The 57,671-nt window shown below is 35.2% G+C and carries 49 protein-coding genes, 2 tRNA genes and 1 CRISPR repeat array (2 of these 52 cut by a window edge); of the genes, 40 read left to right on the top strand and 11 right to left on the bottom strand.

Annotated features, from left to right (window positions below):
• Together valS and proC are read right to left on the bottom strand one after the other, a co-directional pair.
• Positions 1-2,042, bottom strand: partial view of a valine--tRNA ligase gene (valS, locus tag HCQ94_RS02290; RefSeq protein WP_166981484.1) — the 5' portion only. 589 nt of this gene lie to the left of the window's left edge; only the first 2,042 of its 2,631 coding nucleotides appear in the window; it begins with the start codon at positions 2,040-2,042; its stop codon lies off the left edge, out of view.
• A gap of 42 nt (positions 2,043-2,084) precedes the next feature.
• Positions 2,085-2,906 carry a pyrroline-5-carboxylate reductase gene (gene proC, locus HCQ94_RS02295; protein WP_166981487.1) on the bottom strand — a complete coding sequence of 274 codons (822 nt, stop codon included), beginning with the start codon at positions 2,904-2,906 and terminating at the stop codon, positions 2,085-2,087.
• Positions 2,907-3,215: 309 nt separating this feature from the next.
• On the opposite strand from proC, the gene pyk reads away from it, so the two are divergent.
• Entirely contained in the window at positions 3,216-4,646 is a 1,431-nt protein-coding gene (gene pyk, locus HCQ94_RS02300; protein ID WP_166981490.1) for a pyruvate kinase, read from the top strand.
• A gap of 685 nt (positions 4,647-5,331) precedes the next feature.
• Here pyk and HCQ94_RS02305 read toward each other — a convergent pair.
• Positions 5,332-5,408 (bottom strand) — tRNA-Leu (locus HCQ94_RS02305).
• A gap of 85 nt (positions 5,409-5,493) precedes the next feature.
• Here HCQ94_RS02305 and HCQ94_RS02310 point away from each other — a divergent pair.
• The 8 genes from HCQ94_RS02310 to HCQ94_RS02345 all read left to right on the top strand — a co-directional run bounded on the left by HCQ94_RS02310 (position 5,494) and on the right by HCQ94_RS02345 (position 13,683).
• Positions 5,494-6,078 (top strand): ANTAR domain-containing response regulator, encoded by a 585-nt coding sequence (locus HCQ94_RS02310; RefSeq protein WP_166977272.1) that lies wholly within the window; start codon positions 5,494-5,496, stop codon positions 6,076-6,078.
• A 94-nt stretch (positions 6,079-6,172) separates the two neighbouring features.
• Complete coding sequence (gene polA / locus HCQ94_RS02315; RefSeq protein WP_166981493.1) at positions 6,173-8,830, top strand: DNA polymerase I; 2,658 nt, start codon at positions 6,173-6,175, stop codon at positions 8,828-8,830.
• Between the two features lie 160 nt (positions 8,831-8,990).
• Positions 8,991-10,445: a 30S ribosomal protein S1 gene (rpsA, locus tag HCQ94_RS02320; protein ID WP_166977276.1), complete on the top strand. Its 1,455-nt coding sequence runs from the start codon at positions 8,991-8,993 to the stop codon at positions 10,443-10,445.
• Positions 10,446-10,713: 268 nt separating this feature from the next.
• Positions 10,714-10,950: a GrpB family protein gene (locus HCQ94_RS06320; RefSeq protein WP_166982206.1), complete on the top strand. Its 237-nt coding sequence runs from the start codon at positions 10,714-10,716 to the stop codon at positions 10,948-10,950.
• A 126-nt stretch (positions 10,951-11,076) separates the two neighbouring features.
• A complete protein-coding gene (locus tag HCQ94_RS02330) occupies positions 11,077-11,205 on the top strand; it encodes a GrpB family protein (RefSeq protein ID WP_166981496.1) in 129 nt (42 codons plus the stop codon).
• A 472-nt stretch (positions 11,206-11,677) separates the two neighbouring features.
• Positions 11,678-12,469 (top strand): 30S ribosomal protein S2, encoded by a 792-nt coding sequence (gene rpsB, locus HCQ94_RS02335; protein WP_166977280.1) that lies wholly within the window; start codon positions 11,678-11,680, stop codon positions 12,467-12,469.
• Between the two features lie 20 nt (positions 12,470-12,489).
• The gene (gene tsf, locus HCQ94_RS02340; RefSeq protein WP_166977282.1) at positions 12,490-13,329 is read left to right on the top strand and encodes a translation elongation factor Ts; all 840 of its coding nucleotides are present in this window, start codon (positions 12,490-12,492) and stop codon (positions 13,327-13,329) included.
• A gap of 159 nt (positions 13,330-13,488) precedes the next feature.
• Positions 13,489-13,683 carry a hypothetical protein gene (locus HCQ94_RS02345; protein ID WP_166981499.1) on the top strand — a complete coding sequence of 65 codons (195 nt, stop codon included), beginning with the start codon at positions 13,489-13,491 and terminating at the stop codon, positions 13,681-13,683.
• 98 nt (positions 13,684-13,781) lie between these two features.
• Here HCQ94_RS02345 and HCQ94_RS02350 read toward each other — a convergent pair whose 3' ends face one another.
• Positions 13,782-14,333, bottom strand: coding sequence for an NADPH-dependent FMN reductase (locus HCQ94_RS02350; RefSeq protein ID WP_166981502.1), 552 nt, complete (start codon positions 14,331-14,333; stop codon positions 13,782-13,784).
• A 467-nt stretch (positions 14,334-14,800) separates the two neighbouring features.
• Here HCQ94_RS02350 and HCQ94_RS02355 point away from each other — a divergent pair, with 467 nt between their 5' ends.
• From HCQ94_RS02355 to HCQ94_RS02370, 4 genes are all read left to right on the top strand, one after another.
• On the top strand, positions 14,801-16,189 hold the full coding sequence (locus HCQ94_RS02355) for a class II fumarate hydratase (RefSeq protein WP_166981505.1): 1,389 nt from the start codon (positions 14,801-14,803) through the stop codon (positions 16,187-16,189).
• Positions 16,190-16,614: 425 nt separating this feature from the next.
• Positions 16,615-17,328: a queuosine precursor transporter gene (locus tag HCQ94_RS02360; protein ID WP_166981508.1), complete on the top strand. Its 714-nt coding sequence runs from the start codon at positions 16,615-16,617 to the stop codon at positions 17,326-17,328.
• Between the two features lie 379 nt (positions 17,329-17,707).
• Positions 17,708-18,940 carry a tRNA guanosine(34) transglycosylase Tgt gene (gene tgt, locus HCQ94_RS02365; RefSeq protein ID WP_166981511.1) on the top strand — a complete coding sequence of 411 codons (1,233 nt, stop codon included), beginning with the start codon at positions 17,708-17,710 and terminating at the stop codon, positions 18,938-18,940.
• 693 nt (positions 18,941-19,633) lie between these two features.
• Positions 19,634-21,136: an amino acid permease gene (locus HCQ94_RS02370; protein WP_166977294.1), complete on the top strand. Its 1,503-nt coding sequence runs from the start codon at positions 19,634-19,636 to the stop codon at positions 21,134-21,136.
• A 789-nt stretch (positions 21,137-21,925) separates the two neighbouring features.
• Positions 21,926-22,951: direct repeats of the CRISPR family, unit length 36 nt; unit sequence GTTTGAGTACCTTATGAAATTACATTACTCTCAAAC.
• 98 nt (positions 22,952-23,049) lie between these two features.
• On the opposite strand, the gene csn2 is transcribed toward HCQ94_RS02370, so the two are convergent.
• From csn2 to cas9, 4 genes are read right to left on the bottom strand one after another with little or no spacing between them, the layout of a single operon-like run.
• Entirely contained in the window at positions 23,050-23,721 is a 672-nt protein-coding gene (gene csn2 / locus HCQ94_RS02375) for a type II-A CRISPR-associated protein Csn2 (protein ID WP_166981514.1), read from the bottom strand.
• Entirely contained in the window at positions 23,718-24,038 is a 321-nt protein-coding gene (gene cas2 / locus HCQ94_RS02380) for a CRISPR-associated endonuclease Cas2 (RefSeq protein WP_198418108.1), read from the bottom strand. Before cas2 ends, csn2 begins: the two co-directional genes overlap by 4 nt.
• Positions 24,028-24,900 carry a type II CRISPR-associated endonuclease Cas1 gene (gene cas1 / locus HCQ94_RS02385; RefSeq protein WP_166981518.1) on the bottom strand — a complete coding sequence of 291 codons (873 nt, stop codon included), beginning with the start codon at positions 24,898-24,900 and terminating at the stop codon, positions 24,028-24,030. Before cas1 ends, cas2 begins: the two co-directional genes overlap by 11 nt.
• Complete coding sequence (gene cas9, locus HCQ94_RS02390; RefSeq protein ID WP_166981521.1) at positions 24,897-29,291, bottom strand: type II CRISPR RNA-guided endonuclease Cas9; 4,395 nt, start codon at positions 29,289-29,291, stop codon at positions 24,897-24,899. Before cas9 ends, cas1 begins: the two co-directional genes overlap by 4 nt.
• A 576-nt stretch (positions 29,292-29,867) precedes the next feature.
• On the opposite strand from cas9, the gene HCQ94_RS02395 reads away from it, so the two are divergent.
• Together HCQ94_RS02395 and HCQ94_RS02400 are read left to right on the top strand one after the other, a co-directional pair.
• Positions 29,868-30,380, top strand: coding sequence for a hypothetical protein (locus tag HCQ94_RS02395; protein WP_166981524.1), 513 nt, complete (start codon positions 29,868-29,870; stop codon positions 30,378-30,380).
• A gap of 88 nt (positions 30,381-30,468) precedes the next feature.
• Positions 30,469-30,615: a hypothetical protein gene (locus HCQ94_RS02400; RefSeq protein ID WP_166981527.1), complete on the top strand. Its 147-nt coding sequence runs from the start codon at positions 30,469-30,471 to the stop codon at positions 30,613-30,615.
• A gap of 202 nt (positions 30,616-30,817) precedes the next feature.
• Here HCQ94_RS02400 and HCQ94_RS02405 read toward each other — a convergent pair whose 3' ends face one another.
• Positions 30,818-31,369: a hypothetical protein gene (locus HCQ94_RS02405; protein ID WP_166981530.1), complete on the bottom strand. Its 552-nt coding sequence runs from the start codon at positions 31,367-31,369 to the stop codon at positions 30,818-30,820.
• Positions 31,370-31,401: 32 nt separating this feature from the next.
• Between HCQ94_RS02405 and HCQ94_RS02410 the strand changes: the two genes are divergently transcribed.
• The gene (locus HCQ94_RS02410) at positions 31,402-31,875 is read left to right on the top strand and encodes a hypothetical protein (protein WP_196373622.1); all 474 of its coding nucleotides are present in this window, start codon (positions 31,402-31,404) and stop codon (positions 31,873-31,875) included.
• 583 nt (positions 31,876-32,458) lie between these two features.
• Here the strand turns inward: HCQ94_RS02410 and HCQ94_RS02415 are convergent.
• Positions 32,459-32,935 (bottom strand): hypothetical protein, encoded by a 477-nt coding sequence (locus HCQ94_RS02415; protein WP_166981533.1) that lies wholly within the window; start codon positions 32,933-32,935, stop codon positions 32,459-32,461.
• A gap of 70 nt (positions 32,936-33,005) precedes the next feature.
• Here HCQ94_RS02415 and HCQ94_RS02420 point away from each other — a divergent pair, with 70 nt between their 5' ends.
• The 6 genes from HCQ94_RS02420 (at position 33,006) to HCQ94_RS02445 (ending at position 38,802) form a co-directional block, all read left to right on the top strand.
• A complete protein-coding gene (locus HCQ94_RS02420) occupies positions 33,006-33,332 on the top strand; it encodes a hypothetical protein (protein ID WP_166981536.1) in 327 nt (108 codons plus the stop codon).
• 42 nt (positions 33,333-33,374) lie between these two features.
• A complete protein-coding gene (locus HCQ94_RS02425; protein ID WP_166981539.1) occupies positions 33,375-33,794 on the top strand; it encodes a hypothetical protein in 420 nt (139 codons plus the stop codon).
• 979 nt (positions 33,795-34,773) lie between these two features.
• Positions 34,774-36,330: an ABC transporter permease subunit gene (locus tag HCQ94_RS02430; RefSeq protein WP_166981542.1), complete on the top strand. Its 1,557-nt coding sequence runs from the start codon at positions 34,774-34,776 to the stop codon at positions 36,328-36,330.
• A 117-nt stretch (positions 36,331-36,447) separates the two neighbouring features.
• Positions 36,448-37,116, top strand: coding sequence for an amino acid ABC transporter ATP-binding protein (locus HCQ94_RS02435; RefSeq protein WP_166981545.1), 669 nt, complete (start codon positions 36,448-36,450; stop codon positions 37,114-37,116).
• A 263-nt stretch (positions 37,117-37,379) separates the two neighbouring features.
• Complete coding sequence (locus HCQ94_RS02440; RefSeq protein WP_166977318.1) at positions 37,380-38,180, top strand: thymidylate synthase; 801 nt, start codon at positions 37,380-37,382, stop codon at positions 38,178-38,180.
• A gap of 100 nt (positions 38,181-38,280) precedes the next feature.
• On the top strand, positions 38,281-38,802 hold the full coding sequence (locus HCQ94_RS02445) for a dihydrofolate reductase (RefSeq protein WP_166981548.1): 522 nt from the start codon (positions 38,281-38,283) through the stop codon (positions 38,800-38,802).
• A gap of 65 nt (positions 38,803-38,867) precedes the next feature.
• On the opposite strand, the gene HCQ94_RS02450 is transcribed toward HCQ94_RS02445, so the two are convergent.
• On the bottom strand, positions 38,868-39,278 hold the full coding sequence (locus HCQ94_RS02450) for an OsmC family protein (protein ID WP_166981551.1): 411 nt from the start codon (positions 39,276-39,278) through the stop codon (positions 38,868-38,870).
• Positions 39,279-39,634: 356 nt separating this feature from the next.
• Between HCQ94_RS02450 and HCQ94_RS02455 the strand changes: the two genes are divergently transcribed.
• The 18 genes from HCQ94_RS02455 to HCQ94_RS02540 all read left to right on the top strand — a co-directional run.
• Entirely contained in the window at positions 39,635-41,092 is a 1,458-nt protein-coding gene (locus HCQ94_RS02455) for a sensor histidine kinase (RefSeq protein ID WP_166981554.1), read from the top strand.
• Between the two features lie 27 nt (positions 41,093-41,119).
• Entirely contained in the window at positions 41,120-41,683 is a 564-nt protein-coding gene (locus HCQ94_RS02460) for a methylated-DNA--[protein]-cysteine S-methyltransferase (RefSeq protein WP_196373623.1), read from the top strand.
• 622 nt (positions 41,684-42,305) lie between these two features.
• On the top strand, positions 42,306-43,028 hold the full coding sequence (locus HCQ94_RS02465) for a helix-turn-helix transcriptional regulator (RefSeq protein WP_166977325.1): 723 nt from the start codon (positions 42,306-42,308) through the stop codon (positions 43,026-43,028).
• Complete coding sequence (gene sufB, locus HCQ94_RS02470; RefSeq protein ID WP_166977326.1) at positions 43,028-44,458, top strand: Fe-S cluster assembly protein SufB; 1,431 nt, start codon at positions 43,028-43,030, stop codon at positions 44,456-44,458. Before HCQ94_RS02465 ends, sufB begins: the two co-directional genes overlap by 1 nt.
• Positions 44,458-45,639 carry a Fe-S cluster assembly protein SufD gene (sufD, locus tag HCQ94_RS02475; RefSeq protein WP_166981556.1) on the top strand — a complete coding sequence of 394 codons (1,182 nt, stop codon included), beginning with the start codon at positions 44,458-44,460 and terminating at the stop codon, positions 45,637-45,639. The genes sufB and sufD overlap by 1 nt, the downstream gene beginning before the upstream one ends.
• Entirely contained in the window at positions 45,639-45,977 is a 339-nt protein-coding gene (locus HCQ94_RS02480; protein WP_166977329.1) for a non-heme iron oxygenase ferredoxin subunit, read from the top strand. Before sufD ends, HCQ94_RS02480 begins: the two co-directional genes overlap by 1 nt.
• Positions 45,977-46,726, top strand: a complete 750-nt coding sequence (gene sufC / locus HCQ94_RS02485; RefSeq protein WP_166981559.1) for a Fe-S cluster assembly ATPase SufC — start codon at positions 45,977-45,979, stop codon at positions 46,724-46,726. Before HCQ94_RS02480 ends, sufC begins: the two co-directional genes overlap by 1 nt.
• Before the next feature lie 148 nt (positions 46,727-46,874).
• On the top strand, positions 46,875-48,155 hold the full coding sequence (locus HCQ94_RS02490) for an aminotransferase class V-fold PLP-dependent enzyme (RefSeq protein ID WP_166981562.1): 1,281 nt from the start codon (positions 46,875-46,877) through the stop codon (positions 48,153-48,155).
• 51 nt (positions 48,156-48,206) lie between these two features.
• Positions 48,207-48,647: a Fe-S cluster assembly sulfur transfer protein SufU gene (sufU, locus tag HCQ94_RS02495; protein ID WP_166977333.1), complete on the top strand. Its 441-nt coding sequence runs from the start codon at positions 48,207-48,209 to the stop codon at positions 48,645-48,647.
• 733 nt (positions 48,648-49,380) lie between these two features.
• Positions 49,381-50,721, top strand: coding sequence for a glutamine synthetase family protein (locus tag HCQ94_RS02500; RefSeq protein ID WP_166981565.1), 1,341 nt, complete (start codon positions 49,381-49,383; stop codon positions 50,719-50,721).
• 194 nt (positions 50,722-50,915) lie between these two features.
• Positions 50,916-50,989: transfer RNA gene (locus tag HCQ94_RS02505), tRNA-Met, on the top strand.
• 341 nt (positions 50,990-51,330) lie between these two features.
• On the top strand, positions 51,331-52,155 hold the full coding sequence (gene murI / locus HCQ94_RS02510; protein ID WP_166981568.1) for a glutamate racemase: 825 nt from the start codon (positions 51,331-51,333) through the stop codon (positions 52,153-52,155).
• A 36-nt stretch (positions 52,156-52,191) separates the two neighbouring features.
• On the top strand, positions 52,192-52,941 hold the full coding sequence (gene rph / locus HCQ94_RS02515; RefSeq protein ID WP_166981571.1) for a ribonuclease PH: 750 nt from the start codon (positions 52,192-52,194) through the stop codon (positions 52,939-52,941).
• Positions 52,934-53,539, top strand: coding sequence for an RdgB/HAM1 family non-canonical purine NTP pyrophosphatase (gene rdgB, locus HCQ94_RS02520; protein WP_166981574.1), 606 nt, complete (start codon positions 52,934-52,936; stop codon positions 53,537-53,539). Before rph ends, rdgB begins: the two co-directional genes overlap by 8 nt.
• Positions 53,540-53,687: 148 nt before the next feature.
• The gene (locus HCQ94_RS02525; RefSeq protein ID WP_166981577.1) at positions 53,688-55,709 is read left to right on the top strand and encodes an ATP-dependent helicase; all 2,022 of its coding nucleotides are present in this window, start codon (positions 53,688-53,690) and stop codon (positions 55,707-55,709) included.
• A gap of 186 nt (positions 55,710-55,895) precedes the next feature.
• Positions 55,896-56,657, top strand: a complete 762-nt coding sequence (gene pyrH, locus HCQ94_RS02530) for a UMP kinase (protein WP_166977341.1) — start codon at positions 55,896-55,898, stop codon at positions 56,655-56,657.
• 9 nt (positions 56,658-56,666) lie between these two features.
• The gene (gene frr, locus HCQ94_RS02535; protein ID WP_166977342.1) at positions 56,667-57,224 is read left to right on the top strand and encodes a ribosome recycling factor; all 558 of its coding nucleotides are present in this window, start codon (positions 56,667-56,669) and stop codon (positions 57,222-57,224) included.
• Positions 57,225-57,239: 15 nt separating this feature from the next.
• Positions 57,240-57,671 carry the beginning of a phosphatidate cytidylyltransferase gene (locus HCQ94_RS02540; protein ID WP_166977343.1) on the top strand. 447 nt of this gene lie beyond the right edge of the window, so 432 of the gene's 879 nt are visible here — the first part of the coding sequence; its start codon is at positions 57,240-57,242; its stop codon lies beyond the right edge, outside the window.

Below are 57,671 nucleotides of genomic sequence, written 5' to 3' on the forward strand. Positions count from 1 at the left end.
AGCAAAGTAGCAATAAGTGCCTTGTCTATATCTTCAGTAATTAGACTTGGATCGTTTACTAACCCGTTTTCTTGCATAGAGAAAGCAAATCTTGAGGCATTCAAAAGCTTGATAGCTAAGCGACGGCCAATTTTCATCTGTCCTTCGTCGAAAGATGCGTCTGTTCCTAGTCTTGCACATCCTGCCCAGTAGCGCACAGCATCTGCACCGTGTTTTTCAATTAGAGGCAGAGGAGTAACTACGTTTCCTTTAGACTTTGACATCTTTTTGCGGTCAGGGTCTAAAATCCAGCCTGATATTGCAGCATTTTTCCATGGCAATTCATCGAACTCTAGGTGTGAACGCAAAAGTGTTGTAAATAGCCAAGTACGAATAATATCTTGACCTTGTGGGCGAACGTCCATAGGGAATACTCGTTTGAATAGGTCTTCATCATGCAAGTATCCTGATGCGATTTGTGGTGTAAGTGAAGATGTTGCCCAAGTGTCCATAATGTCTATTTCACCAACAAAACCACCGGCTTTACCACGTTGGCTTTCGGCATATCCGTTAGGTACATCTGTTGTTGGGTCAATTGGAAGTTGATCAAGTGATGGTGTAATAATCTTTGAGTAATCAGTTTCGCCATCTTCATTTACTTCGTACCAAATTGGGATAGGCACACCGAAGAAACGTTGACGTGAAATCAACCAGTCAGAGTTTAAACCGTTAATCCAGTTTTCGTAGCGCACTCTCATGAAATCTGGGTGGAAGTTTAGTTCTTTACCACGAGCTAATAGTTCTTCGTTTAGTGGTTTTTCTTTATTTAGCTGAGTGAAAGCTTTACCGCCGTTACGAATGTACCACTGACGTGAAGTTACGATTTCAAGTGGTTTATCGCCTCTTTCAAAGAAGTTAGTTTTACGCATTGTTTTTTCTGGTTCACCAATCATTTCACCAGATTCACGTAGAGCATTTACTATTATTTCACGAGCTGAGAATGTTGTTTTACCAGCGATTTGCAAATATAGCTCTTTTGCTTTTTCTGTTTCTAGCCATGCTGGTAAGTCGCTAACAATACGGCCGTCTTTACCAATGATAGAACGGATAGGTAGAGATAGTTCACGCCACCACTGTACGTCTGTTATATCACCAAATGTACAGCACATAGCGATACCAGCACCTTTGTCTTTTTCAGCTGCTGGGTGTGCTAGAACAGGAATTTCTACGTCAAAGAGTGGTGATTTAACTGTTTTTCCAAATAAGTGTTCGAAACGTTCATCAGTTGGGTGAGCTACCAAGACACAGCAAGCTGGTAGTAGTTCTGGGCGTGTTGTTTCAATAACAACATCTTGACCATTTTCTAGGTGGAAAGCTAGCTTGTGGTAGTGACCCGGGTAGTCTCGAGATTCCAGCTCAGCCTGTGCTACTGCTGTTTGGAAAGTTATATCCCATAGACCTGGTGCATAATCTAAATATGCTTCACCACGTTCTAAGTTATTCAAGAAAGATGCCTGTGCTACTTTTTGTGCTTTTGAACCAATTGTTCTATAAGTTTGAGACCAGTCGATTGATAGACCTAGTTTTCTCCAGAGCTGTTCGAATTGCTGTTCGTCCTCTTCAGTTAGCTTTTCGCATAGTTCAATGAAGTTTTTACGTGAAATTGGTGTCTGGTCTGCTGCTTTGATTGATTTTCCTTCGCCACCTTCGAATTTTGGTTTGAAATCTGGGTCGTAAGGTAGTGATGGATCGCATCGTACACCGTAATAGTTTTGTACACGACGTTCTGTTGGCAAACCGTTATCATCCCAGCCTATTGGGTAAAATACTTTTTTGCCAGTCATTCTCTTGTATCGTGCAACTGTGTCTGTATGAGTGTAAGAAAAGACGTGTCCAACGTGCAAACTACCAGATATTGAAGGTGGAGGAGTGTCAATAGAGTATACTTGCTCACGAGTAGCTGTTTTGTCAAAAGAGTAAACTTGTTCTTTTTCCCAGCTCTCGCCCCATTTATCTTCTAGATTATCTAGGCTTGCTTTTTCAGGTAAATCTAATGTGGACATTCTTTCTTTTCTCTTTCTTCTCATAATTTGCGAAGTATATTTTTACTTATTTAGAATCTGGTCTTTTTCTGTTGTTGCTGACACAGCTTTTATAATAGCATTTGATAAGCCATATTCTTCAGCAGCTAGTATTCCTTCGATTGTTGTACCTCCAGCAGTACATAGCTCATCAATTAGTGAACCCATGCTAGAGCCATTTTGCACATCGTGTTCAGCTAGTGTTGCTGCTCCTTTTACTGCATTAGTCGCAATTTGTATTGCTGTTTTTTTATCTATACCGTATTTAGTAGCAGCTTTTGCCATTGCTTCAATGAACATGAATGTAAAAGCAGGAGAAGAACCCGCTATTCCTACAAAAGGAGAAAACTGTGTTTCGCTTTTTAATACGACTACGCTACCTACTTGTTCAAATAGTTCTTTAACAGTTTCTAATTGTGTAGGTGTAGTGTTTTCAGAAGGGAATATTCCTGTAGTAGAAGATGCGACTTTAGCTCCAATGTTTGGCATTACTCGTATTAATGGGTATCCACAAGCTGCGCTATAAATTTTATTTATGCTAGTGCCAGCAGCTACTGATACAACTACGGGTTGTCTTGATTTTAGAGTCTGTGCGATTTCTGAGACTACGTGTGTGATTGCAAAAGGCTTTGTGCCAAGAATCACTAGATCACATTTTTCAGCTAGTTCTGTATTAGTTTTACAAGCATTTACACTTAGCTCTTTGGCTTTTATTTCTGTATTTTCTGGATTGCTTGTAGTAATGTAAATTTGGCTGGAAGATATGTAATTTCTATTTAAAAGACCAGTTATGATTGATGTGCATAATGCTCCGCACCCAATAAATCCTATTTTCATCTTTACCATTCTTCTTCATAAATATAATTACATTTTATAAAATTTTACACTAAGGATTAATTCTATAAATTTTTTTCGATATAGTCACATATTTTTACTGTGTATTTTGCAGATGTTTGGGAAAATGTATATTTTTGTTCACATTATATAAACAATTTGATTATTATTTATTACAATTTTTACCCAAATTATTCAGATTTTCTTATTTCGTATTATCTTAGCATTTAGCTTTAGATATTTTAAAGGGGTATACTTGTAGTATTGTTTATTTGAAGATTTTATCAGTGATGTTTTGTCGTAAAAGTATTGGAAGTTCTTATGCGTAAATCAAAAATTGTTTGTACGCTGGGTCCAGCAACATCTACATTAGAGCATATTCAGGCATTAGTTGATGCTGGTATGGATGTGGCAAGAATTAACCGTAGCCATGGTAGTGCTGCTGAACAAGAAGCTATGATTAAAAATGTGAGAACTGCTGCACGCCAATGTGGTAAACCAGTAGCTATACTTGTTGATTTGCAAGGACCTAAGATACGTTTAGAAACTTTTACTGATGAAAAAGTTTGGCTTGAACCAGGTACTTCTTTTACTATTACTACTCTTGACGTTGAGGGTAATAATCAAATTTGTGGTACTACTTTTAAATCTTTACCAGAAGATTGCCGTGTAGGTGACACTATTTTGATTGATGATGGTAACGTTTCTTTGCGTGTTAAAAATGTTACTGATACAGATGTTGTATGTGAAGTAATTATTGGTGGATATGTATCTGATCATAAGGGAATAAATTTGCCGGGTGTGGCTGTAAATGTTCCTGCTTTGAGTGAAAAAGATAGGGAAGACTTAGCTTGGGCAATAGATATCGGGGCAGATTTTGTGGCTTTATCTTTTGTGCGTAGTGCTGATGATATTGAAGATGTGCACGAAATTATGACCCAAAAGGGTGTATTTTTACCAGTAATAGCTAAGATTGAAAAACCTCAAGCAGTTGATAAATTACAAGGAATTGTCGAGACCTTTGATGGAATAATGGTTGCACGTGGGGACTTAGGTGTTGAGATGTCTTTGGAATCTGTTCCTATGATTCAAAAAAGAGCTATAGCTATTGCTCGTCAAATGGCAAAACCTGTTATTGTTGCAACTCAAGTTTTGGATTCTATGATTCACAGTCCTCGTCCAACTCGTGCTGAAGCCTCTGACTGCGCTAATGCTATTTTGGATGGTGCTGATGGAGTAATGCTTTCTGGGGAGACTTCAGTTGGTAAATATCCTATCGAGTCTGTATCTACTATGAGTCGCATTATTGAGACAACTGAGCAGACTGAGGGTGTAAATATAGCTGAACTGAGTGCTATATGCCAAAATCAGGGAGGTATTTTAGCGCGTGCAGCTACAGCAATTGGTAACAGTTTGGATGCTAGGTATTTGGTGACTTTTACTCAGTCTGGCGATACCGCTAATCGTTTGGCATGTTTGCGTACTTTTATACCGATGATTGCTTTGACTCCTCTTGAAAGTACTAGAAATAAGTTAGCTCTTACGTGGGGAATGACTTCCTATATTATTGAGCAAGCTGATAATACCGATGATATGGTTCAAGTGGCTGACGAATTTTTGTCATCTATAGGATTAGTTGATCGTGGGGATAAAATCGTTATATTAGCGGGTATGCCTGCAGGAATTAGTGGCTCGATTAATTCAGTTATTATCCATACGATAGGGGATACTGGGTATTTGTCCCATAAATAATTACCTATTTCGTGATTGTTTTGTGACTTTTATGTATAGATTCTCGTAAAATTTGTGATATTTATTTGTGAACTGGTATGACTATCTTTTATGGAAGTTATATTTTGTTCCTTTTATATCGTATTTTGACCTGTAAATGTTCTAAATACTCGTATTTAATGTACATCGAGAGTTTATAATCTTGAATTTTTATAGGTATTTTATACGTGTGATTTGTGCCACTACATTTAACGGCATAGTTTTAGTGTTTTTAGAGTATGAACGCTGACTATTTTCTACTAATTAAATGTTCATTTGTATACTGTGTTTGTATTGCTTGAGGATAATAATTGTATATTTTGGTAAAGTAAATACTCTCAAATAGATTCAGCCAACTTTTTACTCGGTGCTTTACATTTTGTTTTGTAAATATCTTTATCCTATTTTCAAGTACATCTGTATGATGATATAAAAGTTATAAACTTATAAATCATTAATATTTTTAAAAAAATTTATAGGTAGTGCGGGAAATAAAATCTTTATTTACTTTATTAATTATTTGTAGTTTATTTTAAAAATTTTTTAGAATAATAAAAAGCTATAGCTGGTGAAGAACTATTGTATTTCCGGCAATAAAACGCGATTTTGTATTAGTTATATTAAATAAAAACTTCCAAAGACCTTAGTAAGTCTTTGGAAGAAAAAATGGTACCTCGGGTGGGATTCGAACCCACAACAAGCCGGGTTTGAGCCGACCGCCTCTGCCAGTTGGGCTACCGAGGCAATACCAAAACAACGATTTATATATTATATTTATATTGTCGAAATGTCAAAGATATTTTTATCAGAAATTTTATAGTGAGTTAAAATGTTGGAAAAAACAGGTAGAAGGGTGCTGGTCGCTGAAGACGAAGCTCTCATACGCTTAGATATAGTCGAAACTCTAATAGAAGCAGGTTTTGAAGTAGTAGCCGAAGTTGGTGACGGAGAATCTGCTGTACAAAAAGCTCTAGAATTAGAACCAGATTTATGTGTACTAGATGTGAAAATGCCAGGTATCGATGGTGTTACTGTAGCTGAAAGGATATTAAAGGAGATATCTTGTGCTGTGGTAATGTTAACCGCTTTTTCTCAAACTGAACTAGTTGAGCGTGCAAAAGATGCTGGAGCAATGGCGTATGTTGTGAAACCTTTTACTCAAGCTGACTTACTACCAGCTATTGAAATAGCTTTGAGTCGTTATGCTGAAATCGCTTCACTGGAACAAGAAATATCAGATTTGAGTATGCGCTTTGAGACACGCAAAAAGGTTGATAGAGCTAAGGGTATTTTGATGGAAAAAATGGGACTTAGCGAACCAGAGTCTTTCCGTTGGATACAGAAAGTTTCTATGGACAAGCGTCTATCTATGCATGAAGTAGCAGATGCTGTTATAAATCAGTTATCTGATTGATAATATTACTTTGGATAAATCTAATTTATTTGGATAATAGTGTGTTATAAATTAGATACGTAAATAATGTCAGGTTTACTACCGATAGGAAAATATGTCTAAAGATAAAGAAACTTTATTAGTAATTGATGGGCATTCAATGGCTTTTAGATCATTTTATGGTATAAAACCTGACAATTTTCAACTACCATCAGGTCAGTATACTAATGCTGTTTATGGTTTCTTCAACAGTTTATTGTTACTAATGCAGTCTGAATCTCCTCGGTATTTAGCTGTGGCATTTGACTATTCTAAGAAAACTTTCCGTAAGGATGAGTATCCTGACTATAAAGAAGGACGTAAGCCTACACCTGAAGAATTCAAAGGACAAATAGCCCTTATACAAGAGTTGCTTGATGCAATGAATATAAAGTGGTTTTGGAAAGAAAACTATGAAGCTGATGATATCGTGGCTACTTTGGCTAAGATGGCTGTGGACAACGGTGATAAAGTAACTATTTTCTCTGGAGATAGGGATGCACTACAGCTTGTTAACAAAAATGTTACTCTACGTTATCCGAAGATAGGGCATAGAGTTCCTTTAGTATATACACCAGAATCTGTTGAGAAAGATTTCGGGGTACCTCCTCATTTGTATTCTGATTTAGCTGCACTTACTGGTGAAAAGGCAGATAATTTACCAGGTGTTCCAGGACTTGGGCTCAAAACTGCTTTGGGATTGGTACAAAAATATGGCTCTTTGGACGCTATATTTGAAAACTTGCATGAACTAAGTGGACGTTATACTCGTAATTTGCCAGATAATGTTGAGTTAGTTAGAAGAAATCGTAGATTAAATACTTTATTAGATACCGTGCCGCTAGATATTTCTATGGAAGATTTACGTATTGAAGGTATGGATGAAGAAAAGACTTTGGCATTTTTGTCATCTATTTCTTCTAATCGTTTGAAGGAAAAGATTTTAGATATATTTCCTACAAAGGGTAAAGCTCGTAAGTCTATTCCAAAAGCGCAAGGGCAGACATGTGTAACTGATGAAGAATTTAGTAAATGGCTTGATAATAATTCATCTGATAAGTATGGTATCTGGATAACTGGTAATACGAATGTAGAAAACCCATACTTATCTAGAGTTTATATATCTACAGGTTTGCAGTGTGCAAAACTTGACTTTGATTTAAATAAAGATGGTTTTACTACTTTTGTGAATTTGTTGAGTAATCCTAAAGTGTCGAAAGTCTTTTTTGATTACAAGGGTTGCTTACAAAGTTTTTACACTCATGGAATTACTGACATAAACAATGTTCAAGATGTAATGCTGCAGTCTTATATATTAGATCCCGATAGAAGTAAATATATTTTAGAAGAGCTTATATTTTCTCATTTGGGATACGATATTTCTAATACTGAAGAACCAGAAGATTTATTCTCAGAGTTTGAAAATGATAGCCAAATTATGGATTTATCATGTGCGATTTTATCGTTGGAGAAAGTGCTTGTAGAAAAACTTGTAGAGCGTGATTTATATGCAACTTATGAAGATATTGAGTTGCCTACATCTAATGTGCTTTTTGACATGGAAAGAGTTGGAATTGCAATAGATGAGTACAGGCTCGAAGAACTAGAAAAAGAGTTCAATCAACGAGTTGAATTTGCCAAGAGACAAGCTTTTGAATCTATTGGACATGAAATCAACTTGTCCAGTCCGAAGCAACTCCAAGGTGTGCTATTCGATGAGTTAAAGATGCCATATACTAAAAAAACTAGGAATGGTTATACTACTAATGCTGAAGCATTGATGGATTTGTATATTCAAACAGGACATGAATTTTTGGGAGCTGTACTAGAACACAGGAATGTCATTAAGCTACATCAAATAGTTAAAACTTTGATGAAACATATCAACGAACAGGACGGACGTATACATACTACTTTCCAACAGCATGGAACAGCTACAGGTCGTTTGTCTTCAGTGAATCCAAATTTGCAGAACATCCCTTCACGTACAGATGATGGAAATAAAATTCGTGAAGTATTTATTCGATCAAATAAATATGAAGGACTTATGACTGCTGACTATTCTCAGATCGAGATGAGAATAATGGCGCATTTGAGTGAAGATGAAACTCTTATTACCGCTTTTAAAAATGGGGAAGACTTGCATAAAGTTGCTGCTTCTATTGTTTATGGAGTTCCTAAGGAAGCTGTAACCGATGTACAACGTTCTCACGTTAAAGCGGTAAGCTATGGTCTTGTTTATGGGCTAAGTCCTTATGGTTTGAGTCGCCAGCTAGCTATTGGGGTTGGACAGGCTCGTGACTTAATTGACAGATACTTTGAACGTTTTGGAAAAGTTAGAGATTTCTTGAATGAGCAGGTTAAGTTTGCTAGTGAGAATGGTTTCACTACCACAATTTTTGGACGTAAACGTTATATAACTGATTTGGACTCTGGTAGTTATAGTAGTCGTGAGGCAGCTAGACGTGCAGCATTAAACGCTCCGATTCAGGGTAGTGCTGCAGATATTATAAAAATAGCTATGGTCAATATTAGTAAGGCTTTAGAAGAAAACAAGATGAAGTCTAAGATGCTTTTGCAAATTCATGATGAACTCATATTTGATGTATATGAAGGTGAACGTGAAAGTCTGGAAATCCTAGTTAGACAAGCTATGGGTAATGCTACTTCTTTGAGCGTTCCTCTGGAAGTCGGTATTGGATTTGGAAATAATTGGCGTGAGGCAGCTCACTAAAGCTGAACACTTTGAATAAAATAGGATTTTATGCCGTAAATTAGTTGTTTTTATTGGCTTTAAGTTATATATTTAGGTTTGTATATTTTTATGGTGAGGTTTTGCCATGCTTTATATACAAATGTAATTGTTCCTACTATTTATTCTGGGGTTTTATTTAATGACCACCAATAATGACGGCATTATTGCCGTAAATGATATCGGCACAAAAGAAGATTTAATTGCTGCTATTGATGAAACAATCAAATATTTCAACGACGGTGACATCGTTGAAGGTACTATCGTTAAGGTTGACCGTGACGAGGTTCTACTTGATATCGGTTACAAGACAGAGGGTGTAATCCTATCTCGTGAATTGTCAATCAAACATGACGTTGACCCAGAGGATGTTGTAAAGGTTGGCGATCAGGTTGAAGCTCTTGTCTTGCAGAAAGAAGACAAAGAAGGTCGTCTTCTACTATCCAAGAAACGTGCACAGTACGAACGTGCATGGGGTGACATTGAAAAAGTTAAAGAAGCTGATGGTGTCGTCACAGGTACAGTCATCGAAGTTGTTAAGGGTGGTTTGATCCTAGACATCGGTTTGCGTGGTTTCTTGCCAGCCTCATTGGTAGAAATGCGTCGTGTACGCGATCTACAGCCATACATTGGTCGTGAAATCGAAGCTAAGATTATTGAGCTAGATAAGAACCGTAACAACGTTGTTCTATCTCGCCGTGCATGGCTAGAACACACACAGTCCGAAGTCCGTTCACACTTCTTGGAAACACTACAAAAGGGACAGGTTCGTTCTGGTGTTGTTTCCTCAATTGTAAACTTTGGTGCATTCGTTGATTTGGGTGGCGTAGACGGTCTAGTCCACGTATCCGAACTATCATGGAAGCACATTGATCATCCAAACGAAATTGTTGAAGTTGGTCAGGAAGTAACTGTTGAAGTTCTAGATGTTGATATGGATCGCGAACGCGTTTCATTGTCACTAAAGGCTACACAGGAAGATCCATGGCAGACATTCGCACGTACACACGCAATCGGTCAGGTTGTTCCAGGTAACATTACAAAACTTGTTCCATTTGGTGTATTTGTACGCGTTGAAGATGGTATCGAAGGTCTAGTTCACATTTCAGAACTAGCTGTTCGTCACGTTGAAGTTCCTGAACAGGTTGCAAACGTAGGTGATGAAGTATTCGTTAAGGTTATTGATATTGACCTAGAACGTCGTCGTATTTCATTGTCACTAAAGCAAGCTAATGAAGGCGTAGACACAGCTACTGAAGAATTTGATCCAGTAGCTTATGGTATGCCAATTGAATATGATGCAGAAGGTAACTATAAGTATCCAGAAGGTTTCGATCCAGAAACAAACGAATGGATGGAAGGCTTTGAAGCTCAGCGTGAAGCATGGGAAGCTGAATATGCTCGTGCACATGCTCGCTGGGAAGCACACAAAGCACAAGTTTCTGCAGCAAAAGAAGCTGATGCTGAAGAAGCAGCACAAGCTCCAGTTGAAGAAGCACCTGCTGAAGAAGCACCAGCTGAAGCTGTTGCTGAAGAAGGTACACTAGCAACTGATGAAGCTTTGTCAGCTTTGCGTGAGAAATTGGCTAACAACTAATTATTAGCTTTTATGGTGGATATCCTTTAGGGGTATCCACCATTTTGTTTTAATGTATTTATTTTGTTGTAATGCATTTTCGACAAGCATAAAGTGTGTTGGTAGTATGAAATGTATTTATCAAAAGTGCTATATTTTAGGGATTTAATATTACTAATAAAATATTACTTATAGATTTTGCCATCTAGGTACGAGTGTTTTTATAGTGGCGATAAGGTGTAAATGTCAGGCTTTTAAAGGAATAGGGAAGAAATATATATAGTTACGTATAGAAGAATATAGTTTTGAGTGGAAACTAAAATATACAGATAAATCAAAACATATTTTAGAGTTATTAGGTGAAAACTTACGTAAATATTTATTACAAGGGTCTACTTCAGTTTCAAAGCTTGCTGCTAAATCAATTATATATGTAATGGCTGTTGGCAAAAGTTTAAAAACGTTGATATTTTTAGTAAAAATTTATCTTGCTTGGCTATGGAGACTTTGGGGAAAACGCAGTTAGTGGAAGAAGATTTTTAGCTATAGCTAGGGGAAAAGAAAGACAGTTTTATCTTCACGTATTTTTAGGTAGTTATATGAAAAACACTGACCGCCAGTTGGCTTTTTAGAGGTTTTCTATTGAGTAACGGTGAAGTTAAAAGGTAAAACACAGTATTCTAAGTTAAAAACTGAACTAACAACTAAATATTCGTATGATATTGACGCCTATATAGATGGTAAGGCAGAATTTGTAAAAATATGCAATCGTAGGCTTTAGTGGGTAAATATAGCAAAAATGTTAAAGAAAATAAGTAAATATTTATATGGAAAATATTGTATGCTATTTATATATGTTTGTTACTTTTAGTTTGTTGAAGATTTATAGAAGATATTTTTGAAATAAAAACTTTATTGCACTACTTTAGATAAAGTTTTATATGTAGTGTTGTTTTGTAATTACTGTGGGATTTGACTGATTTTTCAGTCTTTTTACGGAAATATATCGATAAAATTAGATTTTGTACTATAAATATGGAAAAATAGTGATGATTGTTTTTCGAAACAGTCTAATTCACATGCCTTGAGTCAGATTGACTGCCACGGTTGTTTTCTATATTTTATAGAGATATTTGGTGGTTTTTGAGGCATTAGAACCTAGTAATAGGTATTGTAAACCGTAAACCTCGGGTTTTGAAAATCAAGACCCCCGATGCATTTTCCGGGAAACTGGCAATGCGAAAGGACGTGCTATGGCCGTCGTAACAATGCGCCAGCTGCTTGAAAGCGGCGTTCACTTTGGTCACCAGACCCGTCGTTGGAACCCAAAGATGAAGCGTTTCATCTTGACAGAACGCAACGGCATTTACATCATCGACCTACAGCAAACAGTTGCAGATATTGACCGTGCATACGAATTTGTACGCGAAACTGTACGCCGTGGTGGAACAATCTTGTTCGTAGGTACCAAGAAGCAAGCACAAGAGACAATTGCTGAACAAGCAACTCGCGTAGGCATGCCTTACGTAAATCATCGCTGGCTCGGTGGTATGTTGACAAACTTCAAAACTGTCCACAAGCGTTTGCAACGTCTAAAGGAACTAGAACAGATTGACTTCGAAGATGCATCTTCAACTGGTTTGACCAAGAAAGAACTTCTATTGATGCGTCGCGAACAGGAAAAACTATCACGCACTCTTGGTGGTATTCGTGATATGGTTAAACTTCCTGCTGCTCTATGGATTGTTGACACTAAGAAAGAACACTTGGCTGTTTCTGAAGCTCACAAGCTAAATATCCCAGTTGTTGCAATTCTAGACACTAACTGCGATCCAGATGAAGTTGACTACCGTATTCCAGGTAACGACGATGCAATTCGTTCTGTTTCCATCCTAACTCACGTAATTACAGAAGCAGTTGCTGAAGGTTTGCAGCTACGCAACGCTAAGAAAGCACAAGCAACAGAAGATGTAGAACGTGAATTGGCTAAGGCTGATGAAACACCAGCTGAAGAACCAAAAGTTGAAGAAGCACCAGCTGAATAATCGGTAGTAAAGGAAAAATAATGGCTAATTTTACAACAGCCGACATTAAAGCTTTGCGCGAACAAACAGGCGCAGGCATGATGGACGTTAAAAAAGCTCTAGATGAAGCTGATGGTAACGTTGAAAAAGCTTTGGAAATCATTCGTGTTAAGGGCCTAAAAGGTATTGCTAAGCGTGAAGGTCGTGCAGCAACAGCAGGTCTAATTCTAGTTTCTATTATTGACGAAGAAGCTGGACAAGCTGGCGTAATGATTGAACTAAACTCTGAAACAGACTTCGTTGCAAAGAACGAAAAGTTCATTGAATTTGCTAACAAAGTTATGCAAGCAGGTTTAGATGTAAAAGCAACAACACTTGAAGAACTATTGGCAGCTCCAGTATCCGAAGGCACAGTACAAGATCTAGTTGATTCAATTGCTGCTGTTATCGGTGAAAAGATTGTAGTACGCCGTATTGTTCGTCTAACAGGTGAACGCGTTACTTCATACCTACACTACACATCTAAAGATTTACCTCCACAGGTAGGTGTATTGGTAGCATCAGACGCAAACGCTGAATCAGTAGCTCACGACGTTGCAATGCACATTGCAGCATATTCACCAGAATATTTGCGTCGTGAAGATGTTCCAGCAGAAATCGTTGAAAAAGAACGCGCAACTCTTGAAGAAACAACTCGTGCAGAAGGCAAGCCAGAAGCAGCAATTGCTAAGATTGTTGAAGGCCGTATGGCAGGTTTCTACAAGGAAAGCGTTTTGCTAGATCAGCCATATGCTAAGGATCCAAAAGTATCCGTTGGTCAGGTTGTATCAGAAGCTAATGGTTCACTAGAATCATTTGCACGTTTCCGTGTAGGTGCATAATCTAAGCGAATACTAGCTTTGAAGTGGGTGGAGGATTTTCCTTCGCCCACTTTTGTTATTAAGTTTTTAAGCCACTAATTACGCCATAGGTATATTTAGATTTTGTTACTTTATTTTTTATACTGTAATACTGAGATAATATTTCATAGGCTTTTACTTATGATGAAAATTCGAAATAACGTTGAGATAATAACGAATATGTACTTATTGGTTATAAGCGGATACAGTAATCATAGTTTTCATATAACAGCCCTTTTGCGTGCAAGAGGTCTTAAATATTGGGTTAGTGAAGTAGAATTAGCTGAAAACTATAGAGTGTATGGCTATGCAGTAGCAATCAGAAACCCGTTATAATCTTGCCATATAAGGTAAGATGAGCATAAAAATAAAGTTAGCGTGAAAATAAACTAAAGTCACTTTCACGCCGATAATAGTCTGTAAATATAAGAACTCTATAAAGCTTTCACAAATTCATCAATTTGTTCTTTTAGAGCTACCTTGTTTTCTTCACTTAATTCAAATTTTCCAGTTGTAAAAGCTTCACCTGGAAGAATAATTCCAACAGTTTTATCAATAGGAGACAAACTTATAAACTTTGCCACATCTAGTGTCTGAGCAATACTATATGAAGCGGCACTGCCACCAGCAACGCCACTTATAGCAGTTGTTTTGTTTACTATAAAATCAGGAGCACCCATTTTACCTTGTTCGGGTGAGCGAGAAATCCAGTCTAAGAAATTCTTCAAAACTGAAGGCAAACTGTGGTTATACTCAGGAGTTACAATCCATAGTCCGTCAGAATTCTTTAGTTCTTGCCTAATTTGTGTTACCGGTTCAGGTGCTGGAAACTCGATATCTTGGTTAATAAAAGGTAGTTGAGAAATATCTACCTGTTTTGTGCTGTAACCCAATACTTCTAGTTCATTTTTTATAAAATCAATTGCTTTTTGATTAAAAGATTCCTTACGAAGCGAACCATTTACAAATAATATATTTTTTGACATATTTTCCCTTAAATAGAATAAAATGAGTTTTCATATCGTATCTTCTATCTACTTTTAACATATTTATACTAGGATTATTCCAATAAAGTAAAGTGTATTTTTACTTTTGTTAATCTATGTTAAATGTAAAATTTATATACTCTAACAATAGGACAAAGTGCATTCTCTCATGTAAAAACCATATGCTCTTGCACACAAAACCAGTGTACAACCACATGTTACTTAACATGACTAAATTTTAATTACAGTAAAGTTACATTTGTGTAGCAATGTAGTTACAAAAAGAGTTACAAAATTATTTACGTAGTTCTTAAAACAAACTACTCAAAAATTGTAAAATTTAAACATATTTTTTAATAAAAGTAGTTATCTTTCAACATAAAAATCAATTTGTAGTATTATAAATGTCATAGGTGTAGACGCCGTTGTCTAGAATTTTACGTTCACTACTCAAATAGGTACACAAAATGGAATACAGAATTGAACATGACACAATGGGAGAAGTAAAAGTCCCAAAAAATGCTTTATACTCAGCACAAACCCAAAGAGCTGTAGAGAATTTTCCAATATCTGGTATAACACTTACTCGTCACCATATAGGTGCTTTAGGTCAAATAAAAAGGGCAGCAGCAATTGCTAACTCAGAACTCAAAGTTATAGATGAAAAAATAGCTCAAGCAATTGTTCAAGCAAGTCAAAAAGTGATAAACGGAGAATGTGATAGCCATTTCCCAATTGATGTATTTCAAACTGGTTCGGGTACTTCTTCTAATATGAATGCTAATGAAGTTATTGCTAATTTAGCGACACAAATACTAGGTGAGAAAGTACATCCGAATGACCATGTTAACGCCTCTCAATCCTCAAACGATGTTTTCCCATCATCAATACATATAGCTGCAGTAGATGCTATTAATACTATCTTACTTCCGAATCTGAATATTTTACTCGAATCTTTGAATAAAAAATCTAAAGAGTGGGAAAAAGTAGTCAAATCTGGTCGTACACACCTAATGGATGCGACACCTATCACCTTAGGTCAGGAATTCTCAGGGTATGCATCTCAAATTAGCAAAGGGATAGATAGGGTAAAGCAGTCGTTACCAGACTTACTTGAATTACCTTTAGGTGGCACTGCTGTAGGTACAGGAATAAACACTCCTAAAGGTTTTTCAGCAAGGGTTATAGAGCTAATTACTGAAAATATGCAGTTACCATTCAAAGAAGCTGATAATCACTTTGAAGCACAAGCTGCTCAGGATAGCGTAGTTCAGGTCTCTGGTGCGTTGCGTACGATTGCTGTCTCACTAGTAAAGATTGCTAATGACTTACGCTGGATGGGCTCAGGACCACGCACTGGTATAGGTGAGATAGCCTTGCCAGATTTACAGCCCGGATCATCAATTATGCCTGGAAAAGTAAATCCAGTCATACCTGAAGCTACTATTATGGTTAGCGCTCAAGTTATAGGTAATGATGCGACTATAGCTTTTGCTGGAGCTCAAGGAAACTTTGACTTGCTAGTAATGTTGCCGGTTATGGCTAAGAATTTGCTCGAGTCTATTACTCTTATTGGTAATGTTTCAAAAGTTTTGGCTCAAAAGTGTGTAGATGGAACTACAGCTAATGTTCAAAGGTGCAAGATGTTAGCAGAGTCTTCGCCTTCAATAGTAACTCCTTTGAATCGTTACATTGGATATGAAAATGCAGCTAAAATCGCGAAATATTCTGTGAAAGAAAACCTAACAATTAGAGAAGCTACTTTAGAGTTAGGCTATGTTGATAGGGGAGAAATTAGTATAGAAGATTTGGATAAAGCTTTAGATGTATCTTCCATGACAAAGCCAAAAGACTAGTACTTATTTTTTCAGGTCTGTAAAGCTCTTTCTTACAAGGGCTTTACAGATTTTATATTTAAAAACTAGCTCAAGTATGAATATGAAATCTAAGAACAAGCTTATTTATATAGTTAAACTTTTATAGTACATCGCTGAATATGACCTTTGAATGCTTAGTTTTGCAAATGTTAGTAACTCTAGATGTGAAATACAAATACGATTATTAAAGTTATAAAATCTTCACTCAACTATCGTAAAAATGCCGTTTTGTCACATTATAGAAAAAGACGATAAACAATAAAATAAATAATTTAAAAAAGAACTAGATAAAAAGTAAATGAAATTTTAGAATTAACTGGGAATAAAATCTATGTGTTTAAAACATGGACTAATAGTGGCAACCAACAAGGAATAAGAAGGTAAATATATAAGGAAAAAGAAAAATGCTTCAAAATAATATTGACCCCCAATGCAAAGAAAAAGTAACGAATGAACAAGCATATAGGGGAGCAAAATATTACGATTTAATTGCAGTTGCCTTTGTTAGCTTGCTGATAGTTTCAAATATTGTAGCGACAAAATTAATCGGTTTAGATTTCGGAGTAATTAATTTAATTTTTGATGGTGGGGCAATTTGTTTCCCATTCACTTATATTCTTGGAGATGTACTTAGTGAAGTATATGGTTTTAAGGCGTCAAAGAGAGTTATAGTAACAGGTTTTATAGTATCAGTCGTAGCTTCTACGATTTTTTATATAGTTCAATTGTCACCAGTAGGTCCAGGGTACGAAAATCAAGCTGCGTATGAGGCTGTACTAGGATTTGTGCCTAGAATTGTTTTAGCTTCATTAACTGGATACTTTGTAGGACAAATTTTGAACTCAATAGTTTTAGTTAAAATAAAAGCAAGATTTGGCGAAGAAAAACTATGGGTACGCCTTGTTTTCTCAACTTTAGTCGGTGAAGCTGCTGATACAATCATATTCTGTACAATAGCATTTTACGGAGTAATAACTGGAGCTGAGTTCTTGAACTACTGTATTACAGGTTATGTTTATAAATGTTTGCTAGAAATAGTAATGTTGCCACTAACTTATAAGGTAATTTCTTGGGTTAAAAAGCATGAAATTGACTATTATACTTTAGGTAAAAACTAGAAAAACTTAATAACTTTACTTAAATCGAAATATAGTAAGTTTAATGTAGAGTAGTCTAATATTGCTTTATGAAAAATTGTTGTGTCTTATGTATTGCTTGTGATACGTGAAGGTTAGTAGATAAGAAAATACGAATCTAATGTGTTTCAAATACGTAGGGCACAACACAGTTTACCTAGTGAGTATACTAGTTTGAGAATTTTATACTGAAATAATAGTTATGTACTTTTGGAGTTTGCATACAGGAAAATCATTCATACATTTTATAAACTTTTATAATCTGAAATAGATTTTAAAGCATTAAACGAGATATAGTTATCCATGGTAATTATGGTATAGTCTTTCAAACTTTTAATTGTAGATAAGCATAAGGGAAGAAATGAAAAATACAGGGTTCACCTTACACAAGCGTTTAGAAACTGAAAGAGGACTAGGGCGCATTGGAACAATACATACTCCACACGGTGATATACAAACCCCAGCTTTCATACCGGTTGGTACGAAAGCAACAGTTAAAGCAGTTTTGCCTGAAACAGTTAAAGAACTAGGGGCACAAGCAGTCCTAGCAAATGCTTATCATCTTTATCTTGAACCGGGCTCTGATTTAGTGGACGAAGCTGGTGGGTTAGGTAAATTTATGAACTGGGGTGGCCCAACTTATACAGATTCTGGTGGTTTTCAGGTTTTGAGTTTGGGAGCAGGGTATAAGAAAGTTTTGACTGAAGAATTTTCTTCTGACGGTGTAGTGACTAAGCAACAAGCTAACCGTGCAGTTAGGCTTGCTCGTAAGACTATTGACGAAGATGGTGTTACGTTTACAAACTATATTGATGGATCAAAACATAGGTTTACTTCAGAAGTATCTATGAGGATTCAGCATGAGCTAGGTGCTGACATTATTTTTGGATTTGACGAACTTACAAGTTTAATACACCCGTATTGGTATCAAGTAGAAAGCTTAGAAAGAACACGTTTATGGGCACAAAGATGTTTGAAAGCACATAAACAACTAACACAAGAACGCAAAGATAAGCCGTATCAACAGTTATTTGGAGTTATCCAAGGAGCTCAGCACGAAGATTTACGTCGAAAAGCTGCAAGAGATTTGGGTGAAATGGAAATAGATGGCCAAATGTTTGATGGATTTGGCATAGGGGGAGCTTTACAAAAGGAAAGATTAGGTGAAATTGTTGGTTGGGTTACTGAGGAATTGCCTGAGAATAAGGCTCGCCATTTGCTAGGAATTAGCGAACCCGATGATTTCTTTGCAGCAGTTGAAGCGGGAGCCGATACTTTTGACTGTGTTTCACCATCACGTGTTGCTCGTAACGGTGCTTTTTATACTCCTAAGGGACGTTTAAATGTTAAGCGTTCTCGTTTTCGTAGGGATTTTTCTCCTCTGGACGAAAACTGTAAATGCTATACATGTACGCACTACACTAAAGCATATATTTCTCACCTATTTAGAGCAAAAGAAATGTTAGCTTCGACTTTAATGACTATCCACAACGAATTCTTCATTGTTGGGCTAGTCGATTCAATTAGAAACTCCATGAATGATGGTTCATATATGGATCTAAAAGAAGAAGTCTTGGGGAACTACTACTCGTAAAATGTAATTTTATAAAACATATGGGAGAAGAGTAACTACTAGTGTTTTGTTACTTAATTCTTAATGGAAGTTATAAGATGTGCGATGTACTATTTGTCTATGTCGCACACAATTATACTGTGTAAGCAAGATAGATACTTTTCGTATAAGTTTATTTTGAGTGGGGCAGTAAGTAATATTTTGTGTTTCAGGAGATTTATTTTTTAGACTTTATGTTGTTTCAAAGTTTTGGTGGATTTTAAGATGTATTGATATGTAAATCAATAGATTGTTCTTGTAAAAAGTTTAGTATAAGTTATTTTTATAAAGATAAGATAAAATATACTTTCAGTTTATAAAGATAAACTATTATAGTGTCTTGTTTTTATGCTGTTTTATCTACTTAAAAGTTGCTGGTATATCGATGGTGTAATTGAATATGCTACTTTTTTGCATTAAAATGAAATGAGTAAAATTTTATATTTATTAAATAAATAGATAAAAAACACTTACTATGAATAATTATGCATAAAAAATAGATAAAATATAATAAATATTACGTATAATTATTTATTTATTAGATAATTTATGTATATAATTCTTTTTCAGGAAGTTATTTTAAAGTTTTTTACAAATAAAGGTAAAAATATATCAAATAATTTTTTGTTATAAATGTATTAATACGCATTCGAACTAGATCGTAAAGGAGGAGAAATGGCGTACGAATCATCACACAGCACTACAAATGAAGGTGCCAATCTAAAGCAAGAACGCAAAAACACACCGCAAGGTGGTGAACTAAAGCGCAGGTTAACAGCACGTCACCTCAATATGATCGCAATCGGTGGTGCTATTGGTACAGGTTTGTTTATCGCTTCTGGTGGTACAATTTCTCAAGCTGGTCCAGCTGGTGCACTTGTAGCCTATCTTGCAATTGGGCTTATGGTTTTCTTGTTAATGCAATCCCTAGGAGAAATGTCTACTTGGTATTCAACCTCTGGAGCATTTGAAGAATACGCCACTAGATACGTTTCACCGTCGTTTGGTTTTGCTCAAGGATGGAATTACTGGTACAACTGGGCTATCACTATTGCTGCTGAATTAGTAGCTGCTGCACTGGTTATGAACTATTGGCTACCTGATGTGCCGTCATGGGTTTGGAGTGGCGGATTCTTAGCTATTCTTTTCTTACTGAATGCATTATCAGTTAGAGGATTTGGTGAGTCGGAATTCTGGTTCGCATCTATCAAAGTAATTACAGTCATCGTATTTCTAGTATTAGGTCTAGGAATGATTGTTGGAATTATTGGTGGGGGAACACCAGGATTTGCTAACTGGACTATTGGTCAAGCCCCGTTCGTAAATGGTTTCTTAGGTATTTTGAATATATTTATGATTGCTGGTTTCTCATTCCAGGGAACAGAAATGATCGGTATCGCTGCTGGTGAGACTGAAAACCCAGAGGTAAATGTTCCACGAGCAACACGAGCAGTATTCTTCCGTATCCTAATTTTCTACGTTGGTGCTATTTTTGTAATTGGTATGATTTTGCCATACACTGACTCGCATTTGCTGGCTTCTGAAGTTTCCGATATTGCTGTTTCACCATTTACTCTTGTTTTTGAAAAAGCTGGTATTTTGGGTGCAGCATCAGTTATGAATGCTGTTATTTTGACTTCGATTCTTTCTGCTGGAAACAGTGGTATGTACGTTTCAACAAGAATGTTGTACTCTCTAGCACTGAAAGGAAGTGCTCCACGTATTTTCGCTAAAGTAAATGCCCGTGGTGTTCCAATGGCTGCTTTAGTGTTAACAACAATTATTGGTGCTGCTTGTTTCTTGACTAGTTTGATTGGTGATGGTCAAGCATACATTTGGCTACTTAACGCTTCTGGTTTAGCAGGATTTGTTACTTGGGTAGGTATAGCTTGGAGCCACTATAAATTCCGTAAAGCTTTTATTGCTCAAGGGCATAGTGTGAGCGAATTACCATACCGTGCTATTTTGTATCCAGTAGGTCCAATTTTAGCTCTGCTAATGTGTATTGTTGTTATCTTTGGGCAAAACTATGAGTGGATAACTGGTAATATTCAGCCGTTGTCATTACTAAGTACATATATCGGCTTGATATTCTTCTTAGCTTTGTGGGCTGGACATAAGATAGTTACAAAAGGTAAAAAAGTTAGTCCATTAGAGGCTGATTTATCACGTCACTAAAATTAGTTTTTATTTCAAGAGGTCAGGCGTAATGCTTGGCCTCTTTTATTTTAATAATTGTTTTTAATAAGAAATTTGTCTGTGTGAGTAAAAACTAAGTTGGTGTCGGTAAAAACATAAGTCAGTGTATGAATTTAGTGTATAGAGTCGTAATTATTAAACTTGTTCCTATATAAAGAATGTTTTTAGGAAAAAAAGTAGGTGTTCTATAGATAAAAATATTTGCAGGTAATTGGGCTTTTGAATAAAGGATCTAAATATAAATGTTCACTTCGTAAATGTAAGTATATGTAGTTTGAAAACTCTAATAAGGTTAGTGCAGGTTATAGGAAAAGTAGTTTTTGAGATAAAAGTAGGGGATAGGAGTGAAATGTAGGTAATGTGAAAATAAGGATTTGCAAAGTAAGTAAAGGTAAAGGTGAGCATAGCTAATAGAAAATGTGAGAAAATAAAGAGGGAGTAGCTAAATAATAAGGATCAGGGATATTTGCTATTTTCACAATGTACTTGTAGTGTAACAGATATTATTGTGTAGAATATCAGCAAAGCGAAGTTATATAAAACGGATTTGAGTTTTCTATTTCACTTATTTACTGTTTTGTTTATCTTGAAAGAGTTTTTTCCTTTTATATAAAGAGTGTTTTTTGTTTACAGTGATTTACTGAGTGAAAACTATTTTTAGAAGAGCGGAAATTTTTTAAATATTTACCCTGTTTGAAGTGCTCTAAGGCATAACATCTATAGCGCCTGGTGTTTTAAATATTATTTTAATATTGGAATACCACGTGCTATAAAGTGTCTTATGAAATTACATTACTCTCAAACGCTAACCGTAAACCTATAGTAGAGCTAGTAGTTTGAGTACCTTATGAAATTACATTACTCTCAAACAATAAAGCCCAAGTTATAGACGCCACAAATGTTTGAGTACCTTATGAAATTACATTACTCTCAAACGATTATAGTATCGAAAAATTCGACCAATACGTTTGAGTACCTTATGAAATTACATTACTCTCAAACGGTCTTGGTAGATGTTCACCGACTTTAACAGTTTGAGTACCTTATGAAATTACATTACTCTCAAACTCATTTCTATTTTATTCATTGTCTTCGGTTGTTTGAGTACCTTATGAAATTACATTACTCTCAAACCTAGCTTTAATCGTGTATTCAAGAATGTCAGTTTGAGTACCTTATGAAATTACATTACTCTCAAACTGCCCCGCTTAAACCGTGAACATTTTGAGTGTTTGAGTACCTTATGAAATTACATTACTCTCAAACGGGCATGGAGAATGATAGTATGTGCCGTACGTTTGAGTACCTTATGAAATTACATTACTCTCAAACCATCACTACATTCTGGTCTGCATTCTAACCGTTTGAGTACCTTATGAAATTACATTACTCTCAAACTTATCGCTGGCATTGTATTGCTATGGAATAGTTTGAGTACCTTATGAAATTACATTACTCTCAAACTACAATGTATCTATCTCGGCTTCCGTATGGGTTTGAGTACCTTATGAAATTACATTACTCTCAAACAAGCTGTATACCTGTTTCAGCGTATTTAGCGTTTGAGTACCTTATGAAATTACATTACTCTCAAACGGTGACGGTAAAGAAAGCAACCGCCCTAAAGTTTGAGTACCTTATGAAATTACATTACTCTCAGACATCCTTGCAAACTTACACGTGCCGAATACGGTTTGAGTACCTTATGAAATTACATTACTCTCAGACCGTGGCTAGTGTTAAAGAATTCACTGTAAAGTTTGAGTACCTTATGAAATTACATTACTCTCAGACCTCAAATCCCACACATATATGGAACGAAGACTCAGAGTAAAATCTTTCAAAAAGTAAACAATAATGCATGATAATATTATACCATTTCCTTGTATTTTCTAGGAAATTTGACACATATCTTTGTCTATTAAAGTTATTCTTTCAAACTCTAGTTTTTCTTTACAAGTATTTTCACAGACAAGTAAAGAAAACTTATTATAATTACAATACTTATATAGTTCTAATAGTTCTTCATCACTAACCATAGTCTTTAGATTAAAGAAAATGAAAATACTCTTAGTGAAAATTTTATTTATCAACTCCATATATGTACATACTTTTTCTAAATACGTCATATCCTCAATACTTATTTTGGGTTTCATAGCTTTTAACACTGATGAAATATTTACACTTTCGAATTCTATTTCATAGTCAATTTTTTCAACTAACTCTTGCAAATACTTTTCTAGTTCACTTAGAATTTCACCACTTTTAATATAGTTTTCCTCATCGTAAACTAAGCTTTCTAGATCTTTTTGTATTTTGGCTGTAATGGTTTTGCTATTAAAATCTAAATCGTATGGGTTATAAATTATCTCGACATTCTTATCAAAGTTTTCCTTTTCGAAATTATTTGAGAAAAATACTTTACTTTCACCATCTTCAGCTAAAATACTGATTTCTTCAATAAATGTTCTATAATCTATTGGATTTTCTAATATTAGTATATTTACAACATTTTCTTCAAATACAATAGGCTCATCAAAAGCTATATAAGAAAGTCTTTTCATAATATAATCAGCCTTTCATCACTATCTAGGACTTCACTTTTCTTTTCACCTATGATGATTTCCATATTGTTATACTGCTTTTCAGTTATAGTAAAAGTTATAACGTAACCTTTTCTAGGCTTATGGTTCTTTAAATGTTCAACTGCGGCTTTAGCGGTAACAGCATTTAAAGCTAACTTTGTATATATAGATTCTTGTAACATAATGAACCCATTTTTTATTAAGTAGTTTCTAAAATGCCTATACTCACGTAAGTCTTTTTTAGTAAGAGTCGGCAAATCAAACATTACTAGCACACGCATAAATCTATAACTCATTTTCGTAGAACTTTATTAGGGACGGATCACATTTATTCAAAGCAGTAATAACGCTATTTGTGTATATACCTATGGCGTTATTAACGTATTCTTTGCGATTATTTATTTTTACTTCATGGTTTAAAATATTAGTTAATTTTGCTTTTTCTTTAGTTGTAAATTCATGTAATTCCATGTTATAGACGTAGTTATCAACCAAAGGCCTAAATGGCTCCATTATATCGCTTCCAAAATTAAACATGTTGAAACGGTTGTCATGGAATATTCCTAGTTGAGTTAAATAACCATGCGAGACTACTTCTCTATTGAAAGCTGAGAGGAGTATTGCGTAACCATAGTTTAAAGCGGCGTTGGTTACATCTGTATTTTGTCGACTAAAGTTTTTACCGAATAAAGCGTTAAAATACACTTTCGCAGCATGACCTTCTCTATTAGTTATGTCATTGTGTTCAAGATTGTCTATATATTCAGCTAAAAGCAAATGTTCTTCTTTACAGTGTGCCTGTAGTACTTTTTGTTGTTGAAGTATTTTATTCTCAACTATTTTTGTCCAGACTTTTTCTTTACTTATTTTCTCCCAAGCAATTTGTTCTTTTATTTTCAAAGAAGTGTCATGCGAACCGTAGTAAGCAATATTTTCAAAACAAGGGTTTCGTTTTTCATCACAAAATATCACTTTTATGTTGTTTTTAGTCAATTCCACAAGTAAAGCTGCTGTAAGGGCAATAGCTGTATTTTCAATGATTAGCACAGATATTTCACTAAGATGAATTTTAGTGATAGTCTCAGCCCTAATAACTAAGTAATTTAGCTTTAAATCTAGCTTTGCCCTTTTAGCAACTTTTACTATTCTCCAGCTCATAGCTCATTCAAATCAATTTCTTGTTCGAATATACCGGTGACAGATTGATAGATTATCTTACAGTTTTTAAAATCTATTACTTTTCGTATTTTACCAGTCTCCTTACTACCACCTAATAAACGTAAATCAATACCAGATGCACATTTTCCAAATAGGTTTATGAGCTGATATAGTACCTGAGCTTGTTCAGTGTTAGATAGTGAAATAAACTTATCATCACTATTATATAAACAATTAGGTATAACAGGTCGCTTAGAATAAACGCTATTTCTTAACTTATGAATCAAAGTTTTGTATAACTTTACATTTTTATCAAAAATGGTTTTATCATTTTTTGCTTTTATAGTTTCTTTTATCTCTTTTTCATTTAGATTACCTGAATCATGTAGTTTTTTATTTAGCTTTTCGTATTCTTCTTTAGAGAAGATAAAAAATCCACCGTTATAGTCAAAAGTTTTCTCTTTATTTTTCTTATAAGCTTCTATGAATTTATATATTAAATGAGAGTACTCATAGCTACCAGTATCTAGTATTAATTGTTCTCCTCCATAGAATGAGAATTTTCTTTCTTCTTCTTTAGCAGATATATACGTTTTAAATCCGTTTATTTCAAATAAAGTGTAATACTTTATAATAGGAATTAATATTTCTGTTTTTTCTGGAACAAGGTTTGTATGTTTAGATATTAATTTACTGTTAATATGCTTTTTAATTGTTTCAGAATCTCTTTTAGCTAATATTTTTTGTACGTCTATAATAGATACGTCAGATATTTCTTTCGAGATTTTTTCCTTTCCTTTCCTATCTACAGTCACATATTTATAGAAACAGAAAAAAGCTCCTTTTACTGAGTTATAAGCACCATACTTTTCTATTTGGTGTAGACGCTTATCACTAGTTTTTATAGGCTGGCTACCTTTTCTAGATTTTATTTGCTGATCATAAAATTCTCCTGTTTTCTCACAGGAATATCTCGTGCAAAGAACAGTTTGTTTTCTCATATACTTGTTTACAAGCTCTATAGTTGGAGTGCCACTTTTTGACCTTGTGCCAATCCATACTAGTTCTTGCTTACTAGTATTAGGCTTTTTTACATCCCGTTCAAAAATCTTACTTATAGAATAAGGTTGTTTACTTGTATTCTCTTCTTTATTTTTCTTTACTTTATTTTTTACCCATTTTCTATGATCGGAAGTAAAATTATTATCGTATACATTACCTACAACAATGGCTAGGTATGCATCTTTAGCGTGATGATGGTCATTTGCTAATCTTGACTTCAAGAACTTATAGCTAGCTTTTTGCTCGCTTTCTTCATATATTTTGTGTTCAGTGTTCCTAAAATCTGAGATATTACCAGCCTTAACGTACACAATTCTTGTTTTGCCTTTGTATAGATGTTCAAGAATCTTCGTAACTTCTTTAGTGGATTGACGAGTTTCAACTAGTTGCCTGGCGATAAAACCAGTAAATTCATCTACTGTAAAACCAGTCGCACGAGTTAGTCTGTTATATTTTTCTTTAGTGATAAGTTTATTATCTACTAACATCTTCCAATGATCTTTAGTGTCACTAGAAATTGTAAGGGCTGAACAGATAGGGAATTTATCTCCCTTTTCTTCATTTAATTCCTCTTTCACAAGTACTAAGTTATTAGTAAGGCTATCGTCTTTTACCACGCACCTAGGGTAAATATGCTCTATATTCCAATCTCCGCTAGATAAAATAAGTTCAGACAAATCTATCTTTTTACCGCTGTACATACAGCGACCCATTTGCTGGAAATATAAGAATATTTTCTTTGAGTTTAAAGCATTATCAGTTAGATTATCTAACTCTTTATATACTTCTGATGAAGTTAATTTTGCAGTTTTATATAAATCTGACAGCTGATTTTTACGAGAAACACTACGTTTACCTTTATTCTCATTATTAGTGTCCCTTGCCATTTCAACAAAGATTTTCTTAGGTGGCTTACCACAAATTTTTTCTATTTCTTTACATATAGCTAGAGTGCGTTTTATGCCACGTTTTACGGCAGGGGATACATAAGAATCGTCAAGTATTTGCTTTATATCGCTGTCTTTTAAATACTCTCTATTTATATCTTCTATCTTTTCAAGATATTCATAGTCAGATGAAAGAATTTTTTGCAAGTTGTTATTTGTATCATACAGCATTGTTATTATATTTATACGTTCAGCTGTTTCTTCGTTTATATGTTCAACTTCAGTCAAAAATTCTTTTGATAACCTGCCCCAACCGGAATATTGCAACTTACTAATTTTATCTATTTCATCGTCTGTGAATAGGGTTTTGAAGTTATCTTTCAAATAGTCAGATAAAATTTCTTTGTTTTCACCAAGTATTACTATCTGCGCTACTATCTCGTCATATGTACTTATTTCTTTTTCAGTAAATTTATTTCCGAGTATTCGTTTGAAATCTAATAAAGCCTTACAATCACCTGTAATTTCCTGATCAATTCCTTCAAGTTTTACGTCCTCATCACCTTGATAAGACTTTATATAGTTGACTATTTTCTTAGCAGTTACTTTCTGTGGCTTGTCAATATCAGTAAATAAGTCTTTATAAAGTTTTTGCTTCAAATCCACGGAGATAGGATTATCGTTTACTCTCAATATATTTAGTTGATTTAGAATATTGAACTTCGAGTAAAGAATCGAGTCTTTAGGTAAGACATCAGCATATTTAATATATGTACATTTATTAGTCATACGTGTGATGAAGTTTTTTGCTGAAGTCTGCTTATCAATTACTTCATCAAAGTTCCATGGATATACTTTTTCATTTTTCTTTTTAACAACCCAAGCAAATTCGTGGTCGGTGCTATCTACTACTGGGCCAATATAATAAGGGATTTTGAATGTGAAAGTAGCTATTACTTTATCTATAACGCTATACCCATTCTCATCTTTTTGCTCTAAGAAAGGTAAATACTCTTTCGCATTTTCTAAAATTTCCTCTAGTTCTTTCAAATGTAGCTGGTAAGGTATTACGCAGTTACTTGAAGTGAGTTGCTTAGGGAATGCGTTTGCGTTAAATATGTCTTTTATTAGTTGTTTTTCTATTTCCCCTAAAGTCGAATAATCTAATTTTTTAATTGAAGTTTTTTCTGTTTCTAGTTTAGGGTTTTCTGCTCTTAACTTTTCTATGTCTATAGTTTTATCAATTACTTTGTTTATATATATCTTTAAAAACTTACAGAATTCATCTTGAGTGCACCGTTTACTATGAAGTGCATTACCGTCTGTATCTTTACCGATATATGCACAGTAGTTACTTTTGACTTTTGTTGATTTAAATATTTTTATGTATTCTTCGTACGTGAGATAGTTTTTAACTAGGTTTTTTAGAGTTTTCAAATCACGCGCGTGATTATCGTAAGTTTTAACTTTCACTTCAGACAAATTTTTAGATTCTTGCAAAATATCTGAAAGTAATAGCCAATCATATACTGCTTTTATGGAGTTAAAAACACTCGTTTGGTCTACATCCAAGTTTTCATATAGAACCTGCTGTTCATCTTCGCTAAGTTCAAGGAGACTTATTGTTTTCTCTTTATCATTTTTATCAACAAATATAGTAGCTAAGTCTTCGTTATCAAGTAGTGTAGATATTTTAACTTTAAAACCTAAAAGCATTTTAAGTATGTTTTGAGACTGTGAGGTAGAAAAATCTAGTAAATTCTTTATGGCTTCGTCTTTATCTTTGCGGTTTATGTCCTTATCCTTAAAAATTTCTTCCAAAGAATCAAAAGTTTCATCTTCATTTATGTCTGGAAAATCGGCCTCAGGATAGTGGTCTTGTATTATGAGAATCAAATTTTGGAACAATGTTTTGAAAGAGCTAGAACCATCAATCTCGAAATCTTTGCCTTCTAGTAAGAAATGTCCACGATGTTTCATCATGTAGTGGATTGCTAAATATACTAGGCGTACATCATGAGTTTTTCCTTTTTCTAGCAAGCTTTTACGTAGATGGTATATAGTAGGATACGCTTTGTGGTAGTCTTTATCTGTATAATTCTTATCGTTGAAAAGTGTATTAGTTTGATTAGTCCTTTTATCCTCAGCGAAGAACTTACTATCACGTAAACGCTCAAAAAACAAAGAATCTATTTTGTTGATTTCAGCTTTGAATAAGTCCCGTAATATTTCTATGCGTCTAGCTCTGCGTTGGTATCTGCGACGTTGTGAGCGGTGGCCTCTACGGACAGCAGCTGTTTGTGCTTCACCGAAAAGGTGAGAGCCCCACATATCTTTGCCATTAGTGCGTAAAAGTTTGTAATCTGGTGAAGTAACAGCCCAACCAACAGAAGTGGTACCAATGTCTAAACCTAAATAATAATCTACGGCTTTGTTTTTCATAGCATATCCCTAAGTAATAAATCGCACCTTTGCGTTAAATACAGTAGATATTTTAACAAATTATTTTTTAATGTGCTAAGATTTAAGCACCTTATGATATACATTACAATGTTCAAATAAGGATCTTGAGTTTTTACTTGAGAAAGCCGTATTCGTCACTTTATAGTGACTGCGTTGTAGGACGCATTTAGAGCCCCGTATATGGGGTTCTATTCATTTAAAGTAATATTTAGTTTTATTATAACTACTGTGTACTAGTCATTTTTGGGGATTTTATTTCTCTATTCTGACTATTTTTATTGTAAGTTAGTTATGTTGTTTACGCTTTTATTCACAAAATGTATAAGTAAGATTTGTAACTTTCCTAATAAGAAATATTTAATATATCTGCTAATAAATGTCAGTATTACTACTTGCTGAACGAGTTTTACTTTGTCAGAACTAAAAGCCGGTATTTTCTTTAGGCTAGACATAATTTTATTGGAATGATAAGAATAGAATTTATACTATAACTTGGAGTAAAAAAATATCCAGAAAGTATAAGCCTAACTAAAAAAGTAAAGTACAATTAGTATTATGATAGATAGTAAGATACCAACGTTTAAAGACTATTATACTCAAGTTTTTGAGTATGTAGAGAATTTAGAGTATAAAGGTACTTATTCGCCTAAGCCTATAGAATATGCTAGGGATTTTATTTTGGGGTTCCTTGAAGATGATGACGAGGATGCAGAGTATGATGCGGCTTATCGTCTCACGGCTACTATTTTCCCTTATATGGTAGATGTTTATACTCAGTGTGGTGAGTTAGATGAAAATGGGCTTTTTGATGAGGATGATGAGGATATATTTTTCCCTCTTATTCTTCAAATGATGGTTTTACATGGACTGGGTTATAGAATTAAGTATGCTATTGAGGACTTACAAACCTTGAAAGAAGTCCATTATTTTGTAGATGACATAGATAGAAAGCGTATAGATTTTCTTATCGAGCAGGGTTGTAGTTTTGATGGGGATATGGATTTTGAACCTGAATTTATTCGTTTTCGTCGCGACCAATATTTCGATGCGTGGAGAAACCTACCATAGCCGTATAGATAAATAATTTTTTTAGTTTTTAAGAGATACCTATTTTGGGTGTCTCTTTTTTTATTTAAACAAAGAGGTAAAAGTAAACGTGAATGTTATAGATAACGTTAAAAATGATGATGTAGAAGATAGTAAGGTTGAAGAGCCTATAGAGTCTGAAAAGGTTGAAACTAAACATGTTGAGGAAGTCTCTAAAGCTAGGGAAAAAAGAGGGCAGTCGTGCGCAAACTTCTAAGGCTGACTGGTCGAACTTGACCATCATAGCTGAAAACATTGCAACAATAATCCCAATATCAAGAAGCAATGTTGAATGTAAGTATGTTATATAGGGTGGGTAGGGGTAAGAAAAAAAGTAGGACTTTCGTTTTTGAAAGTCCTACTTTGTGGTTTTTAAAAACTATTTAGTTTTAAAAACTAACGCATTTAGTTATTTTTGCTTATTCACCTTTACGGCTTTTAGCAAACAAACCAACAAGCCCAGCAATAAGCCCACCAGTTAGAATACCACCGTCAAGACCTGTCTGTGCAAGACCACCAGAAACACCACCACTTGTAGTAGCGTTTTCAACAGGTTTCACATCACCCTTAACAGTATTCATAGGAGCAGTTTCACCCTTAGGCATATCCTTCACATTTGAAGTATCAACAGCAGGATTGGATGGCTTTTCTTTACCAGATTCTTCCTTACCTTTGCCTTCTTTTTCAGCCTGTTCCTTAGCTAGCTTTTCTTTCTCAGCCTTTTCTTTTTCCTGTTGCTTTGTTAGCTTTTCTAGATTTGGTGCGTCAGGACCGCCATCCTGGTGAATAAGCTCACTGATAGAAACACCAGTATCTAGCTTTATTTCCTCTATAATAGAGTTAATTTCTTCAGGAGTAGAAGCTTTGGTGATTAGTTTTGCATAGCGATTAAAAAGCTTAGTTTCAAATTCCTTATTAAGGTTCTCCATTTCCTTAATAAGTTCAGCCTTAGACCAACCCTTCCAAATCACATCATTATCACCATAAACAGGCTTATCCTCCTTTGGTTTTTCAACATCAGCTGGCTTTTCCTCATCAGCAGGCTTTGCTTCTTCACCACCAGCAGGCTTTTCCTTATCTTCTTCAGCTGCTGGTTTGTTTGTGTCGGCTGCTGGTTTTTCCTCGTTGCCACCCTCTGGAGCTGCACCGCCTACGACAGCAACAGTATCGCCTTCATTTGGCTGTCCCTGATTACCTGCAGGAGCATTTTCGCCAGCAGGATTTTCTTCATTACCTACGGCTGGTTTTTCTTCATTACCGTCCTCTGGAGCGACTGGCTTTTCTTCATTACCTACGGCTGGCTTTTCTTCGTTACCAGTTTCTGGGCCTGCTGGTTGTTCACCTGTTGGTTTTTCAGGTGATGTTTCCCCGGGAGCGTCGTTTGTTGCGTTACCTTCAGTTTCGTTTACTGCTGGGGGGTAGGTTCGTCTGCAAATGTGGCTATTCCACCACCAATCATCAAACCTGTGATTGCTAGAGGCGATGCTACAATAGCCTGCTTCTTTATAGAAAACTTTTTCATATTACGTTTTCTCTTTCTTTTATAAGTAGTCTTCATATGAAAACTATTTTTGTATTTATTTTTTAGAAAGCATACAGTAAATGTATTAAAACTATATGCGTTGGGTACCTTATGAAAACTGTGTTACTCTCAAGTTGTGACTGTCATCATTGCAAGTCACTGTACTTTGAGTATCTCACAAGGCAATGTTACTGCTAAAGGAAAAGTTTGTTAAATAAATAATATCAATTGTATAAATAATTAATAAAACTATTCAATTCTCTAATTGGAATACTTCTATCCTTATTTTGTGGTGTGAATACATTATGGAACTGTTAGATTATTTATAAATTATTAATACTATGAATTATTGCCTTTTATTGTTATGTATTAGGTAGTTTCTAGAGGGTAAATACTTTGTTTAGTTATTTTATGAGGGAATGTAAGTATGTTATATAGGGTGGGTAGGGGTAAGAAAAAAAGTAGGACTTTCGTTTTTGAAAGTCCTACTTTGTGGTTTTTAAAAATATTTAGTTTATAACTAGCGTATTAGCTGTTTTTATTCTTCAGTCTTGAAGCGTTTTGCTGTCAAGCCAACTAGACCAGCAATTAGACCAACGGTGACAATGCCACCATCAAAACCTGTATCTGGTAGTGACTTTGATACAGAAGCTGGTTTGTTCTCACCCTTTGACAAATCCTTTATATCAGAAGTAACAACAGCTGGGTTTTCAGAAGGCTTGCCTTTGCCTTCTTTTTCAGCCTGTTCCTTAGCTAGCTTTTCCTTCTCAGCCTTTTCTTTATCTTCCTGTTTTGCTAGTTCACCCAAATCTGGTGCGTCAGGACCGCCGTCCTGATGAATAAGCTCGCTAATAATAACCCCTGTTTCTAGCTTAATTCTATCAACAATCTTCTGAATTTCTTCAGGAGTAGAAGCCTTAGCAATTAACTTAGCATACTGATTGAAACCTTTTGTTTCAAATTCCTTATTAAGCTCTTCCATATCTTTAATAAGTTCAGCTTTAGACCAACCCATCCAAATTACATCATTATCACCATAAACAGGCTTATCTTCCTTTGGTTTTTCAGCATCAGCTGGTTTGTTTGTGTCGGCTGCTGGTTTATCGGCGTCTGGCTTTGGTTTTTCTTCGGCTGGCTTGTTTGTATCGGTGGCTGGCTTCTCTTCGCTACTTACTGCTGGTTTGTCAGCGTCTGGCTTTGGTTTTTCTTCGGCTGGCTTGTTTGTATCGGTGGCTGGCTTCTCTTCATTACTTACTGCCGGTTTGTCAGCTGCTGGCTTTTCTTTGTCTTCTTCAGTGGCTGGCTTTGGATTTTCCTCTGCAGGCTTTTCCTCATCCTTATTGCCTTCGCTAGCTTCTGGAGCTGCACCGCCTACGACAGCAGCAGTATCGCCTTCATTTGGCTGTCCATGATCACCAGCAGGAGTTTCCTCTGCTGGCTTTTCCTCGTTACCTGTGGCTGGTTGTTCTTCGTTACCAGCTTCTGGACCTGCCGGTTTTTCTTCGTTAGTAACTTCGCCAGAACCGTCACCTGGTTGCTCTTCATTACCTACGGCTGGTTTTTCTTCATTACTGCCCTCTGGAGTGGCTGGTTGCTCTTCATTGCCTACAGCTGGCTTTTCCTCGTTACTTGTGGCTGGTTGTTCTTCGTTACCAGCTTCTGGAGCTGCTGGTTTTTCTTCATTACTGCCCTCTGGAGCTGCTGGTTTTTCTTCATTACCGCCCTCTGGAGTGGCTGGCTGTTCATCATTACCAGCTTCTGGACCAGCTGGTTGTTCACCTGTTGGTTTTTCAGGTGATGTTTCCCCGGGAGCATCGTTTGTTGCGCTACCTTCAGTTTCGTTTACTACTGGTGGAGTTGCTGGGGGGGGGTAGGTTCATCGGCAAATGTGGCCATTCCACCACCAATCATCAAACCTGTGATTGCTAGAGGCAATGCTACAATAGCCTGCTTCTTTATAGAAAACTTTTTCATATTACGTTTTCTCTTTCTTTTATAAATAGTCTTCATATGAAAACTATTTTTGTATTTATTTTTTAGAAAGCATACGATAATGGGGTATATAGTATGCGTGAGTGTATTATGAAAATTACATTAACCTCAAGCTATGACCGGAATCATTGTAAGTCACTGTAGTTTGAGTATCTCACAAGGTCATATTACTTTTAAATACAACTTTTATTAAATGGGATAATGTTATTTTATAAATTATTTATAAAATTGTTTCATTTAGAAAATAGAATACATCTACTTCTTATTTTAGGTTTACCTACTTTGTAAAGTACAGTCCCTGGAGTTATAAATACCACAACTTCTCCTTTTTTCTATTGCAATACTTAGGTAATTCTAGATGTAATTACTTTAAAGTTAATTTTGAAAAGATATAGAAATAAAAAATGACATAAACAAAACAATCTATTAACGCGAGCTTGATGTTTATATAAAAAAGTAGTAACCTCTTAGATAGGTATTCAAACTATTATCTTGAAAGGAGTGTTCTCATGGCTAAAGTGATTATTTCTTCACTACATCATCGCCATCATGGATAGAGAACATTCACGATAATTGTTACACAGTTGTTGCGGATGTTCTCAGAAAATCCGTGATGGCTGTTTTTTTGTTTAACAAGTTATTCACATTCAAATAAGAGCCACATAGATTTTCAAAGCAGAAAAAGATAAGAATAGTGGTTATTTTCGTAAATATAACGCTAAAACTTCTAACAAGGCTAACTCAAATAATAGCTATAAATTATCAAAACTTACGAATTAGAGAAATAGCTTTAGCAATAAATATACGTATGGAATCACAAATTATTAAACAAAACTTTAAAGACTAATATAAAGGCATGAAATGAAAATTTATAAATCAAACACCAAAAATAAAACACTTTCTAAAGACCAATCAATCTGGAAAAATATTTTGCTAGTGGGAATCACTTTTTTACTTGTAAACGTTTTACTTTCCACACCTGTTATAAAAGCTAATGCTCAAGTTGAAAACACTAATATAAAAGACACTATAGTTATTGGAATGGATATAGATTTTCCACCAATGGGATTTATCGACTCTAATGGTAAGGTTAGTGGTTTCGACGTTGAACTAGCCAAAGAAGTATTCAAAAATCTAAATAAAAAAGTAAAATTCCAACCTATCAACTGGGATGCTAAAGAACTAGAGCTTAATTCCGGAAAAATTGATGCGATTTGGAACGGTCTTTCAAAAACAGCTGAACGTGAAAAAACTATGTTGCTAACTAAAGCATATATGCTCAACGATCAAGCAGTTATAGTTGCCAAAGATTCTCCTATAAAAAGAATCGCTGATTTAAAAGGTAAAAACGTAGATGTACAAAAAGGTTCTACCGGAGAAGAAGCTTTACAAGCTAATCCAATTTCTAAATCTCTAAATTCCATTGTTGCTTTAGATAATATGGTCAACTGTTTGAATGAAGTTGATACTAAGAAAGCTGACGCAACCGTTGTAGATACTAATATTGCTCAATACTATTTGACAAAGAATAACCTAGCTGGAAAATTTAGGATACTTGATGAAGCATTGGCTACCGAAGAATACGTTGTTGCCGTAAAAAAGAACAATACAGAGTTAAAAACAGCTATTGAAGAACAACTAGAAATACTAGCGAAGAACGGAGTCGGTGAAAAAATTAGTAAAAAATGGTTTGGTGAAAACGTATTTGATAAAGTCGTCAAACAAGAAACAAAGTTAACAGAAAATACTGGCTCAAAGGTAAACAACAGTGTATTTGCTTTTGTAAACCCTTTGCTAAAAGGATTTGGAATATCCATGTCTCTTTTTGCAATAACTTTCTTCATCTCTATTCCATTAGGCTTTTTAGTATGCTTAATTCGTAGAAGTAATACTCCAATATTAAAGTGGATAATTGACATTTACATCAACATAATGCGTGGCACACCTTTACTTCTACAACTATTCTTCGTGTTCTACGGTCTGCCTTATTTACCTTACATTGGCGAATACATAACAGTTAGTGACAGATTTATAGCTGGAGCCTTGGCATTTATAATTAACTATAGTGCTTACTTTGCTGAAATATTTAGAGGAGGCTTCAACTCAATTCCTAGGGGACAATTTGAAGCTGCTCAAGTTTTAGGGTTTACTAAAGCACAAACTATGCGACAGATAGCCATTCCTCAACTAATGAAAGTGACTTTACCGTCTATAACTAATGAAGCTTTAACTCTTGTAAAAGATACAGCTTTAGTGTTTGCAATTGGTGTGACTGAACTACTAGCAGTTACCAAAAACATAGTTAATTCCACAGCAAATATATCAGCATATTTACTAGCTTTTGTTTTGTACTTAGGAATCAGCTACATTATTACGTTCTTGTTCCGCAGGTTAGAAAAATACTATACCTTTGAGTAAAACTTGGGAAAATGTGGGAAAACGTGAAAGCAGTAGAATAGATAGGTTTATCACTCCCTACGTAAAAATAAAATTTGGATAACTAAAATCGGACTTACATTACAGAAAGATAAAGAAATGAAAGCTTTAGAGTTAGAAAATATTAGCAAAAACTACGGTACAACTACTATCTTTGAAGGACTTAACTTCAGCATAGAAAAAGGCGAAATTGTAACAATACTTGGTAAAAGTGGGGGAGGTAAATCCACTTTACTTAGATGTATATGTGGGCTAGAAAAAGTAAATAGCGGAAATATAAGTATTTTGGGAGAAAAAATAGTTAGCAATGGAACGTATCTTTCAAATACCTCAAAAACAATGAAAAAAGTAGGTATGGTTTTCCAAGATTATAATCTATTTGAAAATATGACTGTTGAGGAAAACATAACCATAGCAGCTAAAAACCAAAAAATTGGAACTGAAAAAGAAATAGCTGAACGTGGCGAAAAAATAATTACAGAACTAGGCATACAGGGGAACGAAAAGAAATATCCTAGCCAAATATCTGGTGGGCAAAGCCAAAGAGTTGCTATTGCCAGAGCTTTGATGTTAGATCCTGAAATTATTTTATTTGATGAGCCAACCAGTGCCTTAGACATTGAAAATTCTCTAATTTTTGTGGACATTATTAAGCGCTTATCAAGTAATGGGTACGCAGTAATAATAGTTACTCACGACGCTAAATTAGTAGATAATTTATCAGTCAAAACTTATAATATGGTGGAGGGAATTTTACAGGAAAAATAGTTAATTATAGTTTTGGATGTAGAATTTATATAAAGTTTGCCGTATTGAAACTTAAAATATAGATTACCTGATCATAGATAAAATAAGGTGAAAAATTTATAAGTTTTAGGTTACTTTACTTGAATTCAACACGATTTTTATCAACATGCAACTGTTTTAAAAATAGATGGTATGCGATAGAACTGGTACACTTGTTGGAAATAATTTCTTATAAGCTTTGTTTACAAAAGTGAAATGTTGATTTATAAAGAGGGGAAGAGAAGATGGAAATTTGTACTGCGTATGAAGATTTGTTGGCAGATGTGCTGAAAAATGGGGCACATAAGTCTGATAGAACTGGAACAGGCACTATTTCTACATTCGGTAGACAGTTAAGATATGATTTATCAAAATCTTTCCCCCTAATTACTACTAAACGTGTACATTTAAAGTCTGTAGTCGGTGAATTATTATGGTTCCTTAGCGGAGATTCCAACATAAAATGGTTACAAGAAAACGGCATACGTATTTGGAATGAATGGGCTGATGAAAACGGCGATTTGGGTCCTGTTTATGGTGTGCAGTGGCGTAAATGGACTAATTCTCGTGGAGAACAAATTGACCAGATTTCAAAAGTCATGGAAACACTAAAAACTAATCCTGATTCAAGGCGTATGATTGTTTCAGCGTGGAATGTTGGGGAATTAGACAAGATGGCTTTGGAACCTTGCCATGCTTTCTTCCAAGTATACGTTTGTGACGGCAAACTATCATTGCAACTTTATCAAAGAAGCGCTGATTTGTTCTTGGGCGTACCATTCAATATTGCTTCATATAGCTTGTTGGCACATATGTTTGCTCAACAAGCAGGGCTTGAAGTAGGGGAATTTATATGGACAGGTGGTGACTGCCACATATATTCAAACCATATAGAACAAGTTGAACTGCAATTAAGTCGCAAGGCTTATCCATTCCCTACATTAAAGCTAAACAAAGCACCTTCAATCTTTGAATATGCCTTTGATGACGTTGAAGTTGAAAACTATCAGCATCACCCAACAATCAAAGCACCTGTTGCCGTATAAATATTCGTTACTACTGCGTTATAAATGCTTGCCTTGTTTTCTACTGTAAGCAAGTTGTTATGTATTTATACGCAGTAACTTGAAATGATAGTGAGAAAATATGAAGATAGCTGCAATATGGGCTCAAGATGTTAATGGAGCTCTAGGAGACGGAAAGCAAATGTGCTGGAATGTACCGGATGACTTCAAACATTTCAAAAATTCAACTATGGGTTCTCCTATTATAATGGGACGCTCTTCGTTTGAAGCTTTAGGTAAGCCACTTCCTGGACGTGAAAACATAGTAATTACTAGGCAAAATGATTATTCTTTAGACAAAGCTCATGTGGTATATAGTATTGATGAAGCAATAAAACTAGCTAAAGAATTATTAAATGATTTAGATAATGACTATATTTGGATAACTGGAGGAAGCCAAATATACAACCAATGCATGTATTTGTGTGATGAACTAGTGATTACTTATTTAGACATAGAAGTAAAAGGTGAGAAATTAGTATACGCTCCAGAAATATCAGCCGATGAGTGGGAAGAAGATATAAGTCGTTCAGATGTAAACTCACGTCCAGCAAGTGGAGACGCATCTTCATGGAAAATTAAGTATTATACTCGTAAAAATTAGAGCTAAATTAGTAAAAAAGATTAACGCTGTGACTTTAAAATTAGTAATTAAAGCCACAGCATTTTTTATTCATTTTCTAAAGTGTATTCGTAGTCAACACCATTTTTTAGAGAGTGACCTACTGTACAGTTTTTATCTATTGCACTTGCTACTCTTTCAAGTAATTTTGTTAGTTCATTCTCGTCTAGAGCAGTTAAATCTGTGATTATTTGTGAGCTTATATGTGTGTATCTTTCTTCAGACTCGTGTTTTTCAGAGTTTACAGTAACAGTTGCTTCAAAATCAGCTCCTAACTTTGAAGATAGGGTATGGTCTGCTGAAAGAGCCTGGCAGGTACCTAAAGCTAGTTTGAATAGTTCACCAGGAGTAAATTCTCCATCACCCATTCCAATCTTTACTGTCGCTCCACGAGTGTTTTCACCTAAATACTGTCGTGTTCCTATACGATTTGCCCATAATAAATTGTCGTTAGCCATTACTCTCCAATGCTTACACTAATCAGTTGAAAATCTATGTATAATATGTACAAATTTTATCAATAATATATTTCACATACAGCAAAATACTGCTAAACACTGTTTATTACACTTTAATTGAACTGTAAGGAAACTCTTATATGTTGAACAAAATGTTAATAATTATGAGATAAAAGTATAAAAATTTATTTACAAGATTTATAATTAAAAATGTGTGACTTTTATACATAGGCGTATATATGACACTATTATGTATTGAATTGAACGAAAATATTTAAACATCTAGATGTTTAGCCGATTATTAGTTAACCTTATATTCGGTGGATTAGTATTTGCTTGCTTAGGAGAAGTATAAAGTGCCTCGTTTAAATGATATTATTTACCGTTGTTACGGCGATAAACTTGGAGCTAGATTCATAGAACGTATGCATATGCTACTTGGTGACTGGCAAGTATTAGCTGACTTGGCTATAGCAGACTTAATTTTGTGGTTTCCTGAAGAAAACGGTCGCTTTATTGCTGCTGCACACTGTCGTCCAGCAACTGGCACAACTGTACATATGGAAGACGTGGTCGGTTTGCGTTCTTCATCTATTCGTTCTAATAACTTAAAAGAAGCAATGCGACGTAAATCTATATTCGTTTCAAATGAGTCTAGGTGGGCAGGATCTTATACAGTGCACGAGGTTTTAATACCTATAATGCACGAGGGCAAGAGTGTGGCTGTTATATCTTCTGAAACAGAAATGAATGCTTTACACAATAGAAGTGGAGAAAGTAACTGGTTTATTGATATGGCAGACATATTGTGCCATATGATTGTGGACGAACAGTACCCTTATGCTTCCTCATCATTTAGTGCAAAATACGGTTCTCCTCGTGTTCACGATGGTGTTTTGGAGCTAAATAGGGAAGGGTATGTCGTTCATGCGAGTCCTAACGCTATTTCTGCTTTTTCTCGAGTAGGGGCTTCTAGGAATATTACCCATAGCTTGCTGATTGAATATGTTACGCCAGTTATGGAATTTGAAGGTCAAGTAGATGAATCTATATCTATGGTTGTATCTGGAAAAGCTCCATGGCAGTGTGAACTTACCAGCAGAGGTGTAACTTTGAATTTACGCTCAATGCCACTATATGAAAAAGGTGAGCGTGTTGGTGCGATTTTGTTGTGCCGTGATGTTACAGAAATGAAAAAGCGTGAAGATGAGCTACTTTCTAAAGATGCAACTATCCGTGAAATTCACCATAGAGTAAAAAACAATTTACAAACAGTTTCAGCCTTACTACGTATACAAGCAAGACGAAGTGATAGTGAAGAAGTCAAAAAAGCGTTGGGTGAAGCTGAGCGAAGAGTTTCAACCATCGCAACCGTACACCAAAGTTTATCCCACAGTGTGGACGAAAAAGTACTCTTTGATGATGTGTGTAAAAAAATCTTGGATTTATCTGTCTTAGTTGCTTCTCCTACAGCTAATGCCAGAGTTGAATTTACTGGCAATATTGGAATTGTAAGTGCTGATGAAGCTTCGACTATGAGCGTGATATTATCTGAGCTTGTCAACAATGCTGTTGAGCATGGACTAGGTGAAGAGGGTGGAACGGTTAGCATAAATAGTGTTCGTAATGACAATGCCTTGACTATAACTGTTTCAAACCCAGGCAAGCCTCTGGAAAATGGCTTAGTTTTGACAGGACTAGGAACACAAATCGTTAAAACTTTAGTACAGAAAGAGCTAAACGGATCGATAGTTTGGCAACATGAAGATGGCTACACTAACGTAACGGTAAATATATTATTAGCAGAGAGTTAAATCGGGTCTAACTGAAATAAAATACTTATGAGTAGTGATTTGAAAATTTTAAATGAAATATTAAGCTTTGATTCTCCTAGCTGTAGTTTACAGTTAAAGTATATTCACACTCGTTTAGGAGCCATGTTTTCTTTATCAGATAACGAGCATTTGTATATGCTTGAATTTATTGATGAAAATAAAATTATAAGAGAGATGAAAGCTTTGCAAATGAAGTTAAAAGCTGAAATCACTTTTGGAGATAGCCATATAAATACGCTTTTAAGTTCTGAGTTAGAAGCTTATTTTTCAGGGCAGCTGCAGTATTTTTCTATTCCTGTGTGTATGACTGGTAGTGAGTTTCAAAATAAAGTTTGGTCTGCTTTGCTAGAAATTCCTTATGGGGAAGCTGTTTCATATAAAGACATTGCTAAAGAGATTGGCTCTCCTAAAGCTGTTAGAGCTGTTGGTAATGCTAACGGTTTAAACAAAATACCTATAATTATTCCTTGCCACAGAGTAATTAGCTCTTCTGGGAAAATTGGTGGGTATTCTGGTGGATTAGAACGTAAAAAGTTTTTATTGGACTTGGAAAATATATCAGTGAAATAAAAATTATTTTGAGTTAGTTATGCTGGTTTTAATATGTTGTATGTGAATTAATTTGTGTAAATATTTGTGTATGTTATCTAATGAGCTTTAGGTTTGATTTTTGTGTATGGGGAATATAGAAGTTAAATTTTATTTACTAAGAGGAAAAGTAATAAATTTTGGCAAAAAGATATATATTTTAAACTAACTATTGTAAAAGTATGTAAAAGTAGTATCATTACAGGTTTAAGTAACAAACTTATATAAAAATAATAAACCGGAGTCTTTATTTGTGTTTTAGCTTCTAAAAAGAGTTTTTACTGTTGTTTTATAAAAAATATTTTATAGTATTTACCTACTTAATCTAGAGGTAGGGTAAACACTTTAAAACCTTAGAGTATTTTTACTAGCTGAAAGAAAATGTTGATATATTAGGGTTTTGTTTTTCAAATCATATAAATAAAACGTAATATTTACGTAAATAGAATGTTATATAATATTTATCAAATAAAATATATAATTGGAATTATTCAAGTTATGATAGTAGTTTGTATGTAATTAAATGAAAATATAATATAAACTATTTATACAAGATGTGCATTTCATAAATATGACATGTACTGTAGTCAGGTTAGGGGTCAGAATGGAAAGTTTTGAAAACGAACATAAAACTCGTAACCAAATCCTTGATTTAATAGTCGAAAAAGGACCTATTACATCAATTACATTGGGAAAAATTTTAAAACTTACATCGGCAGCAATTAGACGACACATAACAGCTTTAGAACAAGCTGGAATGATTAAAAAATATGAGCCACCAAACGGTGCTAAAAAAACACGAGGTCGCCCATCTAGATACTACGTTGCTACAGAAAATGCTCGTGATAAGATGCCTAAAGAATACTCTAACTTGGCTAATAGAGCATTAGATTATTTATCAAAGATAGCTGGACCTGAAGCTATATCTTCTTTTGCTGCCTCAAGGTCGAGGGAACTAGAAAGAAAATACGCCCCAATTATAAATGCTGCTGGTAAAGATCCTGTTATGAGAGCCCATGCTTTGGCAGATGCTTTAAGTGAAGATGGATATGCTGCGACAGTTAGACAAGTTGGTGATGGCACAGTTGCCATACAAATATGCCAAGGAAACTGTCCTGTACAAGAGGTAGCTGGTGAATTTCCGCAATTATGCGAAGCAGAAGCTATGGCATTTTCAAAGTTATTAAACGTGAATGTTCAGCGACTAGCAACATTGGCAGGCGGGGATCATGTGTGTACGACACATGTGCCTATAGGAATGCCTACTTTGCGTAAAGGCGCAACGTTCAACACCACAGGAAATAATACTCATAAGAGAGGAAAATAATGGCACAATCTTCAGATGAAAAAATGTCTGATGAAGAAATCATTGCGTCATTTGGTGCTTACGAATACGGCTGGCACGATAAGGATGAAGCAGGACAAAACGCTAAACGTGGTTTAAATGAAGACGTTGTGCGTGAGATTTCCAGCATTAAAAGTGAGGCAGAATGGATGCTCGAACGTAGGTTGAAAGCTCTCAAACTTTTCGACAAAAAACCAATGCCTAATTGGGGTGCTGATTTAAGTGAAGTAAATTTCGATGAAATCAAGTACTACGTTCGTCCAACAGATCGTCAAGTACAATCTTGGGAAGATTTGCCTGAAGAAATAAAGAGAACTTATGACAGACTAGGTATTCCTGAGGCAGAAAAACAGCGTTTAGTTGCTGGTGTTGCTGCACAATACGAATCAGAAGTTGTTTACCATAAGATTCGTGAAGATTTGGAAAAACAGGGAGTGATTTTCTTAGATACTGATACAGCTCTCAAAGAATGCCCAGAGCTGTTCAAAGAATACTTTGGAAAAATTGTCCCAGCAGGTGACAACAAATTTGCTGCTTTGAATACAGCTGTTTGGTCTGGTGGCTCATTCATTTACATTCCAAAAGGTGTCCACGTTGATATCCCACTACAAGCATACTTTAGAATCAATACTGAAAATATGGGGCAGTTTGAACGCACACTGATTATTGCTGATGAAGGTTCCTATGTTCACTACATTGAAGGATGTACAGCCCCGATTTACTCATCAGACTCTTTGCACTGTGCAGTTGTTGAAATCGTTGTAAAGAAAAATGCTCGTGTTCGATACTCCACAGTCCAAAACTGGTCTAATAACGTTTATAACCTAGTTACTAAGCGTGCCGTTGTTGAAGAGGGCGGAACAATGGAATGGATTGATGGAAACATCGGCTCTAAAGTTTCTATGAAATATCCGGCAGTATATCTAATGGGTGAACATGCTCGTGGTGAGACACTATCCATAGCTTTTGCTGGAGAAGGACAACACCAAGACACTGGTTCAAAAATGGTGCATATGGCTCCAAATACTTCTTCATCAATTGTATCTAAGTCTGTTGCTAGAAATGGTGGACGCTCTTCCTACCGTGGTCTAGTACAAGTTATGGATAATGCTAAGCAATCAAAATCTAACGTTTTGTGTGATGCTTTGCTGGTGGATCAGATTTCTCGCACAGATACATATCCATACGTTGATATTCGTACAGACGACGTACAAATGGGGCATGAAGCTACAGTTACAAAGGTTTCTGAAGAACAGCTGTTCTACTTGATGTCTAGAGGACTGGAAGAAACTGAAGCGATGGCAATGATTGTTCGTGGATTTATTGAGCCTATTGCACGCGAACTACCAATGGAATACGCTTTGGAGCTAAATAAACTTATCGAATTGCAGATGGAAGGATCGGTTGGATAATGACCTACAAGACAGATCATTCAAAAGCTAAGCTAGATGGAGAACACTCCCACGGCGTAGTTAAACCGCAATCTTCACGTGCCGATAGGTTAACTTCCTTTGATTTAGCTGAAATTCCTATTCCAACTGGTAGAGAAGAAAACTGGCGTTTTACACCTACAAGAAAAATAAAAGATTTTTTTGAGGCAGATTTAGCGGATTCAAACATAGAACTAAAACTTGCTTCAGATAATGAATTAGTTACTTTTGAAACAGTTGGTCGTGATGATAAGCGTTTAGGAACTGCAAAAGCACCTAGTGAGCGTTCTTCAGTTGTTCAGTGGAATAGTTTTTCCAAAGCACACGTTATTACTGTTGAAGAAAATGCTGATATTGAATTGCCTATTATCGTAGATTTAAAAGGTGAGGATTTAACACTTGGTGTACAGCACTTGCACGTGCATTGCAAAAAGAACTCTAAGGCAACTTTGATTCTAGAACATACAGGTAAAGCAAAGCTATCTCAAGGAATAGAGATTATTCTAGAAGATGATGCTGAATTGACATTTGTATCCACCCAAGAATGGGAAGAAGAATCAATTCACCTATCAGATCACCGTTGCAAACTAGGTAAAGATTCCAAGCTAAAACATATAGTAATCACTTTGGGTGGCGATTTAGTACGCATAACTCCAGAAGCAAGCTTTAGTGCTGAAGGTGGAGAAGTTGAAATGCTAGGCGTGTACTTCACAGATGCTGACCAGCATCAAGAACACCGCTTATTCATTGATCACAGCGTACCAAAATGCTATTCACGTGTTACATACAAAGGTGCTTTACAAGGTAAAGACGCACATAGTGTATGGATTGGCGATGTGCTAATCGGGGCAAATGCCAACGGTACTGACACCTACGAGCTCAACCGTAACCTTGTTCTATCTAAAGGTGCTAAAGCTGATTCAGTTCCTAACCTAGAAATTGAAACAGGAGAAATTGAAGGTGCTGGACACGCTTCTGCAACCGGTCGTTTTGATGATGAACAGCTTTTCTATCTATGCTCTAGAGGTATAGATGAACAGACAGCTCGCCGTCTAGTTGTACGTGGTTTCTTCGCTGAACTAATCAACCAGATTAATGTTGAACACGTTTGTGAACGTTTGAATACAGCTATTGAAAAAGAGCTAGAAAGAAGCGGGGCATAATGGCTTTTATAAAAGTCGCTGAAACTGTTGATTTTGCTCCAGAAGAAGCAATATGTGTTGAGGTTCAAAACAGTCTAGGACAAGAGTTAAAAATAGCAGTTATCTGTGATAGCGAGGGCGATTTTTATGCCATAGACGACACTTGCACTCACGGGCAAGTATCTTTATCAGAGGGTGAAATCTCAAGTAAATGTGTACAGTGTTGGGCTCATGGAGCTGAATTTGATTTATGTACTGGTGAGGCAACTTTGCCAGCTACTGAAGCAGTAAAAGTTTATAATATACGACTAGAAGGAACTGATATTCTAGTTGATGTTGATAAAAGTGAGGAAAAGTAATGTCAACATTGGAAATTAAAGATTTAGAAGTTGGTGTGCAGACTTCTGAAGGCTTGAAGCAAATTTTGTTTGGTGTGAATCTAACCATCAAATCTGGTGAAATTCACGCGATTATGGGGCCAAACGGTTCAGGTAAATCAACTTTAGCTTACTCTATTGCTGGACACCCTAACTACGAAATTTTGGGTGGACAAGTTTTGCTTGACGGTGAAGATTTGTTGGAAATGAGTGTTGATGAAAGAGCTAAGGCTGGTTTATTCCTCGCTATGCAATATCCAGTTGAAGTTCCAGGTGTTACTGTTTCTAATTTCTTGCGTACAGCTAAAACAGCAGTAGATGGTCAAGCTCCTCCAGTACGTCAGTGGGTTTCAGATATGCGTGATGCGATGAAACGTTTACGTATGGATGACACTTTTGCTCAGCGTGACGTAAATGCTGGTTTCTCAGGTGGTGAAAAGAAACGTCACGAAATTTTGCAAATGGAACTATTGCAGCCAAAATTTGCTGTTTTGGACGAAACTGACTCAGGTCTAGACGTTGATGCATTACGTGTAGTATCAGAAGGTGTTAACCGTGTTCATGACTCAATCAACTCAGGTGTAATGCTTATCACACACTACACTCGTATTTTGCGTTATATTAAACCTGACTACGTACACGTTTTTGTTGCTGGTAAGGTAGCTGAAGAGGGCGGACCAGAACTTGCTGATTTGCTAGAAGAAGAAGGATACGACCGCTACTTGGCTTAGTAGACCTTGTTGGTGTGTGGCTTTATAGCTACACACCACTTTACAAGTTACCCTCAGCTTTAATCGTTGGTAACTGTGAAATATCGGTAACAAAAAAGGTATAATCTACCTCTAATAAATAATACGTGTTATATAGGTTTGGTACATTATGAATAAGAGTTTTGGTGAAGAACTTTCAGAACAAGACATAGCTGATTTGAGAAAAGATTTTCCAGCCTTAAATATGAAAATACGTGATAATCAGAACTTAATATATATGGACTGGGCAGCTACGAGTCAAAAACCCTTATGTGTAATTGATACTGAACAAGACTATTATTCTTCTAAAAACGGTGCTATAAATCGTGGTACACACTACCTAGCTGATGAAGCAACTGTTGTATATGAAAAAGGCCGTGAAACAGTGGCTAGTTTTTTCAACGCTGATGTACAAGAAATTGTTTTCACTTTGAATGCTACAGACGCTTTGAATATGGTTGCTAATGCTTTTATTTTGGGTACTTTAAAGAAAAATGCTCCTTTTTACCTTAGTGAAAATGACGAAATTGTAGTTACGAAACTTGACCATCACGCTAATGTTGTTCCTTGGCAACGTGTAGCTGAACTAACTGGGGCAAAACTAAAATGGATTAATGTTACCGAAGATGGTGCTTTGAACTACGATGACTTATTGCTTATAAATTCTAAAACGAAACTTGTAGCTTTTACTCATGCTTCTAATGTTACTGGTGTAGTTAGTAAAGTTTCACAAATTGTTTCACGGGCTAAGAAATATGACGCTTTTACTGTTTTAGACACTTGCCAGTCAGCTCCTCATATTCGAGTTGATGTGAAAGAGCTGGACATTGATTTTGCTTGTTTTTCTGCTCATAAAATGCTTGGACCAACAGGTATTGGTGCTTTATACGCTAAAGGTGATTTACTGGATAAAATGGAGCCTTTACGTGTGGGCGGGTCGATGGTAGACACTGTTACTACTGAAAATACTTCTTTCAAGAGTAGTTTTTACCGTCATGAAGCTGGAACTTTGATGAATGCTCAAATATCATCGTGGACTACAGCTATTGAATATTTGTCCAATATAGGTATGGATAGGATTGCTAGACGTGAAAGTCAGCTACTTGAGTACTTATACGAGAAGTTTTCATCTATCGAAGGAATTAGAATAATAGGGCAGATGAAGAATTTTGATGATAGATTGCCTGTCATTTCCTTTGTAGTTGATGGTGTACATCCGCATGATGTTGCACAATTTGCCGATAATTATGGTATCGCTATGCGCAGCGGCCATCACTGTGCTCAGATTGTACATTCTTGTTTTAATACATACAATTCTTCACGTATTTCCCTTTCTTTCTTGAATACTTATGAAGAAATAGATAAATTGATTGATGTACTTTCTAAGGTCCGTGAGTATTTTCATGTATAGAATGTACAGTGTGCTTATATATCAGCTTTAAAAATTTCAGGAGAGAAAAAGATGAGTGAGTTGGATCAACTATATCAACAGCTAATTATTGATCACTCTAAGGAACGTCACGGTTGTAAAGAAATTTCAGCTGAGCATGTAGTTTCTCATCAGGTAAATCCCTCTTGTGGTGATGAAGTAGAATTTGGTTTGGTTGTCAAAGATGGTCTTATTAGCGATATATCTTGGCAAGGGCAGGGGTGTTCTATTTCTCAAGCTTCTATTTCTATAATGAATGATTTAATTTTGGGTAAGAGTTTAGAAGAAGTTGATAAATTATATGAGAGTTTTTTGACTCTTATGCATTCAAAAGGCAAGGAAGTTGATGAAGAAGTATTGGATCATCTTCAGGATGCTTCAGCTTTTCAAGGGGTTTCTAAATATCCAGCAAGGATAAAGTGTGCGTTGCTAGGGTGGATGGCTTTGCGTGATAGTGTTGCAAAAACACATTAATTATAGTCAATTATAAAAGTATTACTTAGATTCTTTGTAAGAGCCTTCTTTTGTTTTATTAAAGTATTTGTAAGAAAACGTATTTGACTATATGTAATTCAAAGGGAATGTAGTTACTGTATATTTTCTTTTGATTTTGCCTTAGTTACTGTATTTGGTTACTTGGTTACTCACTGATGTATTTGTTCGTCTGCTAACCCATTTATTTAATTTAACTTTTAGGGCGTTTGTTACGGAAATAAAGTAAGTACTTCAAAATAATTTATTTTATATAAAGTATGTGTAATCTATGTATTTGAAATGGTAAATAAATTAAGAATGGTAGTTGTATGTTATGAATTTTTAATAAGTATTTTTAGTGTTTTTGGTAGTTCTTAAGTGTATATTTTGTTGATATTGTAACGTTTAACGATGATTCAGCCTTATAACGGTACATATGTGGATACTGTTACTTTATTAGATACAAAAACTACTTTTATAATGCTTGTCTCAATACTTTATAAAGTACATTTACTAAAATGTTATTTTGTATTTTGAAAACGTTATAGTTTAGGTATAAAAACTTAAATATTTATATACTTTATTCATATAGATACTGTTATTATTTCTTTATATTTTCTCGCGTATGTCTAGAGTTTATAAAGAGATTTTTATATTTTAAATACGCAAATATAGTTCTTAAAAGAAGATATCTTATTTATACTTTAATGAGTAAAATCTTTAGGAGTAAAATATGAATAGTCAACAAGAATATGTTTTAAGATTAGTTTCTGAACGTGGAGTTGAAGCTATTCGTCTATGGTTTACTGATGTTTTAGGTGTTTTGAAATCTGTAACTATCAATACTGAAGAACTTGAACTTGCGTTTGAAGAGGGAATTGGTTTTGATGGTTCAGCCATTGAAGGTCTTACTCGTGAATTTGAAGCTGACATGGTTTTGTTCCCTGACGCCTCTACTTTCCAGATTATGCCAGCTATTTTAGAGGGGGATAATAGCTGTGTAGGACGTATGTTCTGTGATATTTATACTCCAGAAGGTGTTATTGCTCGCAGTGACCCTAGGGCTGTTTTAGAACGTATTCTAGATAAAGCTAAAGAGTTGGGTTTTGATTTTTACTTACATCCAGAAATCGAGTTCTATTTATTCTTCAAACCTAATTCTACTGATGATACTTTACGTCCTGTTGATAATTTAGGATACTTCGATAACACTATCAGGGGAATTGGGCAAGATTTTCGTTTATTGGCAACTAGAGCATTGGAAGAGATGGGTATTTCTGTAGAATTTTCTCATCATGAAGCTGGTCCGGGACAATTTGAAATTGATTTACGTGTTGCTGATGCTTTAACTACTGCTGATAACATTATGACTTTCAAACAAGTTGTTGAGCAAATAGCTTCTTCTCAAGGCATGGTTGCTACTTTTATGCCTAAGCCTATATGTGATATCCCAGGTTCTGGTATGCATACACATATGTCTTTATTCGAAGGAGATAAAAACGCTTTTCACGATTCGTCAAGTCAGTATGGTTTATCTAAAATAGCTCGTCATTTTATTGCTGGAATTTTACACTATACCTCAGAGTTTACTGCTGTAACTAACCAGAACGTTAACTCTTATAAGCGTCTTTGGGGCGGAGGAGAAGCTCCTTCATATATTTGTTGGGCCCACAATAATCCATCGGCACTTGTACGTGTTCCTGTGCATAAACCTAAAAAAGCTAATTCTACGCGTATAGAGTATAGGGCTTTGGATCCGTCAGTTAATCCATATTTGGCTTATGCTGTTATTTTAGCGGCAGGTATTGCTGGTATAGAGGAAAAATTAGAGCTACCTCCTGAAATGTTAGAAGATGTATCATTAATGTCTGATGACGAACGCAAAGCCTTGGGAATAGAGTCTTTGCCACAATCACTACACTCAGCTATTAGGAATATGTACTCTTCTGTTTTAGTTGCTCAGACTCTAGGTGAGGAAGTGTTTGACTTCTTTATGCGCAATAAGCAAGCTGAGTGGAAAGAGTATCGTAATCAAATTACTCGTTGGGAATTGGAAAGGTTTATTTCTTTTTAGTGTTTATAGAGTAGTTGAGGGAATTTGCTTGTAATATATAAAATTCTAAAGGAAATATAGGCTATTTTATAAAAATGGTAATTTAGTGAATGAGATATTTAAGCATAAAACACTATTATAAAACACTTTTGAAAAATTTTCTTTTAAAGAGTTTTGCTTTTCTGAAAAAACTATAGTATACTCTTATAAGTCGACGCGGGGTGGAGCAGTTCGGTAGCTCGCCGGGCTCATAACCCGGAGGTCGCAGGTTCAAATCCTGTCCCCGCTACTGATTAGATATGTCCTAAGTATTTCTTAGGACATTTTGTTTTAATGTGTATACTACTATTTTGTAAATCTGCGCTGAAAACATAATTTTAGCTAAGTAACGATTCTATGGTAATGAATGGATACGTCTATTCGTGATTAGAAAGAGTATTTTGAAATAGCGTAGTTACTTGCAGACAAAGTAGATAAAAGTAGGTAGTGGTAATAAAACAAAGAAAAAGTCTTAGTGATGATAAAGTTTTCCACAATTCAAGAAATTTAAAAAATTTATGTAAGTAAAAGGAATAGAATTAATACTGCTATAATAATAAAATATTTTGAATATTAAAGGGTAACTATAAGATGGAAAAAATAAACAATTTAGCACCAATAGGGATATTTGATTCCGGAGTTGGTGGTCTTACTGTTGCTCGTGCAATAATAGATCAATTACCAAATGAATCCATAAAGTATATAGGTGACTCTATAAATGCTCCTTATGGTGAGAAAACTATTGAAGAAGTAAAAGATTTATCTTTAACAGTAATGGATAAGCTAGTTGATGAAGGCGTGAAAATGCTAGTTATTGCTTGTAATTCAGCATCTTCAGCAGTATATGATTTAGCTAAAAATAGATACGAAGCAAAATTAGGAATACCTGTTATAGAAGTTATACAACCAGCAACTAGGGCAGCTTTATCAGCAACACGTAACAAAAAAATAGGTGTTATAGGTACAAAAGCAACTATCGATTCAAAGTCTTATCTATCAGCATTTTGTGATAACCCAATGTATAGTAAAGACATTGAAATTTATACTAAAGCTTGTCCGGATTTTGTTAAACACGTTGAAAAAGGTGTAGTTACTGGTAAACCATTAATTGAGATAGCAGAAAAATATTTGAACGAAATAAAAGCTGAAAACGTTGATACTCTTGTATTAGGTTGTACTCATTACCCATTATTATCAGGAGTTATATCGTATGTGATGGGGAAAAATGTGTGTTTGGTTTCTTCAGCCGAGGAAACAGCTAAAGACGTATATGCAACTTTGCTAGAAAAAGATATTGCTAACCCTAATTACGAAAACGGTAAGTATGAATTTTATACTACAGGTAATGAGAAGGAATTTGAAAAATTAGCTAGACGCTTTTTAGGGCCAGAAGTTAGCAAAGTAAAGACAATATAGTTAATAATACTTGTAGCTGAATGAAAGTGAGAAATAATGTCTAATGTAAGTTTTATAAGAGCAGATGGGCGTACGTGTAATCAAATGCGTAACGTTAGCATTGAAACTGGCTGGTCCATAAATCCTGAAGGTAGTGTATTAATTTCAGTTGGCGATACTAAAGTATTATGTAATGCCTCTTTTACTCAAGGTGTGCCTAACTGGTTAAAAGGTAGTGGAAAAGGCTGGGTTACTGCAGAATATGCAATGCTACCACGAGCTACATCTACTAGAAATAACCGAGAATCCGTAAAAGGTAAGCTTTCAGGACGAACTCAAGAAATATCAAGACTTATAGGACGAAGCTTACGCTCAATTGTTGATATGAGCAAACTTGGCGAAAACACAATAATTATAGACTGTGATGTTTTACAAGCTGATGGTGGAACACGTACAGCTTCCATAACTGGGGCATATGTTGCTTTAGAAATAGCAGTTAGATATGGAATAAAAAATGGTTTTATAAATGCTAACTCAGTTAAAGAAGTTTTGAAAGATACAGTTTCAGCAGTATCAGTTGGAATATATAACGAACTACCATGTATAGATTTATGCTATATCGAAGATAGCCAAGCACAAACAGATATGAATGTTGTTTTAAGCGGTAATGGTGACATAATTGAAGTTCAGGCAACAGCTGAAAAAGAGCCTTTATCTAGGAAAGAACTAAATGACTTGCTAGATTTGGCTGAAAATGGAGCTAAAGAATTACAAGAACTACAAGTTGAAAGTTTAAATTATGAGTAAACAATTTATTTTAGCAACTGGTAATTTACATAAAATTGAAGAACTCAAAAAAATCCTTGCACAAGAAATTGAGGGTTTTGATACAGATAGCTTAATTTCTCATAAAGATTTAGGCATTGATGATCCAGTTGAAGATGGAACAACTTTTGAAGAAAATGCTTTACTTAAAGCTAAATACGTTAGTGAACGTACAGGGAAAATAGCTATTGCTGATGATTCTGGACTATCGGTAGAAATCATGGGGGGAGCTCCTGGGATTTTTTCAGCGCGTTGGTCCGGCAAACATGGAGATAATCAAGCTAACAACGAACTACTGTTGAATCAACTATCAGACATTCCTGCTATACACAGACGTGCTAAATTCGTTGCAGCTGCTGCACTAGCTTGCCCCGATGGTAGGTGTTTTACTGAAATTGGTGAAGTAGAAGGCACAATACTATTTGAACCTAGTGGGGGCAATGGTTTTGGATACGACCCTATTTTTATGCCTGACGGCTTTGACAAATCTTTTGCTGAATTAGCCCCAGAAGTTAAAAACGAGTATTCTCACCGCAAGAGAGCTTTTGCAAAACTAGCTGAGCATATAAAAACTCTCTAAATATCACCATTTTTGGTGTTATTGCTTATTTTAGAGTATTCGTTTAAAGAATTATATTTGTGCTGTTTGGAAAGCGAAGTATTAAGGGTTTTCCACATTTTAATAAATATATTTTCATAGATAAAAGATAAGCTTTATAGTGGGTAATATGAACTTAGAACAAAATTTACTGGACGATTTAGACGATAGGCAAAGAGAAGTTGCCACTACTTTTCCAGGTCCTATTTGTGTTATGGCTGGTGCAGGTACTGGCAAAACTCGTGCTATTACTTATCGTATAGCTTATGCTGTGCAACAAGGCTTTTATCGTGCTGAAAATGTTCTGGCTCTTACTTTCACTAATAAAGCAGCATTTGAAATGCAAGAAAGACTTGCAAAGCTTGGAATTACCAAAGTTCAGGCTAGGACTTTTCATGCTGCAGCACTTAGGCAACTGACCCACTTTTGGGCTGAAGAAATGGGGTATGACTTACCTCGAATACTTGAAAATAAAGCTAATATAATGACCATTGTTGCGAATAATTTGAGCTTAAAACTAGATGGTGCAGCGATAAGGGATTTGAGTGCAGAAATTGAATGGGCAAAAGTTTCTATTATTCCTAGCAGCGAGTATGCACAAACGGTTACAGAACTAGGACGGACAATTCCTTATGTGAAAACTGCTCAAGAAATGCAATCTATATTTGAAATGTACGAAAAAGTAAAAACAAATATGGGAGTCATAGATTTTGAGGATGTTTTAATACTGTTAATTGGATTATTTAAAACTTATCCTTATATATTGCAAGAAGTTCATAAACAATATAGGTATTTTATAGTTGACGAGTTCCAAGATGTGTCTTTACTTCAACAAACTTTACTAGATTTATGGGTTAAAAACCCGTCAAATTTGTGTGTAGTGGGAGACACTGCTCAAACTATTTATTCTTTTGCAGGGGCTGATCCATCATTTTTGGTAAATTTCTCAACAAAATATGAGAATACTAAAAAAATAGTTTTGGATAAAAATTATCGCAGTGGTAAGCAAATAATTGCTTTAGCTAACTCAGTGATTGCTGAAGCAAAGTATAAGAAGAATAAATTGCCAAGTGTTATGTTATATCCGAATAAAGAATCAGATAATTTTGTAGAATATAATACTTACTTTGATGAGGCTAATGAGGCTGAAAATACAGTAGCACAAATTAGACAACTGCTAGCCAAAAACATCAATCCGAGTTCTATTGCTATTCTTTACAGGACTAATGCACAATCACAGTATTTTGAAAACTATTTATCTGACAGTGAAATTCCTTATATCATAAAAAATGGCACAAAATTTTTTAGCAGACCTGAAATACGTGAAGCTATAAAAATGATGAAAAAAGTTGTATTAGTTACTCCTAAAGAACAAGCAACAGTAGTTATTGATAATGTATTATCTATGTTGGGATGGCGCGTTGACTCTACTAATCTGACAGGTTCTTCAAAAGAAAAATGGGATAATCTTAACGTTTTACGTAACTTAGCTATCAAAGAGAAAAATATTTATGTTCATATAGAACAGTTTTATAACTATTTAGTAACCAGAATGCAATCACAAACTGAATTAGAAAAAGAAGGAGTAGTTCTTTCTTCTTTGCATTCATGTAAAGGACTAGAGTGGGATTATGTTTTTCTAGTTGGTATGCAAGAAGGAATAATGCCTATATCACTAGCTAAAACAGATGATCAAATTGAAGAAGAACGCAGGTTATTATATGTGGGAATTACTAGAGCTAGAGAAAAGCTATATATAAGCAATTATTTATCTAGGCAAAAAAGTATCAGAAATACTAACTCTGCATCTGATAAGAATATTACGAGATTTTTACTTAAACACTGGAATGAGGAACTATCCAAAACAACTACTTTTAAAAAAGAAAAACGCTTAGAAAAAGATAGTGGTGTTTTAGGAGAATACGGAGAAAGTACCCAATATATATACAAATTATTATCTGATTGGCGTGATTATATTTCTCAAGAAGAAAGTATTCCTAAGGATAAAATTATTAAAGAAAGTGCACTTATAGCTATAGCTGTTGCTAAGCCTAAGACTATAAAGCACCTAGAGATTATAAGAGGAGTTACAAAAACTTTTATATATAATCATGGAAGTGAGATTCTAAGATTAATTAGAGACAATACATAAGCTACCCAAATATATATGAGATATATACAACTAGCTGATGTTGCTTATTTTGTGATTTATTTTTAAATTTTACGAATACGTATCTCAACGGTATAAAACCTTAATGAAACTTAGTAAATAAAGTAATAATGTTGAAGGTTTATTGTATAATCTACTAAGGACTAACTAAATTTGAAAGATTTTAGCATGTGTGATTACGATAAGAATATGGCAGAAGGAAAAACACTAAACTCTAGTAGTGGACGTAGGGTTTTGTTGAAACTATCGGGTGAAGTCTTTGGTGGAGGCAAAATCGGTATTGATGCCACAGTTGTTTCTTCAATTGCTAAACAGATTGCACAAGCTGTGAAACAGGGAGTACAAGTAGCTGTTGTTGTTGGCGGAGGAAACTTATTTAGAGGTGCTCAACTATCTCAACACGGTTTTGATAGGGCTAGAGCTGACTATATGGGTATGCTAGGAACAGTTATTAATGCTTTAGCTTTGCAAGATTTTCTTGAGCAAGCTGGAGTCACTACTCGTGTTCAAAGTGCTATCCCAATGATGCAAGTTAGTGAAGCATATATTCCGTTACGTGCAATACGACATATGGAAAAGGGACGTGTTGTTGTATTTGGTGCTGGTGCGGGTATGCCATATTTCTCAACAGATACAGTTTCAGCACAGCGAGCTTTAGAAACACACTGTACGGAATTACTTGTCGCTAAAAACGGAGTCGACGGTGTCTATACTGCTGACCCTAAGATTGATGAGCAAGCGCAAAAGCTGGATTATGTTACTTATAGCGATGCTTTAGGAAAAGGACTAAAAGTAGTTGATGCTGCAGCTTTCTCTCTATGCATGGAAAATGGCTTGAACATGCGAATTTTTGGTATGCTTGAACCAGGCAATGTTACAAAAGCGTTGCTTGGGGAAAAAATTGGAACACTAGTTTCAAAAACTATTTAAGGAGTAACATTGATTGACGAAATTTTGCTAGAAACTGAAGAAAAAATGGATAAAGCCATTGAACATACTAGAGAAGAGTTTTCTAATATTCGTACAGGTCGCGCTAATGCAGCAATGTTTGCTTCGATAATGGTAGATTACTATGGTGCTCCAACTCCTTTACAACAGTTGGCTTCTTTCAATATTCCAGAGGCACGTACAGTCTTGGTTTCACCATTTGATAAGAGTGCTACTAACGATATTATCAAAGCTATTCGTGAATCTGATTTAGGTGTTAACCCAACTGATGATGGACAAGTAATTCGTGTGGCATTACCAGTTTTAACAGAAGAGCGTCGCAAGGAATATGTCAAACTTGCTAAAACTAAAGCTGAAGAATCACGTGTTTCAGTACGTGCAATTCGCCGTAAAGCTAAAGATGCCCTTGATAAGCTTAAAAAAGATGGTCAAGCAGGTGAAGATGAAGTTGAACGTGCAGAAAAAGAACTGGAATCAGTTACGAAGAAACACATTGACTTAATCGACACTGTTTTAGCCACTAAAGAAGCAGAGTTACTTACAGTCTAAAGTTTCGAGTGAAAATTGAGTAACTATACAACGAAAATACGTAATATTTTAAACCCACCAGCAACTAAGAATATTACACAGTTACCCTCTACTGGTAGAGCTGGTCGCAATCTACCGGCAGCAATTGGTGTTGCAATTGTTCTAGGGGGACTAGTTGCATTAATGCTTTTGTATTTACCACAAGCTTTCGTCTACTTTGCGATACTAATGGTATTACTAGGGCTATATGAATTTGCTGGTGCAGTAAAAAACCAAGGTATAAACGTAGCTTTGTTGCCAATGTGGATTGGCAGTATTGGCATGGGGCTTTGTGCACACTTAATTAGCACACAGGCTATGCTGGTATCTTATTTTGTTACTCTGCTATTTATTGTTTTGTGGGTATTTACTGATACAAAATCTAAGAAAGCATTAGTTGATGTAGCAGTTTCTATTCTAGGGGTGACT

This window comes from Actinomyces sp. zg-332, assembly GCF_011751945.2.
In the GTDB taxonomy this organism is placed as follows: domain Bacteria; phylum Actinomycetota; class Actinomycetes; order Actinomycetales; family Actinomycetaceae; genus ZJ293.

Coding starts and splice junctions, on each gene's coding strand:
- proC (WP_166981487.1), bottom strand. CDS start 2,906: ATGGTAAAGATGAAAATAGGATTTATTGGGTGCGGAGCATTATGCACA.
- pyk (WP_166981490.1), top strand. CDS start 3,216: ATGCGTAAATCAAAAATTGTTTGTACGCTGGGTCCAGCAACATCTACA.
- HCQ94_RS02310 (WP_166977272.1), top strand. CDS start 5,494: ATGTTGGAAAAAACAGGTAGAAGGGTGCTGGTCGCTGAAGACGAAGCT.
- polA (WP_166981493.1), top strand. CDS start 6,173: ATGTCTAAAGATAAAGAAACTTTATTAGTAATTGATGGGCATTCAATG.
- rpsA (WP_166977276.1), top strand. CDS start 8,991: ATGACCACCAATAATGACGGCATTATTGCCGTAAATGATATCGGCACA.
- rpsB (WP_166977280.1), top strand. CDS start 11,678: ATGGCCGTCGTAACAATGCGCCAGCTGCTTGAAAGCGGCGTTCACTTT.
- tsf (WP_166977282.1), top strand. CDS start 12,490: ATGGCTAATTTTACAACAGCCGACATTAAAGCTTTGCGCGAACAAACA.
- HCQ94_RS02345 (WP_166981499.1), top strand. CDS start 13,489: ATGATGAAAATTCGAAATAACGTTGAGATAATAACGAATATGTACTTA.
- HCQ94_RS02350 (WP_166981502.1), bottom strand. CDS start 14,333: ATGTCAAAAAATATATTATTTGTAAATGGTTCGCTTCGTAAGGAATCT.
- HCQ94_RS02355 (WP_166981505.1), top strand. CDS start 14,801: ATGGAATACAGAATTGAACATGACACAATGGGAGAAGTAAAAGTCCCA.
- HCQ94_RS02360 (WP_166981508.1), top strand. CDS start 16,615: ATGCTTCAAAATAATATTGACCCCCAATGCAAAGAAAAAGTAACGAAT.
- tgt (WP_166981511.1), top strand. CDS start 17,708: ATGAAAAATACAGGGTTCACCTTACACAAGCGTTTAGAAACTGAAAGA.
- HCQ94_RS02370 (WP_166977294.1), top strand. CDS start 19,634: ATGGCGTACGAATCATCACACAGCACTACAAATGAAGGTGCCAATCTA.
- csn2 (WP_166981514.1), bottom strand. CDS start 23,721: ATGAAAAGACTTTCTTATATAGCTTTTGATGAGCCTATTGTATTTGAA.
- cas2 (WP_198418108.1), bottom strand. CDS start 24,038: ATGAGTTATAGATTTATGCGTGTGCTAGTAATGTTTGATTTGCCGACT.
- cas1 (WP_166981518.1), bottom strand. CDS start 24,900: ATGAGCTGGAGAATAGTAAAAGTTGCTAAAAGGGCAAAGCTAGATTTA.
- cas9 (WP_166981521.1), bottom strand. CDS start 29,291: ATGAAAAACAAAGCCGTAGATTATTATTTAGGTTTAGACATTGGTACC.
- HCQ94_RS02395 (WP_166981524.1), top strand. CDS start 29,868: ATGATAGATAGTAAGATACCAACGTTTAAAGACTATTATACTCAAGTT.
- HCQ94_RS02415 (WP_166981533.1), bottom strand. CDS start 32,935: ATGGGTTGGTCTAAAGCTGAACTTATTAAAGATATGGAAGAGCTTAAT.
- HCQ94_RS02430 (WP_166981542.1), top strand. CDS start 34,774: ATGAAAATTTATAAATCAAACACCAAAAATAAAACACTTTCTAAAGAC.
- HCQ94_RS02435 (WP_166981545.1), top strand. CDS start 36,448: ATGAAAGCTTTAGAGTTAGAAAATATTAGCAAAAACTACGGTACAACT.
- HCQ94_RS02440 (WP_166977318.1), top strand. CDS start 37,380: ATGGAAATTTGTACTGCGTATGAAGATTTGTTGGCAGATGTGCTGAAA.
- HCQ94_RS02445 (WP_166981548.1), top strand. CDS start 38,281: ATGAAGATAGCTGCAATATGGGCTCAAGATGTTAATGGAGCTCTAGGA.
- HCQ94_RS02450 (WP_166981551.1), bottom strand. CDS start 39,278: ATGGCTAACGACAATTTATTATGGGCAAATCGTATAGGAACACGACAG.
- HCQ94_RS02460 (WP_196373623.1), top strand. CDS start 41,120: ATGAGTAGTGATTTGAAAATTTTAAATGAAATATTAAGCTTTGATTCT.
- HCQ94_RS02465 (WP_166977325.1), top strand. CDS start 42,306: ATGGAAAGTTTTGAAAACGAACATAAAACTCGTAACCAAATCCTTGAT.
- sufB (WP_166977326.1), top strand. CDS start 43,028: ATGGCACAATCTTCAGATGAAAAAATGTCTGATGAAGAAATCATTGCG.
- sufD (WP_166981556.1), top strand. CDS start 44,458: ATGACCTACAAGACAGATCATTCAAAAGCTAAGCTAGATGGAGAACAC.
- HCQ94_RS02480 (WP_166977329.1), top strand. CDS start 45,639: ATGGCTTTTATAAAAGTCGCTGAAACTGTTGATTTTGCTCCAGAAGAA.
- sufC (WP_166981559.1), top strand. CDS start 45,977: ATGTCAACATTGGAAATTAAAGATTTAGAAGTTGGTGTGCAGACTTCT.
- HCQ94_RS02490 (WP_166981562.1), top strand. CDS start 46,875: ATGAATAAGAGTTTTGGTGAAGAACTTTCAGAACAAGACATAGCTGAT.
- sufU (WP_166977333.1), top strand. CDS start 48,207: ATGAGTGAGTTGGATCAACTATATCAACAGCTAATTATTGATCACTCT.
- HCQ94_RS02500 (WP_166981565.1), top strand. CDS start 49,381: ATGAATAGTCAACAAGAATATGTTTTAAGATTAGTTTCTGAACGTGGA.
- murI (WP_166981568.1), top strand. CDS start 51,331: ATGGAAAAAATAAACAATTTAGCACCAATAGGGATATTTGATTCCGGA.
- rph (WP_166981571.1), top strand. CDS start 52,192: ATGTCTAATGTAAGTTTTATAAGAGCAGATGGGCGTACGTGTAATCAA.
- rdgB (WP_166981574.1), top strand. CDS start 52,934: ATGAGTAAACAATTTATTTTAGCAACTGGTAATTTACATAAAATTGAA.
- HCQ94_RS02525 (WP_166981577.1), top strand. CDS start 53,688: ATGAACTTAGAACAAAATTTACTGGACGATTTAGACGATAGGCAAAGA.
- pyrH (WP_166977341.1), top strand. CDS start 55,896: ATGTGTGATTACGATAAGAATATGGCAGAAGGAAAAACACTAAACTCT.